Source organism: Streptomyces tauricus, assembly GCF_014650955.1.
GTDB lineage: Bacteria > Actinomycetota > Actinomycetes > Streptomycetales > Streptomycetaceae > Streptomyces > Streptomyces tauricus.
Window position 1 is genome coordinate 115,112 of record NZ_BMVY01000016.1, and the last position, 57,671, is coordinate 172,782.

Below are 57,671 nucleotides of genomic sequence, written 5' to 3' on the forward strand. Positions count from 1 at the left end.
CGCCGACGACACGACGTCCGACTGGCAGATGAAGATCTTCTGGTCCAGCCGCAGCTGGAAGGCCCACACCACCGAGCAGGTGGCGGACCAGCGGATCAGCTGGACGTCCGAGGGCGCCAAGGGCACCACCAAGGGCGTCGTCACCTTCCACTCGCTCGCGGAGAACCTCACCCGCGTGCTGCTGGTCATCGAGTACTACCCCAAGGGGCTGTTCGAGAAGACCGGCAACATCTGGCGCGCCCAGGGCCGCAGGGCACGCCTCGACCTGAAGAACTTCTCCCGCTTCATCACGATCAAGGGCGAGGCGGACGACGGCTGGCGCGGCGAGATCCGCGACGGAGAGGTCGTCACGAGCCACGAGGACGCGGTCGCGGAGGAGGAGGAAGCCGAGCAGAGCGCCGAGGACACCTCCGAGGACGGCTCCGAGGACACCGAGGCCTCGGCCGAGGACGAGGAGACTCCGGAGGACGAGGAGTCCGCCGAGGACGGGCTGCCCGAGGACGAAGAGGGTTACGAGGACGAGGACGCCCCCGAGGCCGAGTACGAGGACGAAGAGGCCCCGGAGGACGAGGAAGCCTACGAGGAGGACGCGCCCGAGGCCGAGTACGAGGACGAGGACGTCCCGGAGGAAGAGGAGGCGGACGAGCGAGAGCGTGAGCCCGCCGGTGCCAGGGGCGGCCGTCGATGACCACCGCACAGCGCCTGCCCGACCCGTACGGGAACGGCGGCGGCGCGAACCTCGCGGACATCCTCGAACGAGTCCTGGACAAGGGCATCGTGATCGCGGGTGACATCCGGATCAACCTGCTGGACATCGAACTCCTCACCATCAAGCTGCGGCTGATCGTCGCCTCCGTCGACAAGGCGAAGGAGATGGGCATCGACTGGTGGGAGACCGATCCGCAGTTGTCCTCCCGCGCCGGGCGCGACGAACTCGCCCGGGAGAACGCCGAGTTGCGCGCGCATGTCGCCGAACTGGAGGAAGCGCGCGCCGAAGTGCCCGCACGTGAGCGGGCACCTGCGAAGAAGGAAGCCCAGGAATGAGTGGCCTGCGTTACGTGTACGCCGTATGCCGCCCCTTCGGTACACCCCTGCCGGCTCAGCTGACAGGGGTGGCCGGCGTACCGCCCAAGCAGCTGGTCCACGGCGACCTGGTCGCCGTCGTCGGCCAGGTGCCCGAAGAGGACTTCGCGGAGGGCCCGCTGCGGGCCCACCTGGAGGACTTGGACTGGCTCGGCGCGACCGCGCGGGCCCACCAGAACGTGATCGACGCGCTCACCGTGGTCACCTCGCCGCTGCCGCTCAGGCTCGCCACGGTGTTCCTGGACGACAGCGGCGTCCGGTCGATGATGGAGGAGCGCGAGGAGACCTTCCTGCGCACCCTCGACCGGCTCGACGGCCGGGTGGAGTGGGGCGTGAAGGTGTACTCGGAACCCACGGAGCCGTCCGGGGAGACGTCCGGCGAGTCCGGCGTCTCCGGCGGCCTGGGCGATACGGGTACGCGGACCGCGTCCTCGCCCTCGCCGGGCAGGGCCGGGTCCGGGCGGGACTATCTGCGGCAACGGCGCAACCAGCGCAAGGAGAGCGAGGAGAAGTGGGAGCGGGCCGAGGAGTTCTCGCGCCGGCTCCACGAGTCCCTTTCCGGGTACGCGGAGGACACCCGGATCCACGCCCCGCAGAACTCGGCCATCTCCCGTGCGCCCGGCCGGAACATCCTGAACGCCGCCTATCTGGTGCCGCGCACGGAGTCCGAGGCGTTCGTGGAACTGGTGGACCGCACGAAGGACGACGCGCCGGGACTGCGCGTCGAGCTGACCGGTCCGTGGGCCTGCTACTCGTTCAGCGGGGAGGACGCGTGACCGTCGTGGAACGCCGGGAGGTCGCCCTCGTCGACCTCCTCGACCGGCTGCTCGCGGGAGGGGTCGTCATCACCGGCGACCTCACTCTGCGGATCGCGGACGTCGATCTCGTACGGATCGATCTGAACGCGCTCATCAGCTCGGTGAACGAGAACGTTCCCGCGCCGTGGGAGGAGATGCTGTGAGCGGCGGCGAGGCACTTCAGAGGGTCGTCGACGACGCGGTCCTGGGAACCGGAACCCGGTCCGGGGCCGGGGCCGGGAAGCAGGCTGGGCGGAGTCGGCTCGACCTCGAACCCGACACGGTGGAGCGGGACCTGATCAAGCTGGTGCTGACCGTGGTCGAGTTGCTGCGGCAACTGATGGAGCGGCAGGCCGTGCGGCGCTTCGACACGGGGGATCTGTCGGAGGACCAGGAGGAGCGGATCGGGTTGACGCTGATGCTCCTCGACGACCGGATGGCGGAGCTGCGCGACCGCTACGGCCTCCGTCCGGAGGACCTGAACCTCGACCTCGGCCCCTTGGGGCCGCTGCTTCCCCGGGACTAGGCCCCGCGCCCCTTACAAGCAAAAGACTGCGCCGTTCCCCGCGCCCCCAAAAGACAAAAGATTGCGCCGTTCCCCGCGCCCCTAAAGGCAAAGGCCAAAGCCTGCGCCGTTCCCCGCGCCCCTATGGGGGCGCCCCGTCAGGGGCGCGGGGAACGGCGCAATCTTTTGAGGGGCGCGGGGAACGGCGCGGACGGGCCCGCCGGTTCAGGGTGTCCGTTTGCGGGACAGGAGTTCGCCGTGGAGGACGGCGAACCACGCGTCCTCCTGGCGCCCCCACTCCCGCCACGCGGCGGCGATCGCGTCCAACCGCTCCACCCCCGCATGCCCTCCCTCAACCGCACGCGCCGCATACGCGGACGCGACCGTGCGGTCCGCCCACAGCCCGCTCCACCACGCCCGCTCCTCCGCGGTCGAGTAGCACCACGTACCCGCGGACGCCGTGATGTCCTCGAAGCCGGCCGCCAGCGCCCACGACTTGAGGCGCCGCCCGGCATCCGGTTCACCCCCGTTGGCGCGCGCCACCCGCCGGTACAGGTCGAGCCAGTCGTCCATCCCCGGGGACCGCGGATACCAGGTCATCGCCGCGTAGTCCGAGTCCCGGACGGCGACGAAACCCCCCGGCTTCGTGACCCGGTACATCTCCCGCAGCGCCTGCACCGGATCGCCCACGTGCTGCAGCACCTGGTGCGCGTGGACGACGCAGAAGCTGTCGTCCGGATACTCCAGCGCGTGGACGTCCGCGACGGCGAAGTCGACGTTCGTCAGGCCCCGTCCGGCCGCCGTGGCGCGTGCCTGGTCCAGGATGCCCGGCGCGTGGTCGACGCCGGTGACCTGGCCGTCCGGGACCAGTTCGGCCAGGTCCGCGGTGATGGTGCCGGGCCCGCAGCCGATGTCCAGGATCCGCATGTGGGGCTTGAGCGAGCCGAGGAGGTAGGCCGCCGAGTTGGCGGCCGTACGCCAGGTGTGCGAGCGCAGCACGGACTCGTGGTGGCCGTGCGTGTACACGGCGGTCTCCTCAGGCATGGCGGCATCCTCTTCACTCGTCACCGGGCCCCGCGGGGCATACGAGTCAAGCTACGCCGCCATGTCGAATGATGAGACCCACGTATCGTCATCTGGACTGACAGGTCATCAGCGCGGGCCGCTCGGGCGGTAGACCGTCAGCGCCTCCGGGAGCTTCTGGACCGTCACATCGCCCTCCACCGGCGTGACTTCGCCGTCGAAGGCCAGCAGCGTGCCCGGTTCGACGCCCTGCACCCGCAGACCGCCGACCCGCAGCGCCGCGTGCACGGGGGACCGGGTCAGCGGTCCGGCCACGGCCGCGGCGAGCAGGCGTACGGCCGGGAAACGGCCGCCGTGCACGACCCGCACGTCGAGGAGACCGTCCGAGAGGTCGTAACGCCGGGCCGGGATCGGCCCCATCCGGTGATAGGTGCCGTTGCCGGCGAACAGCAGCCACAACGGCCGCTCCCGGCCCTCGAACTCGGCCCGCAGCGGGTGCCGTCCCGCGCGCACGACGCGCAGGGTCGCGACCACCCCGGCCGGCCAGCCGCCGATCCGCTTCGACCAGTGGTCCCGCTCGCGCACCAGCTCCGGATAGACGCCCAGGCTGCAGTTGTTGAGGAAGTAGCCCTCCTGCTCACCGGCGGAGTACCGGCCCACGTCCACCCGTACGGCGTCGCCCTCCGTCAGGGCGCGGCTCAGACCGCGTACGTCCTCCACGCCCAGGTCCTTCGTGAAGTGGTTGAGCGTGCCGCCGGGCAGCACGGCGAGCGGCAGGCCGTGGCGCAGGGCCACCGTGGCGGCCGCGTTGATCGAGCCGTCGCCGCCGCACACCCCCAGCACCTCTGCGCGGGCCGCCGCCTTCTCCAACTCGGCCCGCAGGTACTCCGGTTCGCACTCCACGACCTCCGCGAGCGGCAGCGCGTCCCCGATGGCGCGCATCCGGTCCGCGGTGCCCGCCGAGGTGTTGACCACGAGTACCAGGCCCTCCCCGTCCTGAAGGGCGGGCACGTCCGCGCGCGGACGCCCGGGCGGTGGCAGCTGGTCACGCGTCGGCACCAGCCCGCGTACGGCGAAGGCGGCCCCCGCGCCGAACGCCGCCCCGACGAGCACGTCGCTCGGGAAGTGCGCACCCGTGTAGATCCGGGACAGGGCCACCGCGGCGGCCACCGGGGCCACCACCGCGCCTAGCGTCCGGGACTCCAGGGCGACGCCCGTCGCGAAGGCCGCCGCGGACGCCGAGTGCCCCGAGGGGAAGGAGGTGGTGATCGGCTGCCGCTTCAGCTGCCGCATCATCGGCACGGTGTCGAGCCGGGGGCGCGGGCGGCGCACCGAGCGCTTGCCCACGGTGTTGATCGTGGCCGAGGCCAGGGCGAGCGAGGCGATCCCGCGGACGGCAGCCCGGCGCGCCCGCGGTGAGCGGGTCGCCGCCAGGGCCGCCGCCGCGCCGAACCACAGCACCCCGTGGTTCGCGCTGCGGCTCAGCTTCGGCAGCAGCGGGTCGGCGCCCGGCCAGTGCCGGGTCGCGACCGCCTCGAACAGGCGGGTGTCGAGGGCCAGCAGCCGGTTCAGCAGGGCGTGGCCGGCTCCGGCGGCGGTGAGGTCTACTTCTGCGGTCATGCCTCATCGTCTACCCCACCGGGCCTTCGGCGCGCATATCGGTTTGCCCCGCCGCCCGTCCGCCCCGGACAATGCGCGACCATGGGACATCTCGAAGCCGCGCACCTGGAGTACTACCTTCCCGACGGGAGGGCGCTGCTCGGCGACGTCTCCTTCCGGGTGGGCGAAGGGGCCGTGGTGGCGCTCGTGGGGCCCAACGGCGCCGGAAAAACGACACTGCTGCGGCTGATCTCGGGCGAGCTGAAACCGCACGGCGGTACGGTCACAGTGAGCGGCGGACTCGGGGTGATGCGCCAGTTCGTGGGATCCGTACGGGACGAGTCGACCGTGCGTGACCTGCTCGTGTCGGTGGCCCAGCCCCGCATCCGCGAGGCCGCGCAGGCCGTGGACCGTGCCGAGCACGGCATCATGACGGTCGACGACGAGGCCGCGCAGATGCAGTACGCGCAGGCACTCTCGGACTGGGCGGAGGCCCAGGGGTACGAGGCCGAGACGCTCTGGGACATCTGCACCACGGCCGCGCTCGGCGTCCCGTACGACAAGGCGCAGTTCCGCGAGGTACGCACCCTGTCGGGCGGTGAGCAGAAGCGGCTCGTCCTCGAAGCGCTGCTGCGTGGCTCCGACGAGGTGCTGCTCCTCGACGAGCCGGACAACTACCTCGACGTCCCCGGCAAGCGCTGGCTGGAGGAGAGGCTGCGGGAGACCCGTAAGACGGTCCTGTTCGTCTCGCACGACCGGGAACTGCTCGCCCGCTCCGCCGAGAAGATCGTCAGCGTGGAGCCGGGCCCGGCCGGTGCCGACGCCTGGGTGCACGGCGGTGGCTTCGCCACGTACCACGAGGCCCGCCGCGAGCGCTTTGCACGCTTCGAGGAGCTGCGGCGGCGCTGGGACGAGAAGCACGCCCAGCTCAAGAAGCTGGTACTCAACCTGCGCCAGGCGGCCTCCATCAGCCATGAGCTGGCCTCGCGCTACCAGGCCGCGCAGACCAGACTGCGCAAGTTCGAGGAGGCCGGGCCGCCGCCGGAGCCGCCGCGCGAGCAGGACATCACGATGCGCCTGCACGGCGGACGCACCGGCGTACGGGCCGTGACCTGCAAGGGGCTCGAACTGACCGGCCTGATGAAACCCTTCGACCTGGAGGTCTTCTACGGCGAGCGGGTCGCCGTCCTCGGCTCGAACGGCTCGGGCAAGTCGCACTTCCTGCGGCTGCTGGCGGGCGGCGACGTGGCGCACACGGGGGAGTGGAAGCTCGGCGCGCGGGTCGTGGCCGGCCACTTCGCGCAGACCCACGCGCACCCCGAACTGGTGGGGCGCCCCCTGCTCGACATCCTGTGGACCGAGCACGCCCAGGCCCGCGGGGCCGCGATGTCGCGGCTGCGGAGGTACGAGCTGACGGCTCAGGCGGAGCAGCGGTTCGACCGGCTGTCCGGTGGGCAGCAGGCCCGCTTCCAGATCCTCCTGCTCGAACTGGAGGGGTCCACGGCCCTGCTCCTCGACGAGCCGACGGACAACCTCGACCTGGAGTCGGCGGAAGCCCTTCAGGAGGGGCTTGAGGCGTATCAGGGGACGGTGCTGGCCGTCACCCACGACCGGTGGTTCGCGCGCGCCTTCGACCGGTATCTGGTGTTCGGGAGCGACGGGCGCGTGCGGGAGACGGCGGAGCCGGTGTGGGACGAGCGGCGGGTGGAGCGCTCGCGCTAGCGCTTCGCCTGGCAGGGCCGGGAGTTGTCGGGGGTGCGGGCCGGCGGGGGCTGGCCGCGCGGTTCTCCGCGCCCCTTTTCAGGGGTGCGGAGAACCGCGCAATCTGGCCCTGAACATCAACACGAGGTCTCCGCCCGTGTTTGCCCCGGGAAACCCGGGGCAGGCGGACACTCAGTGCTTCGGACAGGAGGCACGTCCGTGGGAGTCGCGTCCCGCCCCACGGGTGTGCCCGTTCCGGCTCCAGGGTGCGCTCTCACGGTTGACCGTCCAACCAGAGCACCCTCAAGAGAGTTGCAGGCATCATGCGCACTCACGCGAGCGCCAGGCACCATCCGCACGACGACGCCCCCGACACGGCCGAGGACTTCCGCAGGCTCGCCTCGATGCCTCCCGGCCGGGCGCGCGACACGCTTCGTGAACAGATCATCGAAGCCTGGCTGCCCATGGCGGAGCGACTGGCCGGCCGGTTCCGCAGCCGCGGCGAGAACTTCGAGGACCTGCGGCAGGTCGCGGCGCTCGGTCTGGTCAAGGCCGTCGACCGCTACGACCCCGAGCGCGGCAACGCCTTCGAGAGCTACGCCGTGCCGACCGTCACCGGTGAGATCAAGCGTCACTTCCGTGACCACATGTGGACCCTGCACGTACCGCGCCGGGTCCAGGACCTGCGCAACCGCGTCCGCTTCGCGCGCCAGGACCTGTCCCAGACCATTCCCGGCCGGCAGCCCACGGTCGAGGAGATCGCCGCGCACGCGCAGATGAGCGAGGACGACGTACGCACCGGTCTGGAGGCCCTGGAGAGCTTCACCGCGCTCTCGCTGGACGCCGAACTGCCCGGCAGCGAGGACGGCTACTCCCTGAGCGACGCGCTGGGCTCCGCCGACCCGGCCCTCGACATCGTGATCGACCGCGAATCGGTCAAGCCCCGGCTGGAGGCCCTGTCCGAACGCGAACGGGCCATCCTCTACATGCGGTTCTTCAGCGACATGACCCAGAGCCGTATCGCCGAGCAGCTCGGCATCTCCCAGATGCATGTCTCCCGGCTGATCAGCCGCTGCTGCGACCGGCTGCGGGACCAGGTCATGCGGGACGTCGCGTGACGGGCCGCGTTCCGGGCCGAGTGACGGGCCCCGTGCGACAGGCCGCGTGGCGGGCCGTGTGACCCCTCCGGCGCTCTTCTGACGCCACCGGCACAGGTGCGGGCCGGTTCACCCGCTCGGGCGTCCCCGTGGCACGAATGGTGTCCGGCCGCGCGCGCCCCGGGCGGGGGCGGGCTGTGATGGGCTGCGGGGCATGCCGGTCGTGCCCCGCCTCCGCCGCCGTACCCGGGCGTGGGGGTCCAGCCGACGGCCGAAGGAGACCGAGCCCCATGCCGCTGAGCCGTACCGCTCGCGCACTGTCCGCCACCGCCTTCACCACCCTCGTACTCGGCACCGCCGCGACGGCCGCGACCACAACGGCCGCGTCCGCGAACTCGGGGGCAGAGGTCAGCCCGCGCACGGTGGCCCCGGGCGGCAGCGTCACCGTCTCCGTCACCTGCGCGTCGACCGGCGGGCACCCGCCCAAGACCATCGACGCCACCTCCGACGCCTTCGAGCACGGCACGGTCCAGCTGCACAGGACCGGGCACGCCGGGGACTCAGGAGACTCCGAGGGATCCGGGCACTCCGGACACAAGGAGGACCCCTCCCGGATGGACGACCCGGCGGGCGCGGACGATCCGGCGGGCGTCGACGACCTGGCGGGGGTCGAGGATCCGTTGGGCGTCGAAGACGCGGCCGGCATGGACGACCCGGCGGGGGACGAGGACGCGACGGGGCTGGACGACGAGGGTCCGGCAGTCGTCGAGGAGCCCGCGGACGCCGGCGATCCGGGGGGCCGGGACGATCCCGCGGGCAAGGACGACCCCGCGGGCAAGGACGAGGCGCGGGGCGGTCTCACCTACAGCGGCACCGCCCGTATCGCGCCCGCCGCGGACTTCGCGGAGGGCGGCCCGGACGGCGCCGGGAAGTCCTCCGAGTGGCGGGCCGAGGGCGTCTGCCCGGCGGCGCCCGGCGGCGAGGGCAAGGAGTGGAGCGCGTCCTTCACGGTGTCCCTCGGTGCGTCCCACGACCGCTCTCACGGCACGCGGGTCCCGCACGGGGTGCACGCGGGCGAGGGCGGCACCTTCAACGACTCCACGGTCGCCCTGGTGTCCGGCGGCGTCCTCATCGCGGGCGCGCTCGGCGCGGCCGTCCACAAGCTGCGCCACCGGGAGTCGTCGCCGAACGGCTGAGTCGCGAAGCGGATCACTGGGTACGGGGCCCCAGGAGCACGACCGGCACCGTGGGGGACCGGAACGTGGGGGACCCCGACCGAGGGGACCCCGACCGAGGGGGCCGGACCGTGGGGGACCGGACCGAGGGGTCCAGGGAAGCACTGCGCGGAGGTACACAGATGCGGAGGACCGAGCCGGAAGGGCACGGACCTGTCCGTTACGGCCCACCCCTCCCGGACCACGGCCTGCCGCCGCCCTCCGGACTCGTCGCCGCGGCGACCGGCACGCACACCGAACCGACCGGCGGGAGCGCAGCCCTCCTGGACGCGGCCCGCGGCTACTGGGCCCGGCGCGGACTGCCCGCCGACCGCGACCGGACCGTCGCCGCGCCCGGCGCCCCCGCCCTGCTCCTCGCGCTGACCGCCGCACTCGGCGGCGATGTGCTGGTGCCCCGCCCGTGCGCGGCCTGGTGGACGCCGCAGGCCCGTCTGCTGGGCGCGTCCGTCTTCCCCGTGGGCACCCCCGCCGAGTGCGGCGGCGTCCCGGACCCGTACGCCCTCCTGGAGACCGTGCGCCGGGTGCGTGCCGAGGGCGGCGATCCGCGGCTGCTCGTCCTGTCCGTGGCCGACGATCCCGCCGCGACCGTCGCGCCGCCCGAGCTGGTCCACGAGACCGTCGAGGCCGCCGCAGGCGAGGGCCTGCACGTGGTCAGCGACGAGACCTGGCGCGACACGCTGCACGAGCCGCAGGACACCGTGCTGATCGGCCCCGCCGAGATGCTGCCGGACCGGGTCACGGTCCTCACCGACCTCGCCGGCCCGTTCCTCCCGGCCGGCTGGCCCGCCGCGATCGCCCGCTTCCCCGGCAACGACACCGGCACCCTCCTGCGCGACCGCGTCCTCGACGTCCTCACCGCACTCGACGCCCGGATCGCCACGCCGGTCGCCTCGGCCGCCGCGTACGCGCTCGGCGAGCCCGACGAGATCACGCACCGCCTCGCCGCGTCCGTACGGCTGCACGCGCGCGTGGCCGCCGCCGCGCACCGGGCGCTCACCGCGGCGGGCGCCTTCGTCCGGCCCCCGCGGGCGGGACGCCACCTGTACGCCGACCTCGGCCCGCTGCGGTCCGCGCTCGGCGCGCTCGGTGTCGGTGACGCGCAGGAACTGGAGGACTTCCTCAGCGTCCGGCTGGGCATGCCGACGCCCGGCGGGCACCGCTTCGGGGACGACCTCGGCGCCCTGCGCGTACGGCTGGACACCGGGGCGTTCCTCGGCACAACCGACGACGAGCGCATGGCGTCTCTTCTGTCACCGGAACCTCTGGAATTGCCGCATGTGGACAGCGTGTTGAGTCTGCTGGGATCGACCTTCGACGATCTCCGCGACGACGACGCTCGGCGACGGGAGTCCCCTCGATGACGCAGCAGCCCGAGTCGGCCACGACCACCACGACGACGCCCACGACGACTACGACTACGGCCACTACGACCACGGGCACGGCCGCCACGGCGGGTGCCGTGCCCGTTGCCGGGACGCCGCTCGACGAGCCGCGGCCCCTCGGTGAACGGCGGGTCTGGCCGCGCTCGTTCGCCGACCGGCTCACCGCACCGCTGCCGGGCATCAGCGGCTTCGCGCGGTTCGCCCGTGAGGGGGCGCTGCGGCCGGGGCCCGGCGGGCTCGCCGACGTACCCCGACTGCCGTACGAGCCGGGCCCGTTGCCCCGGGCAGACTCCGGTACCGTCGCCGTCTCCTGGGCGGGGCACGCCAGTTGGGTGGTCCGGATCGGTGGGCTCACGGTGCTCACCGACCCGGTCTGGTCCCGCAAGATCCTCGGAACTCCCGCCCGGATCACCCCGGTCGGCGTGCCCTGGAGCGCGCTGCCCCGCGTCGACGCGGTCGTCATCAGCCACAACCACTACGACCACCTGGACGCTCCGACCCTGCGCCGGCTCCCGCGCGACACTCCGGTGTTCGTCCCGGCGGGCCTCGGCCGGTGGTTCCGGCGGCGCCGCTTCACGTGCGTGACCGAGCTGGACTGGTGGGAGGCGGCCGAACTCCGCGGTGTCCGCCTGGACTTCGTGCCGGCCCACCACTGGTCCAAGCGCAGCCTCCACGACACCTGCCGCACGCTGTGGGGCGGCTGGGTGCTGACCGCGCCCGACGGCAGGCGGGTGTACTTCGCGGGCGACACGGGGTACGGGCACTGGTTCGGCCGCATCGGGGCGCGGTATCCCGGGATCGACCTGGCGTTGCTGCCGATCGGCGCGTACGAGCCGCGGTGGTGGCTGAGCGATGTGCACTGCGATCCGGAGGACGCGGTGCGGGCGGCTCAGGACCTCGGTGCGCGTCGGATGGCTCCCATGCACTGGGCGACGTTCGTCCTGTCGGCCGAACCCGTGATGGAACCGCTTGCCCGGGTGCGTGTGGCCTGGGATGGGGCGGGTCTGCGTCGCGAGGACCTGTGGGACCTTCCGGTGGGGGCGTCGCGCGTTCTGCCGGCGTCCCGTTAGGGGCGCTGGGAACTGCGCGGCCGGCTGCCACGTGGTCGCGCCGTCTGGACGGCGGCAAGTCACTTCCTGTGGGGGCCGTGGTGCAGCTGCGGGCCAGTTGTGGCTGGTTGCGCCGTTCCTCGCGCCCCTGGGGTGAGTGGGGGTGGGGTGCGTCGTGGGGTGCGGGCCCGTCGCGGTTGGTCGCGCAGTTCTCCGCGCCCCTGAGTGAGTGAGGGCTGAGGTGCGGTGTCGGGTGCGGGTGTGTTGTCGCTGGGCGCGCAGTTCCCCGCGCCCCTGGGGTGAGTGGGGGTTGGGGTGGGTTGTGGGGTGCCGGCCCGTTGTGGCTGGTTGCGCAGTTCCCCGCGCCCCTTGGGTGAGTGGGGGTGAGGTGCGTTGTCGGGTGCGGGTGTGTTGTGGTTGGGTGCGGCCGTTCCCTTGTTCCTGAGGGGGTGTCCTCGTCGGGGCGTGGGGCCTAGCGGGCTGTGGCGCTGCGGACTCGGCGCCATAGTGTGGGGGCCAGGCTGACGATCACCGTCAGGAGGATCGCCGCGAGTACGCCCTCCCAGGGCTCCTTGAACAGGGAGCCGCCCAGCACCCCGATGAGCTGGTACGTCGCCGCCCACGCGAGGCACGCCGGCGCGTTGCCGTGGGCGAACCGGCGCATCGGCCACTTCGCCATCAGACACGCGAGCATCACGGGGATGCGCCCCGCCGGGACCAGGCGGGACAGCACCAGCACCGCGACCCCGTGGTCGGCGAGCTTGCCCTGCGCCTGGGCCAGCCGGTCCTCCGGCGCGCGGTCGCGGATCGCCGCGAGCCAGCGCGAGCCGTTCTTCGACTTCATGCCGCGTCGACCGAGCCAGTACAGCGCCATGTCCCCGAGGAACGCGGCCAGCGCCGACACCAGGAAGACCAGCAGCATCGAGAAGGGCGCCGCCTGGTGGACGGCCACCACGGCCGCCGAACTCACCAGTGCACCCGTGGGAATCACCGGCACCAGCGCACCGATCAGCACCAGCAGGAACAGCGACGGATAGCCGAGCGCCTGCTGAGTGGCCACAGTCGGCACGGTCGTGACCGCGACGGCGAGCACAGGTCTCACCGGGTTCCGCCCTCCCGCTCGTCGTCGCCCCGACCAGCCGGTGCGTCCCCAGGGGAGGACCGGTACCCCACGATCTTGGGTCGCACACTTTCGCCGTGGTCGAGCCGGTGCACGGTCACGCCGGGCGCACGCTCGGCGGCCAGGCGCACGAACTCGGCGCCCGGCGCATGGAATTCGTGGGGGCGCACGGAATCCATGCCGATGGGCCAGTACGTGCCGTAATGCACCGGCACCGCGCTGCCGGGCCGCAGCAGGGCCAGCGCGTCGGCCGCCCGGCCCGCGTCGAGGTGCCCCTCGCCCAGGTACGGGCCCCAGCCGCCGACCGGCAGCAACGCCACGTCGACCGGTCCGACCTCCTCGGCCATCGACTCGAACAGACCGGTGTCCCCGGCGAAGTACGTCCGGGACTCGCCCTCGATCACATAGCCGAGGGCGGGCGCGCGATGCGGCCCGACCGGCAGTCGCCGCCCGTCGTGCCGCGCGGAGACGACCCGTACGTCCAGGTCACCGACCTGGACCCGGTCACCGGGCGCCACCTCGGTGAGCTCCAGTCCGCCGAGTCTGCGCAGTCCGGGGACCGCGCGCCGGGCACCGCGCGGCACCAGCAGCCGGGTGCCCGGGGCGAGCCGGGACAGCGAGGGGATGTGCAGATGGTCGGCGTGCAGATGAGAGATGAGCGTCACATCCGCCACCGCCGCGCCGGGTGGGGGCGGCGCGCCCCGGCGCCTGCGCAGATGCGCGAGCCGGCGCGCGAAGAGCGGGTCCGTGAGCACGCGTACTCCCGAGTCCTCTACCGTGCAGGTGGCGTGACCCCACCAAGTGATCTCCACCGGCACTCCTTTGCCTCCTTCGTGCGACTCCCCCCGAGCGTACGTGCAGGAGTAGGGTCGGCGACGAAACCCGGAGGTGAGGGGGACCCCATGGGAGACACACGCCGTACCTCCGGCACGCTGCGCGTGACGACGATCGCCAGCCTGACGCCGTTGGAGGAACTGGACGCGGACCCCTTCCTGGTGGACTCGCGCAGCCAGCACGCCATGTGTGCCCACTGGGCGGCCGAGCGCGGTTACGTGGTCACGAGAGAGCTGCTGCTGCGGGGGCTGCGGCCCGACCACTGCGCGCTCTGGGAGGACGCCGAGGCCGGCCTCGTGGATCTGTTCGTCGCGCCGAGCCGGCGGGTTCTGGAGCGGGCGCTGGCCTCGGTGGAGGAGTTCACCGCCGAGTGCGATCGGCGTGGGGTGCGGGTGGAGACGGTCGGGCATGCCGAGCCCGCGTACGACGCGCAGATGAAGGCGCGGGTGCATCGGCGGCTGTCGATGCCGACGGCGGGGTACGACGGGCGCTGAGCGCTCCGTTCGGTTCGGTTCGGTTCGGTTCGGGGGATTGCGCCGTTCCCCGCGCCCCTGGGTGAGTGGGGGCCGGGGTGTGTTGTCGGGTGCGGGTCCGTCGTGGCTGGTCGCGCCGTTCCCCGCGCCCCTTGGGTGGGTTTGGCTGGGGTGGGTTATTGGGTGCGGGCCGGTGAGGGCTGGTCGCGCCGTTCCGCGCGCCCCTGGGTGGGTGGGGCTGGGGGCCTTGTCGGGTGTGGGTTCGTTGTGGTTGGGCGCGTCGGTCCCCGTGGCCCCTGGCGGGTGGCCTCCTTGGGGTGGGGGTGTGGCAGGGTGGGGCCGGCTCCGTCGGCCGGAGGGCGGGCCTGAACGTGAGGCGGGCGTGACGTGGGGAAAGAACGATGGCAGAGGGTGGGGAGCGCGGTCTGGCGGAGTGTCGCCGTGTGGGCGGTCTCCACGGTCACCATGCTCGTGCTCGCCGGGATCCTGCCGGACTTCAGGCTCCAGTCGCCCGACGGTGACAGCGCCACCAGCATCGCCGTCACCGCCGCACTGGGCGCCGGAGCGTTCGGCGTGCTCTCCTCCGTCGTATGGCCCCTCCTCGTACGGGCGCTGCTCCTCGTCCCCGCCCTCGTCCTCGGCCTGCTCGTCTTCTTCCTGAACGGCTCACTCCTGCTGCTGGCCCTGCGCCTGGACCCTTCGGGGCAGAGCGAGGCCGCCCCGGAGACCGCCGTGGTGGTCGCCGCGGTGATGTCGGCGGTCGCCTCCGCCACCGGCGGCGCGCTGGCCGTGCGGGACGACGACGCGTACCGGCGCAGGCTGTACCGCCTGTCGGACCGCCGCCGCGGGCAGACACCGCCGCCCGGCGCCCTGTCGACCCCCGGCACGGTCTTCCTCCAGCTCGACGGAGTCGGTCACGACGTGCTCGTGGACGCCATCGGACGCGGCCTCATGCCCACCGTGGCCAGTTGGCTGGGCGAGGGCCCGGGAGCCCGTACCACCCACCGGCTCGCCCCCTGGCTCACCGACTGGTCCAGTCAGACCGGCGCCAGCCAGCTCGGCATCCTGCACGGCTCCAACTACGACGTCCCCGCCTTCCGCTGGTACGAGAAGGACACCCGGGAGATCGTGGTCTGCAACCGGCCCACCAGCGCCGCGGAACTCCAGCGCCGGGCCGTCGAACGTACCGGCGACGGCGGCCTGCTCACCGTGGACGGCGCGAGCCGCGGCAACCTCTTCAGCGGGGGCGCCGAGCAACTCGCCCTGGTGCTGTCCGTGGCCGCCAGGCGGGGCAGGGAGAACCGCTCCCGGGCGGGCTACTTCGCGTACTTCTCCGACCCCGCCAACGCGGTCCGTACCGCGCTGTCCTTCGTCGCCGACGTCGGCCGCGAGATCGGCGAGTCCACCCGGGCGCGGCTGCGCAAGCAGCGCCCCCGGGTCGGCCGCGGCGGTCTGTACCCCTTCATCCGGGCCTTCGCGACCGTCATCGAGCGGGACGTCGTCGTCGCGGCGGTGATCGGGGACATGTTCGCCGGACGCGCCTCGGTCTACGCGGACCTGGTCGCGTACGACGAGGTCGCGCACCACTCCGGGCCGCGCAGCCGGGACGCGGAGAAGGTTCTGCAGCGCCTGGACCGCTCGCTGGCCCTGATCGAGCAGGTCGCCGAGCACGCGCCGCGGACGTACCGCGTGGTCCTGCTCTCCGACCACGGGCAGAGCCCCGGCGAGACCTTCCACGCCCGTTACGGCCTCGGGCTCGGCGAACTGGTCCGGGCGGGCTGCGGGTTGCCCGTGCCGCGCAAGGCCCGGCGTACGCACAGCGGGGCCGAGGCCAGGACGGCGGTGCGGGCCGCGTTGCACAGGCCCGAGGCGGCGGAGGGCGGCGAGCAGTTGCGGCCGACCCGGCCGCCGTCGGAGCCCATCGTGCTGGCGTCCGGGAATCTGGGCCTGGTGTCCTTCCCGGACGTGCCGCACCGGATGAGCCGCGAGGAGATCGACGCGCGGCATCCGGCGTTGCTGACCACGCTCGCGAACCATCCCGGGATCGGGTTCGTGCTCGTGCGCAGCGAGGAGCACGGAGGGCTCGTGCTCGGGGCGCACGGCGCGGAGATTCCGCTGGACGAGCTGGACGACGATCCCGGGCCGCTCGCGGACTTCGGGCCGGGGGCCGCGGACGCGGTGCGCCGCACGCACTCGTTCCCGCACGTCGCGGACATCATGGTGAACTCCTGGTACGACCCCGAGGACGGTGAGGTCCTCGCGTTCGAGGAGCAGGTCGGGTCCCACGGGGGGCTCGGTGGAGCCCAGGGGCGGCCCTTCCTGATGTCGCCGCTCAGCCTCTCTCCGCCGGTCGGGGCGGGGGAGGAACTGGTGGGCGCGGAGCAGGTGCACCGGGTGCTGCGGCGGTGGTTGCGGGAGGACGACGGTCCGCAGGTGCCGGTCGGCGACGACGCGCCACGCGCCGGCGAACGGTCCGCGTGACCGGGGTGCGGTCGGGTGGGGCTTGTTGCGCAGTTCCCCGCGCCCCTTAGGGCGTTGACCTTGGCGCCGATGGATGGGTGCGGGCCGGTAGGGGCTGGCCGCGCAGTTCCCCGCGCCCCTTAGGTGGGGCGGGGCGAGGGTGTCTTGTGGGCGTGCGGCGGCGTAGAGGGAAAGACAGGGGCGCAGCCCCGTCTTTCAGGGGCGCGGGGAACTGCGCGGCCCACCCCCACCGCGCCCACAGTCGGACAAGCGGCCAGTCTCCGCCGGGCCTGCAGGTGGACAAACGGTCACCCCCCACCGCGCCCACAGTCCAACAAGCGGTCAGTCTCCGCCGGCCGCGCCCGCAGGGGGACAAGCGGTCAGTCTCCGCCGGGACCGCAGGTGGACAAACGGTGTCAGTCTCCGCCGGGATCGCAGGTGGCAAGCGGTCGCCCCCGCCCGGCCCGCGGGCGGGTGGGGCGGGGGAAAATGGGCTGCGGGGCCGCCCGCGTCCACGCACACTGGGCGTGACCCGACCCCCTCCCACCAGGAGCCCGCGTGCAGGCAGCCGTCACCGTCACTCCCGCCCGTGTACCGGAACTGCTGCTCGGTCTCGCGACCGTGCGGCCCGTGTTCCTCTGGGGCGCCCCGGGCATCGGAAAGTCCTCCCTGGTCAGGGAGTTCGCCGAGTCCCTGGGCCTGGAGTGCGTGAGCCTGCTGGGTACGCAGCTGGCGCCGGAGGACCTGATCGGCGTACCGCAGATCAGGGACGGCCGCTCGGTCTTCTGCCCGCCGGAGGCGATCGCCCGCGACGAGCCGTACTGCTTGTTCCTGGACGAGCTGAACGCGGCGACCCCGGACGTCCAGAAGGCCTTCTACTCGCTGATCCTGGACCGCCGCATAGGCAACTACGAGCTGCCGGCGGGCTCGATCGTGATCGGCGCGGGCAACCGCTCGACGGACAACGCGCTCGCCCGCCCGATCGCGTCCGCGCTGGTCAACCGCCTCACCCACGTGCATCTTGAGGTCTCGGCGAAGGACTGGCTGGTGTGGGCGGCGACCAACGACATTCACCCGTGGGTGCTCGACCACCTCACCGACCGCCCCGACCACCTGTGGTCGAAGCCGCCGAAGACGGAGGAGCCGTTCTCCACGCCCCGCTCCTGGCACATGCTCTCCGACGCCCTGCGCTCCTTCGGTCCGACGCTCGACGAGCCGACGCTCAAGGTCATCGCGCACGGCACACTCACGCCCGCGCACGCGGTCGCCTTCTGCGGCTATGTGAAGATCGTCCGCAGCCGGTTCGGTATCGAGGCGATCCTCAAGGGCGAGGCCCGCTGGCCGAACCGCGTCGAGGACCGTGACCTGCTGTACTACCTCGCCGAGTCGTTCCGGGGACGGCTGGTCAAGGACCTGCCCACCAGCAAGGAGCACGCCTCGGCGAACGGCCGGCAGACCGCGTACCGCGCCAAGTCGCTGCTGGTGCAGCTCGCCGAGATCTCGGTGGAGGTCGCCCAGAGTGTCATCGCCTCGGACGAGGACGGCAACCCCGTACTGCCCGCCTGGTTCCTGGTGGAGGCCGCCCGCGACATGCCCCGGCTGGTGGAGGCCCGCCGGTGAGCCGTACGGGCAAGAAGCCGCAGCCGAAGAAGGACCTGGCGGCCGAGGCGTTCGCCGAGGGAATGCGGCTGGTGCGCGCCAACCGCGCGCTGGCCGCCATCGGCTTCAGCGTCTGCCGCCAGGAGGACTGCGAGGCGTCGCCCCGCGAGGGGCTCGTACGCGTCGACTCCGACGGAGTGCTGCACGTCCATCCCGGCCGCCGGGCCCACCCCGCCGAATGGGCCTGGGACCTCGCGCACGGCGCCCTCCACCTCGGCTTCGGACACGTCCAGGCGCAGAAGACCGTACGGGAGCAGCCCGACCGCTTCGACCTCGCCGCGCGCTGCGTCGTCGTCAACCGCTTCCTGCTCGGCTTCCCCATCGGTCTGACCCCCGCGGACCTGCCCGGGTCGTACCCCGACGGGGACGAGGAGCAGCTCGCCGCGCGCTGGCGCCGCGACGGCGCCGGTATCCCCGCGGTGTACGAGCGGTGCGGCACGGCGGGCGACGAGCCGGACCAGCTGCTGGTGCCGTGGGACACCTGGCGGGGAGGGGCCGCGCCCGACTGGCAGCTCGCCTTCGCCCACGCGCTGACACGCACGGTGTCCGCCGCGATGGACATGGCGGGCGGCCGGCGCGAGTCGATGCGCGGCGGCATCACCCCGCGGCAGCCGTGGGAGCGGGCCCTGAGCTGGTTCGTGTCCTCCTACCCCCTGCTCGGCGGCATCGCGGCCGGCATCACGCTCGTCGCGGACGCCGAACTCGCCCACGCGCACGGCATCTCCGTCGCCGCCGTCGACGCGGAGGCCGCCGAGGTCTACATCAACCCGCTGCGGCGGTTCGACGACGAGGAGTGGCGGTTCGTCCTCGCCCACGAGATGCTGCACGCCGCGCTGCGCCACGGCGACCGCTGCGGCGTCCGTGACCCGTACCTCTTCAATGTCGCCTGCGACTACGTCATCAACTCCTGGCTGGTCGAGATGCAGGTCGGCGTGATGCCCGAAGGGCTGCTGTACGACCAGGAGTTGAAGGACCTCTCCGCCGAGGAGGTCTACGACCGGCTCGCCACCGACCTGCGCCGCCACCGACGCCTCGCCACCCTGCGCGGCAAAGGTGTGGGAGACATCCTCGGCGGCCCCCTCGGCTCACCCCGCGACTACGTCGACCTCGACGAGTTCTACCGGCGCGGCCTCGCCGGGGGCCTGGACCTGCACCAGCGGCAGGAACGCGGCTACCTGCCCGGCGGCCTCGTCGAGGACATCCGCGCGCTCAGCCATCCGCCGCTGCCGTGGGACGCCCAACTCGCGCGCTGGTTCGACGAGTTCGTACCGCGCCCCGAACCGCTGCGCACCTACGCCCGCCCGTCCCGCCGGCAGGCCGCCACCCCGGACATCCCGCGCGCCGGACGGTACTTCCCGCCCGAGGAGATCGCCCGCTGCACGTTCGGCGTGGTCCTCGACACCTCCGGCTCCATGGACCGCACCCTGCTCGGCAAGGCACTGGGCGCGATCGCCTCGTACGCCGAGGCCAGGGACGTACCGGCGGCGCGGGTCGTGTTCTGCGACGCGGCACCGCACGACGCGGGCTTCGTCCCGGTCACGGAGATCGCGGGCCGGATACGTGTCCATGGCCGGGGCGGCACCGTCCTGCAGCCCGGCGTCGATCTCCTGCACCGGGCGAAGGACTTCCCGCCGGCCGCCCCGGTCCTGATCATCACGGACGGCTGGTGCGACGTGCTGCGGGTCCGCCGCGAGCACGCCTACCTGATTCCGCAGGGCGCGTCCCTGCCGTTCACCGCGCGGGGGCCGGTCTTTCGCGTGCGCTGAGCCCGGCGGTGACCCGAGTGTGATCGGATGGTGCCACGGACCCGGAACCGGGACCTCGTCGAAAGGGAATCATCGTGGCAACAACGCGCTCCGCACACACCGTCTGGGAAGGCAACCTGCTCGAGGGCAACGGCGTCGTCACCTTCGACTCCTCCGGCATCGGCGAGCAGCCGGTGTCGTGGCCGTCGCGCTCCGAGAAGGCGAACGGCAAGACCAGCCCGGAGGAGCTGATCGCCGCCGCCCACTCCAGCTGCTTCTCCATGGCGCTCTCGCACGGCCTCGCCGGCGCCGGCACCCCGCCCACCAAGCTCACCACCTCCGCGGACGTCACGTTCCAGCCGGGTGAGGGCATCACGGGCATCCACCTCACCGTGGAGGGCACCGTGCCGGGCCTCGACGACGACGCCTTCACCGCCGCCGCCGAGGACGCCAAGAAGAACTGCCCGGTCAGCCAGGCGCTGACGGGCACGACGATCACGCTGACGGCGAAGCTCGCCTGACACCCCGCCGTTTCGGCACACCGCTCTCCGACGATGCCGCGCCCCGCGAGGGGGCGCGGCATCGTCATGTCCGGGGCCGTGTGTCGTCATGTCCCGGGCGGTCCGGGGTACTTGCCCCATTGACAGCGTCGCACTCAAGTTTTGTGATGGAACGCGGTGATGGAACGCGGCAAGACCTGGGCGGAAGGGGACGGACATGGCACGTGCGGTCGGGATCGACCTCGGCACCACGAACTCGGTGATCGCCGTACTGGAAGGGGGTGAGCCCACGGTCGTCGCCAACGCCGAGGGCGCGCGTACGACCCCCTCGGTGGTGGCGTTCGCCAAGAACGGGGAGGTGCTGGTCGGAGAGGTCGCCAAACGGCAGGCCGTGACGAACATCGAGCGCACCGCGCGCTCCGTCAAACGCCATATGGGGGACCCGGCCTGGCGGTTCCCCGGCAGTGACGGCGGCACGATCGACGGCACCCGCTACCGCGCGCAGGAACTCTCCGCGCGCGTGCTGCAGAAACTGAAGCGGGACGCCGAGGCGTATCTCGGCGAGGACGTCACGGAAGCCGTGATCACCGTGCCCGCCTACTTCGACGACACCCAGCGCCAGGCCACCAAGGAGGCCGGTGAGATCGCCGGCCTGAGCGTGCTGCGGATCATCAACGAGCCGACGGCCGCGGCCCTCGCGTACGGGCTCGACCGGGGTGAGGAGCAGACCGTCCTCGTCTTCGACCTGGGCGGCGGCACGTTCGACGTCTCCCTGCTGGAGATCGGCGACGGAGTCATCGAGGTCAAGGCCACCAACGGCGACACCCAACTGGGCGGCGACGACTGGGACCAGCGGGTCGTCGAGCACCTCGTCAAACGCTTCAAGGGCCAGTACGGCATCGACCTCGCCCAGGACAAGATGGCCCTCCAGCGGCTGCGGGAGGGCGCGGAGAAGGCCAAGATCGAGCTGTCCTCGTCGACCGAGACGACCATCAACCTGCCCTACATCACCGCGACCGGTGACGGCCCGCTGCACCTCGACGAGAAGCTGACACGCGCCCAGTTCCAGGAGCTGACCGCCGACCTCCTCGAACGCTGCAAGGCCCCCTTCCATCAGGCGGTCAAGGACGCCGGGGTGAAGCTCTCCGCGGTCGACCACGTCATCCTCGTCGGCGGCTCCACCCGGATGCCCGCGGTGACCGAGGTGGTCAAGGAACTCACCGGCAAGGACCCGCACAAGGGCGTCAACCCGGACGAGGTCGTGGCCCTCGGCGCGGCGCTCCAGGCGGGTGTCATCCGCGGCGACGTGAAGGACGTCCTGCTCCTCGACGTCACCCCGCTGTCCCTGGGCATCGAGACCAAGGGCGGCATCATGACCAAGCTCATCGAGCGCAACACGACCATTCCCACCCGGCGTTCGGAGATCTTCACCACCGCCACGGACAACCAGCCGTCCGTCGGCATCCAGGTCTTCCAGGGCGAGCGCGACATCGCCGCCTACAACAAGAAACTGGGTGTCTTCGACCTCACCGGGCTGCCGCCGTCGCCGCGCGGGCTGCCGCAGATCGAGGTCGCCTTCGACATCGACGCCAACGGGATCATGCATGTCTCGGCGAAGGACCTCGCCACGGGCCGCGAGCAGAAGATGACCGTCACGGGCGGCTCCGCGCTCGCCAAGGACGACATCGACCGCATGATGCGCGAGGCCGAGCAGTACGCCGACGAGGACCGCAAACGCCGCGAGGCCGCCGAGACCCGTAACCAGGCCGAGCAGCTCGTCTACCAGACGGAGAAGTTCATCCGGGACAACGAGGAGCGGATTCCGGCCGACATCAGGACGGAGGTCGAGACCGCGATCGCCGAGCTGCAGGCCCTCCTGAACGACCGGGACGGCAGCACCGACACGAACACCCTGCGCACGGGTGCCGAGAAGCTCGCCACCGTCAGCCAGAAGATGGGGCAGGCCATGTACGCCCAGGCCCAGCAGTCACCCCCGCAGGACGAGCCGGGCACCGAGCAGTCCCGGCCGGCCGAGGAGGATGGCGTGGTCGACGCGGAGATAGTCGACGAGGAACGCGAGGCCAGGTCCGGCGGACCCGAGGGCGACGGCCGGAAGGACACCCCGACCTGAGCGACCCGATCACCGGCGACGGCACCGGCGACAGTGTGGACGCTCACCGCTACCACCCAGGGTCACGGGACATCGCGCCCCACTCCCACCCCCTGGGTGCGCGGGGCACCGCGCACCCAGCCGTCGGCAACCGTCAGCCGGCAACCGACCGCAAGCCCTCGAACCCTCCCGTGGACGGAGCCGCTCAGAAATCCGCCCGGCGCTCCAGGATCAGTTCCCTGGTCCGCTGGGCGGACGCCGCACCCGTGGCCATATGGTCCAGCACCTCCAGATGCGCGGCCACCTCCTTGCGGGAGTCCAGATACAGCGCCCCGGTCAGATACTCCGTGTACACCATGTCCGGCAACTCCGGCTCCGCGAACCGGAACAGCACGAAGGGCGCGTACGTCCCCGGGTGCGGCCCGGCCGAGAACTCGGCGATCTGCAACGTGATGTGGTCGTTCTCGACGACCGCCAGGAGATGGTCCAGCTGGTCCGCCATCACCTCGGAGCGGATACTGACCGGCCGCTGCAGGACCGTTTCCTCCATGATCACCCACAGATGCGGCGGACGTTCCCCCGTGAGCAGTTTCTGCCGGGCCATCCGCAGGGACACATGGCGTTCGATCTCCTCGGTCCCCGTCTGCCCGACCGTGCCCGCCTCCAGGACGGCACGGGCGTAGTCCTCGGTCTGCAACAGCCCCGGCACGAAGTGCGGCTCGTACGACCGGATGATCGAGGCGGCGCCCTCCAGACTCACGTACAGGCTGAACCAGTCCGGCAGGACGTCGTGGAAGCGCTGCCACCAGCCGGGTTCGTTCGCCTCCTCCACCAGCCGGACGAAGCCCGCCGTCTCCTCGTCGCCCACTCCGTACGTCGACAGGAGCACCTGCACGTACGGGATCTTCAGGGCGACCTCGGCCATCTCCATCCGCCGGACGGTCGCGGGCGCCACCCGCAGGATCCGCGCTGCCTCGTCCCGCTTCAGGCCGGACGCCTCGCGCAGTTCCTGGAGCCGTCGGCCCAGCACCACTTGCCCCACGGTCGGCGCAGGCCGCCTCTCACTCACGCCACGCCTCCCCGAGCCCCGAACATGGCGAGAAGTGTGCCACGTTCCCGCGAAAGCCTCACCGGATCCCCTCACTCGGTCCGGTGTGTCGGCATTACGTCCCGGGTAATCGACCGCCCCTCGTGGCGCACGGCATGGTGGTCGTACCGGTTCCCGGGCCGGCGCACTCCGGTCCGGGAACCGGGCCCCGCAGCCGGAACCGACCTCGACGGAGGGTGATCCGCCATGTCCGCAGCCCAGCTCGCCGTACTCGCCCGCACCACCGAACCGCAGACGATGCTGCGCCGCTTCCTGGCCCTCGACGCGGCGGTGACCGGCGCGAACGGCCTCGCCTACCTCGCCGCTTCCGGCCCGCTGGGCCGGCTGCTCGGCGTCGACCAGGGTTTGCTGCTCGCCCTCGGCCTGCTCCTGACGGTGTACGCGGCGGCCGTCGCCCTGCTGGCCTCGCGCCCTGCGCCGCCCGCCCTGCCCGTACGGGCCGTCATCGAGGTCAACCTCGCCTGGGCGGCGCTGAGTCTCGCCGCGCTCGCCCTGTGGCTGTCGCCGAGCACCGCCGGAGCGGTGTGGATCCCGGTGCAGGCGCTGACCGTGGCGGCGTTCGCGCTCGTGCAGTACGCGGCGCTGCGGGCCCGCCGACAGAAATGACGATCCGTCAGGACATCAGCGAGTGAAGGTACTTCACCGTCGCCGGGTCGGCCGGGAGCAGCGTCTCGATGGCCAGCTCGGCGACGGTCACGTCCATCGGCGTGTTGAACGTGGAGATGGACGAGATGAAGGACAGCATCCGCCCGTCGTGCTCGATCAGCATCGGCAGCGCGAAGTAGGGGACCGGTTCCGACGGCTCCTCGTCGAGCACCGCGTCCCCCGCGGGGGAACCGGGTGCCGCGGACGGGGCGGCGGGCGGCGCCGGATAGGCGGCCACCTCCTCGTACAGCGCGCGCAGTGGCTGTGAGCGGCGCAGGGCGATGTCCCGTTCCATCTGGGCCAGCAGATGGCCGCGCCACTCGCGCAGATTGCGGATCCTGGGCGCCAGGCCCTCGGGGTGGAGTGTCAGCCGCATCGCGTTCAGCGGAGGTTCGAGCAGGTGCTCGGGGACGCTGCCGAGCAGCATCAGGATGCCCCGGTTGGCGGCCACCACGTTGTACGTGGCGTCCACGACCAGTGCCGGATAGGGCTCATAGCCCTGGATCAGCCGCTCCACCCCCTCCCGCAGCGCGTCCAGCGCCGGATCGTCCAGCGGGGTCTCCGGGTAGTGCGGCGCGTAACCGGCCGCCAGCAGCAGGGAGTTGCGGTCCCGCACGGGTACGTCCAGGTGCTCGGCGAGCCGCAGCACCATCTCCTCGCTCGGCCGGGAGCGGCCCGTCTCGATGAAGCTGATGTGCCGCGCCGAGGACCCCGCCCGCAACGCCAGCTCCAGCTGACTCACCCGGCGCTGCTCCCGCCAGCCGCGCAACAGCGGACCGACTCCCTTGTCGGCGGCGGGGGCACTGCCCCGCGCACCGGCGGACACGCTGACGGACCCGGAGGTGTACGCGGCGCTGGTCATGCCCCGACCGTAGTCGATGCGCCCGCGCCGGTCGATGTGCGCCCATGAGGCCGAATGCCGCCTTCGTCGCCTGCCGGGACCCGCCTGACCAGGGACGGGAGAGCGGGACTGTGGCACGCTGAGCAGATCCGGACACCATCGAAGGAGCGCGATCATGCCCCTTGAACCGCTGTCGCAGAAGGACGTCGAGGACCGGCTCACGGAACTGCCCGGCTGGTCCCTGGACGGGGACAGCCTCACCCGCTCCTACCGGCTGGCCTCGCACTTCGCGGCGGCCGCCCTGGTCGTGCACATCGCCCAGGTGCAGGAGGAACTGGACCACCACTCCGACCTCACGCTCGGCCACCACACCGTCCTGCTCACCGTGAACACGCACAGCGTGGGCGGCGCCGTCACCGAGAAGGACTTCGAGCTGGCCGGCCGGGTGGAGGAGCTGAGCAGCGGGCACGGCGCGCGGTGAGCACACTGGTCTTCGACTACGACGAGGAGGCCGAGCGCTACGACGCGCTACGGGGCGGCGAAGCCCGTGCCGAGGCCGCCGCCGACGCCGTCCTCGGGCTGCTCCCCGACGCCACCGGCACCCTCCTGGATGTCGCCTGCGGCACCGGCACCGTGACCCGCCGCCTCCTCGCGGCCGGTCTCGACGTGACGGGCGCCGACGCCGCGTACGGCATGCTGAGCAGGGCCGCCGAGCGGGTGCCGGGCCGTGTCGTACTCGCCGACGCCCGCCAACTCCCCTTTCCCGACGGCTCGTTCGACGCCGTGTCGGCGATCTGGCTGCTGCACCTCCTCGACGACGCGGAACGGGTCGTCGCCGAGGCGGCCCGGGTGCTGCGCCCCGGTGGCGTCCTCGTCACGACCGTCGACAAGGCGGCCTCGCACGACGTGGGCAGCGACATCGACGCCGTGATGGCACCGCGTCCCCGCCGCGCCGCCCGGGACCGCGCCGACCTCGTGGCCTCGTACGCGGGCAGGCACGCACTGCTCCCGGCGGGACGGGCGGGCTTCCGCGGCCGGGGTCAGGGCCGGACCCCGCTGCGGGCGGCGGCCGACGTGCGCCGCGGCTGGTACACACTGCTGCCGCCCGGCGAACCGCTCACCGAGCAGCTCGCGTCCCGCCTCGAACAGTTACCTGACCAGCATGTCCCGCGCCCGGAACCGGAGTTCAAACTGCGCGCGTTCCGGAAACCGGCCCCGCCGCCCTCGTAGCCACAGCCCCAGCCTCAGTCATGGCCACCGCCACAGGAGCCGGCCGACGGGTGAAGCGCGCTCCTCAGCGGTCTCCCGTCGTGCCCTCGGGAAGGCAGTCGGCCAGGTAGGCGTCGAGGTCGGGTGCGTCGGGCGCCAGCATGTGCCGCACCCAGGCGTCACGCTCGTGCAGGATCGGCGGCAGCTCCCAGACACAGCCGATCCACGGCCGGTCCAGGGTGATGAAGTGCGTGGGTACGCGGTCCGGGCAGCCCAGCACGGGCTGGCCGGCCGTGGCGGCCCCGAAGTGCAGGACGTTGTCCCACACCCAGCTGTACGCGTTGAGGTAGGCGCCGTCGTCGCCGCCCCGGTGCAGCACGACGAACGTGGCGGGCGGTGTGCCGTCCGGCTCCGGGAGCAGCTTCGGCAGCATCGCGTACGCCGCCTCCTCGACGTCGGGCGCGATGCCCGCCGGGTCGGCCGTGACGTGGTAGCGCTTGATCCGCCGGCCCGCCACCTCGATGGGCGGCGGCACGGTCAGCAGTTTCTCGTGGAAGTTCGCGGGGTCGGCAGGGGCCGTGGAGGTCGTGAGAGGTGCCATGGGAGGAAGCTAGGTCCTCTCCACTGACATCCTCTGTCAGTGGAGCCTGGCACTCTGGGGCGATGAAGTCGGCCCGGCTCGTCTCGATCCTCCTGCTGCTCCAGACCAGGGGCCGGATGACCGCCGCCGCGCTCGCCGAGGAGCTTGAGGTCTCGGTGCGCACGGTCTACCGGGACGTCGAGGCACTGAGCGAGGCCGGCGTCCCGCTGTACGGCGACGCGGGTCACGCGGGCGGCTACCGGCTCCTCGACGGCTACCGCACCCGTCTGACCGGCCTCACCGCGGGCGAGGCCGAGGCCCTGTTCCTCGCGGGGGTGCCGGGCCCGGCCGCCGAGCTGGGGCTCGGCCCGCTGCTGGCCGCCGCCCAGCTCAAGGTACGGGCCGCCCTGCCGAGGGAGCTGCGCGAGCACGCCGACCGCGTCAGCGGCCGTTTCCACCTGGACGCGCCGGGCTGGTACGCGGACGCCGGCGACGGCGCGGCCCCGTACCTGCCGGCCGTCGCCGACGCGGTCTGGAACAGTAAGGTCCTGCACGTCCTGTACCGCCGCTGGCGCGCGCCGACCGACGTACGGCGCCGCCTGGAACCGTACGGCCTGGTCCTCAAGGCGGGCCGCTGGTACGTCGTCGCGGGCCCGGGACCGCGTACGTTCCGCGTCGACCAGATCCTCGAACTGAGCGCGTCCGGCGAGGAGTTCACCCGGCCGGACGGCTTCGACCTCGGCGGGTACTGGGCCGGGTACCAGCGGGACTTCCACGACCGTCTGCACCGGGCGGAGGCGGTGGTCAGGCTCGCCCCCGGCACGCACCTCTCCGGCCCGGCGGGTGAGGCCGTGCGCGCCAACGGCATGCCGGACGAGGTGGGTTGGACCCTGGCCACCGTACCCATCGAGTCCGTCGAGCACGCCCACGCCGAGTTCCTGCGCCTGGGCGCGGGTGTGGAGGTGCTGGAACCGGCCGAACTGCGGGAACGCATCGCGGCGACGGTCACCGCACTCGCCCGCGTCTATGCGCCGGGCGCAGCATAGAGAGCGCTTACCCAATCCCGGCAACCCCCCTGCCCCGGGCGGCAACTGAGGGAGCAGAACCCGTCTGCCCCCTCCCAGGGAGGTACCCCACCGTGCAGCACCCGCATCGCAGACGCGGCAGGACCCGTCTCCTCCTCTCCACCGTGCTCGCCGGCGCCCTCGCCGCCGCCGGGCTCACCACGCTCACCGCCGGCCCGGCCCAGGCCGCGACCGCCCGCCAGGCCGAGGAACTCGACCGGGGTGTCGTCAGCGTCCACACCGACGCGGGCAACCTGGTCAGCTGGCGCTGGCTCGGCACCGACCCGAACGACGTCTCGTTCAACGTCTACCGGGCCGGTACGAAGGTCAACTCCACCCCGATCACCGGCTCGACGAACTACTTCCACTCCGCGGGGCCCGCCCAGGCCGACTACACGGTCCGCGCGATCGTGGGCGGTGTCGAGCAGGCCGACTCCGTGCACGCGATCCAGTTCCGCACCGGCTACAAGGACGTCCCCATCAGCCCGCCCGCCGGTGGCACCACCCCTGACGGGGGCGCCTACACCTACGAGGCCAACGACGCCTCGGTGGGCGACCTCGACGGCGACGGCGCACTCGACTTCGTCCTCAAGTGGCAGCCCACCAACGCCAAGGACAACTCCCAGTCCGGCTACACCGGCAACACCATCATCGACGGCATCAAGCTCGACGGCACCCGGCTGTGGCGTATCGACCTCGGCCGGAACATCCGCTCGGGCGCGCACTACACCCAGTTCCAGGTGTACGACTACGACGGCGACGGCAAGGCCGAGGTGGCCGCGAAGACCGCCGACGCCACGGTCGACGGAACGGGCGCCGTCATCGGCAGCTCCTCCGCCGACCACCGCAACTCCAGCGGCTACGTCCTGACCGGACCCGAGTACCTGACCATGTTCAACGGCCAGACCGGCAGGGCGATGGGGACGGTCGACTACGTCCCGGCGCGCGGCACGGTCTCGTCGTGGGGCGACTCGTACGGCAACCGCGTGGACCGGTTCCTCGCGGGCACCGCCTACCTCGACGGCGCCCGGCCCTCGCTCATCATGGCGCGCGGCTACTACACGCGCTCGGTCATCGCGGCCTGGGACTGGCGGAACGGGGCGTTCACCCGGCGCTGGACCTTCGACACCAACGCGTCGACCAACACCGGCAGGGGCTTCGACGGCCAGGGCTCGCACAGCCTGTCCGTGGGCGACGTCGACAACGACGGCAAGGACGAGATCGTCTACGGGGCGATGGCCGTCGACGACAACGGCAACGGCCTGTGGACCACGAGGACCGGGCACGGCGACGCCCAGCACCTGGGCGACCTCGACCCGGGAACGTCGGGCCTCGAATACTTCAAGGTCTCCGAGTCCACCTCCCAGCCCGCCGAGCTGTACATCAACCCGGCGAGCGGCGCGATCCGCTGGCAGCTCGCCGCCTGCTGCGACAACGGCAGGGGAGTGGCCGGGGACATCTACGCGGGCAACGACGGCGCCGAGGTGTGGTCCGCCTCCGACACCAGCATCCGCGACGAGGCGGGCGCCACCAAGGGCCGAGAACCGTCCTCCGTCAACTTCCTGTCCTGGTGGGACGGGGACACCACCCGCGAACTCCTCGACGGCACCCACATCGACAAGTACGGCACCTCGTCCGACACCCGCTTGCTGACCGGCGCTTCCGTCCACTCCAACAACGGCACCAAGGCGACGCCGGCGCTCTCGGGCGACCTCTTCGGCGACTGGCGCGAGGAGGTCGTCTGGGCGACCGGCGACAACACGGCCCTGCGGATCTACTCGACCCCGACCGAGACCACCACGAAGATCACGACCCTGCTCCACGACACGATGTACCGCACCGGCATCGCCTGGCAGAACACCGCCTACAACCAGCCCCCGCACCCCAGCTTCTTCATCGGCAACGGGATGCCGACGGCACCGCGTCCGACGATCTACACCCCGTGACCTGCTGAAACGGGTTGCGGAGGCGAGAGAGAGGCGGCCGTCCGAGTCCGCGGGACGGCCGCCCCTCCCTCGGTGATCAGCGCAGTCCGGCGAAGAGATCGTTCTCGGGCAGGGCCGCGCCGGTGGTGTCCCGGACGCGCGAGAAGGTCTCCATGCCCATCAGCTCGCCGAACCTCTCCTTGCCCATCTTGAGGAAGAAGATGTTCTCGCCCTGACTGGCGTGCGCGGCCAGCGCGTCGAACTTCTGACCACTGAAAGCGGTGGTGTCCACCCAGGTGGAGATCTCGTCGTCGGGCAGGCCGATCTTGGCCATCGCGGCGACCTCGGCGGGATCCGGCTCCGGCATGTCCGGATTGACCTCGCGCATGAACTCACCGAACCGCTGCATGACCGAGCGGGGCATCGTGGTCCAGTACACCTTGGGTGTCAGCTCGGTCATCTCCAGCGCCGCCATCGTGATGCGGTGGGCCTGGATGTGGTCGGGGTGGCCGTAGAAGCCGTTCTCGTCGTAGGTGACGACCACATCGGGCTGATAGTGCCGCATGAGGTCCGCGAGCCGGGCGGCGCCCTCCTGGACGGGGGTCTGCCAGAAGGCTCCGGGGGCGTCGTTGCTCGCCCAGCCCATCATTCCGGAATCGGCGTAGTCCAGCGTCTCCAGATCGCTGATCTTCAGGACCTCACAGCTCTCCTGGAGTTCCCGCCGGCGCATCGAGACGACCGCCGCCGGATCGTGCCCGGGATCGCCCGGCTTGACACCCCCCGGCCCGTCCCCGCAACCGCCGTCGGTACAGGTCACGAGCACCGTGCGGATTCCTTCCGCCGCATATCGCGCCAGGATCCCGCCGGTACCCGTGGCCTCGTCGTCGGGGTGGGCGTGCACTGCCATGAGGGTCAAAGGCCGGTCAGTCATGAAAAGGTCCCCTTGCGTACATATGTCCTGGTGGGAGGCGACGGCGAGCCACGCCGGTGCCTCGGTCGATGCAACGCCTTCGGCCGGACCCGCTGTTCCCGGCGAGGGCGCCCGGTTCCGCGGGTGGCCGAACGGCACAGACCCCGGAGCGTACAAGGAGGGCGCGGACCCCCTCGGGTCCGCGCCCTCCCGTTCGTCCGGCCCGGGTGTCAGGTCACCGAGCAGGACTGGTCACCGAGCTTGAACGCCGTCGGCTTGGTGTTCGCTCCCGACCAGCTGCCCGTGAAGCCGAAACCCACGGACGAACCGGCCGCGACGTTCGCGTTCCAGCTCACGTTCTTCGTTGTGACCGCCGCTCCGGATTGGGTGTGTTCCGCATTCCATGCCTGAGTGACGCTCTGCCCGTCGGCGAAGGACCAGCCGAGGGACCAGCCGGCCCAGGCACTCGTGCCGGTGTTGGCCAGCTGGACGTCCGCCTGGAAGCCGCCCGACCACTGGTTGGTGATCTTGTACGTGACCGCGCAGGCGCCGGTCGGCGTCGGATCCGTGCCGCCGCCGCCCTCCCCGCCGCCCGCGTCGGACGAGTCGCCGTAGATCACCCCGCGCCCGTTCGTCGACACGTACACCCGCCCGTAGACACGCGGGTCGCCGGTGATGGCCGCGCCCGTCCAGCCCCACTGATGGGCGTCGTCGTTGATACGGGTCCAGGTCGCGCCCTTGTCCGTGGAACGGAAGATGCCGCGTACACCGCCGATCTTCGCGCTCGTGTAGAGCGTCTGGTACGAGGCGCCGGTCGCCGCCTTGCCGAAGCCGATCGTGTCGGCCTGCTCGACGTTCGACAGCTTGGTGAAGGTGGCGCCGGAGTCCGTGGAGTGCCACAGCCCGTACGCCCCGTCGCTCGCGCCGCCCGCCAGCCAGACGTCACCCTTCGTCCCGGGCAGCGCCTTGAACCGTACGCTGTCGCCGCTCGGCAGTCCGGTCGCCGCCGAGGCGGTGAAGGTCGCGCCGCCGTCCGAACTGACGTAGAACTTCCCGGACTTGAAGCCGTAGAACGTCTTCGGGTCGGACCGGTCGGACTCCACGATCGCGCCGGCCGGGATGCCGCTGGACGCCGACCACGACGTACCGAACCCGGTCGCGTGGTGCACGCCCGCACCCTCCGGGCTCCACACGAACCGGCTTCCGTCGGAGGCCGCCGCGACCGTGCCGCCGCCGCTCACCCCCGAAGGGTCGGTGCCCGCGAACCAGTTGGCGCCGTTGTCCGTCGAGAACGCCACGTGCGGACCCGAGTCGAGATTCCCGGCCCGCACCACGATGCCCGGGTCGGACTCCGCAAAGTCGAGGCTCGTCGTGCTGGTGAAGTTGGGCGAGGTGAACATCATCGACGGGACCTTGGTGAGGTCCGTGTGCCGGAAGCCGCCGATGTCACCCAGAGCGCTGAGGAGTCGGGCGCCACCGGACGGGGGAGCGGCCAGGTCGTTCACGGCCGTCTCCTCCAGTCCCTGCACCATCGGCCTGATGGTGAACTGGCCGCCGCTGTCCCACTGGCCCAGGTTCTCGGTCCCGTAGATCGTCGCGCCCGTCCCGTACATCATCCGGGCCGAGTTGAACGGGTCGATCTCCAACGCCTCGGTCATCCAGCCGAGTTTGGGCGTCTGCTCGGGCGGCGACGGATTGGCGCCCCAGGTCAGCCAGGGTGAGGACGACACGTCCATGGTGTAGCGGTTCGAGCGGTTGGGGTACGAGGTGTAGTCCCAGGCCTTCGTCCAGGTGCCGCCGCTGTCGGTGGAGCGGAAGATCTGCGTGTCCGGCCACCAGGAGCTGTACGCGGTCGCCATCACCGTGCCCGGCTTCTGCCGGTCGACGGTCAGCCCGCTGAAGCCGTAGTAGGTGTCGGCCTCCGCGACCGGACTGATGTCCGTCCAGGCACCGGTCGCCGTCGTGTACCGCCACAGCCGGCCCTTGCCACCGTCGTACGGCCCGCCCTTGTCGCTGTACGCGAGATACAGGTAGCCGTTCACCGCGTCCAGCACACCCTTGTGGGCCAGATATCCGGTGGGCTGCCCGGCCAGCCGCGACCAGGTGACACCCGCGTCGGTGGACCGGTAGACGGCGTTGTCCTTGTCGGCGACCCCCACGTAGATGGTCTTCGTGGCATCGGTGCCCGTGCTGCTCGACTCGTCGAAGGTGACCCAGGCGATGCCCTGGTTGTCGGAGGCGTACCCGCTGGTGTCGGACGGATCCTGCACGTAGTTCCCGACGTTGGGGAAGCTGGTCACCTGCGACCAGGAGGCCCCCGAGTCCGTGGACCGCCACAGACCCTTGCCGCTCGGCGCGCCCAGATACAGCACGCTGTTCCTGTGCGGGTCGACCGCGAGCCGCTCGCCCATCCCGCGCCCGGGCATGTTCCCGCCCAGCTTGAACGGCAGATCGGCCTTCAGCCAGGTCGCACCCCGGTCCGAGGACCTGAGCACGGCCCCGTTGCCGGGGTCCCAGCTGTTCGTGTACGTGCCGACGGCGGCGTACACCTTGCTGGGCGCCACGGAGTCGGAGGCGAGGCTCACGACGCCGGTGTGCCCCCACCGGTCCCAGCCGACCGAGTCGAGCAGCGGCGTCCAGCTCTTCGACGCCTCCTGCCAGCGGTAGGCGCCGCCGATGTCGGTGCGGGCGTACGCGAGGTTCTTCTCGGACCGGTTGAAGACGATGCCGGGGACGAAGCCACCCCCGTCGATGCGCGCGTTCTTCCAGGTGTACGTGTCGGCGGCGAGGGACACCGCCGGGCCCTTCTCGACGGGCTGCGCGGCCAGCGCGCCGGGCGTCCCGGCGAGCAGCCCGGCAGCGAGCCCGAGCACAGCGGTCAGGACGAAGGTTCTTCGCACAACGACCCTCTCCTTGCGTGGGGGGACGAGGACTGGCGTGGGGGGATGGCGACTTGTGTGTGGGGCGGGGACCGGGGAGGCACGCGGGCCGGACGGCCCCTGGTGCGGTCGGGGACCGTCCGGCCCGGTGTCACGCGAAGCTCTGGGCGCCCCGCGCCCCCTAGGGGCGCGGGGAACTGCGCGACCAGCCACATCAGGCCCGCAGCCTCCGCACCGGCCTCCTCACGGAGAACCCGCGGAGCGCCCCGCGGGGGCTATTCGAGAAGCTCCGCGTAAGAGCCCATGGCGAGGGCGATATCCGCCTGGGCCCAGAACCGGTGATATGTGAAGGACGGCGCGGCCCCACCGGCCAGATACGCCTCGATCTTCGACCAGGCCGGGTCGTCCTCGTAGAACGACCGGATCGAGTCGAACGTCGACGACGAGTTGATCGCGTCCCCGTTCGGCATGGTGCCGCTCCACCCGCTCGGCACGTACACGGCGTCGTCGAACCGGTTGTAGTCGGCGCGCGTCTCCGGGACGGCCACACCCAGCGCGTCCTGGTTGTTCGCCCACATGCCGTCGAGCAGCGCCTTCGCCGTGGTGCCCGCCTCGGTGTCACCGGACCGGTCGGCGTAGTACGTCAGGGTCTTGGCGTACGCAGCCGCCACGCCCACGTCGTTCGTGTAGTCGGCGACGGTGACGTGAAGTCCCGTGTTGGCGCCGGGACTCGACGCGTTCCAGGTGTCCGGCTTGCCGGACCACTGGAGCGTGCTCGGGATCCGGAAGGAGCCGTCCGGGTTGACCGTGGTGTGGTCCAGCGCCCAGTCGACCCACTTGTCGAGGACGACCTTGGCGTCCGCGTTCCCGGTCTGCTGGTAGTACTCGGCGACCCGCTCCATGGACCACGCCTGGAAGCCGAACCACTGGTTGGACGGCGGGTCGTGGTAGACGGGCTTCTCGTCGTAGAACATGCCGTAGAAGGTCGGCGTCCCGGAGGGCGGTGTCGCGTAGCGGCCCTGCCAGCTGTTGGTGGCGCCGCCCGCGATGGCTCCCTCACTGGACTGCAGCCACCGGTAGAACTCCAGCTGCCGGCCGAGGGACTTGGCCCAGTCCGCCTGCCCCGTCGCCGACTTGGGCTTCAGGTCGGCGTACGAGCTGAGCGCGTAGGCCGCGAGGGGGTTCTGGTAGCCGCCGTGGGTGTGGCTGGAGCCGATGCGCCAGGCCCAGCCAGCCGAGGTGTCGGTGGCGCCGCCCCACGCGTAGTACCAGTTCAGCAGGTAGTGCGAGGCGTCCTTGCCGGTGCCCGCCGGACACGTCGAAGGACCGACACAGTTGCCGATCTTCTTGAAGTACTTGTCGTACATCGAGTAGCGGAGATAGTCACCCATCTTCGCCGCCTTGCCGACGGTCGCGGACACGTCCGCGCCCTTGCCCTGTGCCTCGGCCCAGATGTCCGCCCAGTACGCGGCCTGCACGGCACGCGCGTCGGCGTCGGGGGCGTTGGTGAACTTCCACTGCCTGGCGTACGAGGCGTCCTTGGTGAACAGGTCCAAGTACCCGTTCGTGCCGCCGTACTTGAAGGCGTCGCAGGTCGGCTGCGGCACCGTCTCCCACACCGACTCCTGCGCACCGCGCTGGAAGGTGTTGATGTAGGAGGGGCCTGTGTCGGACGGGCCCGCCTCGCACTTGCCCGGCGAGTTGCCGTATCCGTAGACGTTGTCCACGTCCTGCAGCCAGTGCATGCCGTACACGTCGTCCGTGCCGTACGCGCTCTTCAGTTCGGCCGCGATCGGGTCGGGGCCGACGGAGATCCCCGAGTCGAGCTGCGCCGGGTACTCGTTCGGCGTGTCCAGCTCGGGTGCGTACGTGGCCGGCTTCGAGGCGTTGTAGAACGAGTTGGTCGGCTGGTCGGCGTGCGTGGGGATCATGAACTTCTCCATGATGTCCCAGGCCCCGTTGAACTTGGTCCAGTCGCCCGTGACCTTGCCGTACATGGCCTGCAGCCACAGCAGATAGCTGTACGCCTCCGACGTCGTCTCATGCCCGTGGTCGGGCGCCTCGACGATCAGTGTCTCCACCGAGTGGTACGGGATGCCCTCCGGCGAGAAGTAGCCGTTCGCCGGGTTGGTGATCTTCCCGTAGAGGTCCAGGAAGCGGGCGTCGTACTCCTTCGACGCGGCGAGCTGGGTGACGGTCACCGAGGCCTTGGCGTGCCCGGTGGCCGTCGAGTCGAAGACGGCCGAACCGGTGCCCGTGGCATTGGCCGTGACGGTCACCTTCTGGGCCGTGGACCAGTTCGAGGGGGTGAAGGTCAGGGACGCCCCGCCGGTGACGGACAGCCCCGTGTTGCCGCTCGCGCGAGCGGTCGTCACGGTCACGTTCGCCGACGGCTGGGTGGAGAGCTTGACGTCGTACGTGCCCGTCTTGCCCTGCTGGACGCCGAGTTGGGTCGGTGAGACCACCACGGCGGGACCCGAGGCGACCGTGATGCCGACCGGGGTGGACTCCGCCGAGGCGCCCAGGCTGTCGTACGCCTTGGCCAGCAGCGAATGACTGCCCACGGTCAAGCTGGAGGTCGAGAGCGAGTAGGGCGAAGTGGTGTCCGTGCCCAGCAGGGTCGTGTCGTCGTAGAACTCGACCTTGCTGATCGTCGCGCCGTCCGCCGCCGCGGCGGTCGCGGCGAGCGGGACCGCCGAGCCCTGCGAGTAGACGGCGCCCGCCGCGGGGCTGGTCAGCACGGTGATCGGCGGCTGATGGGCACCGGCGCAGGTCGTGCCGTTGATCGCGAAGGAGGTGGGCGCGGCGTTGGTGCCGCTGTATGTGAACTGGGCGCCGGTCGTGACGGCCGCCCCGGCCGCGATGGTCCCGTTCCAGGACGCGTTCGTCGCGGTGACCGTCTTCCCGGACTGCGACCAGGTGCCGCTCCAGCCGCTGCTGAGCTGCTGGTTGCCGGTGTAGCCGTAGGTCAGGGTCCAGCCGCTGATGGCCTCCGTGCCGCGGTTGGTGAGGGTGAGCTCGGCGGTGAAACCGGAGCCCCAGTCATTCGTTCTGTAGTCGACGCTGCACTGAACAGCCGCCGCCTGTGCAGGAGTTGTACCGGTCGTGAGCATGGTCAGCGGGAGGGCGAGGGCCGCCACCACGGCTGTCCACATCCGCCGCGCACGGCGTCTGCGTCTGGGTGCCATGTTCTGGTTCCTCTCCTTGCGGCTCGGAGATGAGGGGGAGGAGCAACAAGCCTTGAACCAGTGGGAGCGCTCCCATATTGGAGAGAGGGGTGCAGGGGGTCAAGGTGCTTGAAGAGTCGAAATGATTCGATAGATCAAGAGTGCAACTCCTCTGTCGTTTACCAACACTTGGCGCTACCTTCGTCCGCACCAGTGGGAGCGGTTCCATCAGTCGACGCGTCGGTCACGGCGCGACCGAGCTGCAAGGAGTCGCTCATGTGTCACCCCCGCGTTCACCTTTTTCAGTGGTCGGCGCCAACGCACTCCTTCATCGGCCGCGTCGTGACGTGCTTCGACGTGCTTCGGCATGAGCATTTGCCGGCCCGGTCCGGACCCGGCACCACCGGGACCGCGTCCCCGGGCGGACCTGCTCTCCCCTCACGACGGCACTTCCACGTCGTTCGGCATCGGGTCGCGTGAGCCTGTGCGCGCCCTCGACGAATAGGACACCCCGCACATGAGCCGTACCAGAACTGCACTTCTCGCGGCGCTGGCGCTGGTCGCCGGCACCGCGGGCGCCGCCGTCGCGGCGATACCCCCGGACGTCGGCGCGGCCGCCGTCCCCTGCACCGTGGAGTACAAGGTGCAGAACCAGTGGGACACCGGCTTCACCACCGCGGTGACGGTCACCAACAACAGCGCGGCCAAGTCCAGTTGGGCCGTGAAGTGGTCGTACGCCGGGAACCAGAAGGTCACCAGCGGCTGGAACGCCAAGCTCAGCCAGAGCGGCACCGCGGTCACCGCCGCCAACGAGAGCTACAACGGGACGCTCTCCACCGGCGGTTCGGTCAGCTTCGGCTTCAACGGCACCTACAGCGGCACCAACGCGCTGCCCACCGCCTTCACCCTCGACGGCGTTACCTGCAATGTCGACGACGGCGGCACGGACCCCACCGACCCGACCGACCCGGGCACGGGCAGCCGGGTGGACAACCCGTACGCGGGTGCCAAGGTGTACGTGAACCCGGAGTGGAAGGCCAAGGCCACGGCCGAGACCGGCGGCAGCCGCATCGCCAACCAGCCGACCGGTGTGTGGCTCGACCGGATCGCCGCGATCAACGGGGTGAACGGCGGCATGGGGCTGCGCGCCCACCTGGACGCGGCACTGGCGCAGAAGGGCTCGGACGAACTCGTCGTCCAGCTGGTCATCTACAACCTGCCCGGCCGTGACTGCGCCGCCCTGGCGTCCAACGGCGAACTGGGCCCGACGGAGATCGACAAGTACAAGACCCAGTACATCGACCCGATAGCGGCGATCCTCAAGGACACCAAGTACGCGGGTCTGCGCATCGTGACCACGGTCGAGATCGACTCGCTGCCGAACCTCGTCACGAACGTCTCGCCGCGTGCCACCGCCACCGCCAACTGCGACACGATGAAGGCGAACGGCAACTACGTCAAGGGCGTCGGCTACGCGCTGAACAAGCTCGGTGACGCGCCCAACGTCTACAACTACGTGGACGCCGGACACCACGGCTGGCTCGGCTGGGACGACAACTTCGCGCCGTCGGCCGCGCTCTTCAAGGAGGCCGCCTCCGCCGAGGGTGCGACCGTCGCCGACGTGCACGGCTTCATCGTGAACACGGCGAACTACAGCGCCACGAAGGAGGACCACTTCACGGTCAACGACACCGTGAACGGCGCGTCGGTCCGTACGTCGAAGTGGATCGACTGGAACCGGTACGTCGACGAGCAGTCCTACGCGCAGGCCATGCGCACGCAGCTCGTCTCGATCGGCTTCCCGTCCGGGATCGGCATGCTGATCGACACCTCCCGCAACGGCTGGGGCGGCACGGCACGGCCCACCGGACCCGGGGCGACGACCACCGTGGACACGTACGTCGACGGAGGCCGGTACGACCGGCGCATCCACCTCGGCAACTGGTGCAACCAGTCGGGCGCGGGCCTCGGCGAGCGGCCGCAGGCGGCGCCGGCGGCCGGGATCGACGCGTACGTGTGGATGAAGCCGCCGGGCGAGTCGGACGGGTCGAGCACCGCCATCCCCAACGACGAGGGCAAGGGCTTCGACCGGATGTGCGACCCCACGTACACCGGTAACCCGCGGAACAACAACAACATGTCCGGGGCGCTGCCGAACGCGCCGCTGTCCGGGCACTGGTTCTCCGCGCAGTTCCAGGAGCTCATGAAGAACGCGTATCCCGCTCTGTGACCTGCGCTTTTCGCTCGGTCACCTGACAGATTCAAAGATCGCGCCGTTCCCCGCGCCCCTTATGGGGCTCGGGGAACTGTTGCCGTTTCGGCAAGGTGAGTGGCTGTTTCCGGGAGAGGTGGCGCAGGCTGGGGATACCCGAACGAGAGGCTCGCAGCCATGGCGCACGGTCACGAACACCACGACGGCAACGGTCACAGCCACACCCATGTCGACTTCGCCGAGATGCTTCCCATGCTGGAGCAGGAGGCCGAGCTGTACTCGCCGCTCTACACACAGGCGGCGAGCTGGCTGCGGGAGATGCGGCCCGATCCCGAGCTGGTCGTGGACGCGGGCAGCGGCCCCGGAGTCATCTCCTGTCTGCTCGCCGACACCTTCCCCGGCGCCCGGGTCATCGCCGTGGACGGGGCGGATCCCCTCCTGGAACGGGCCCGCGAACGCGCCGCCGAGCGGGGCATCGCCGACCGCTTCGGCACCCTGCGGGCCGAGCTGGGCGACGGGCTCGGCGACCTGGAGTACCCGGCCGACCTCCTCTGGGCGAGCCGGTCCCTGCACCACGTCGGCGACCAGCGGGGCGCCCTCGCCGGCTTCGCCGACCGGCTCGCGCCGGGCGGCACCCTCGCACTGCTGGAGGGCGGGCTGGCCCCGCGCTACCTCCCGCGTGACTTCGGCATCGGCCGGCCCGGACTGCACGCCTGGATCGACGCCGTCGAGCAGGAGTGGTTCGCCCGCATGCGGGCCGAGCTGCCCGGCGCCGTCGTCGAGGACGTCGAGGACTGGCCGGCGCTGCTCACCGCGGTCGGCCTGCGCCACACCGCGACCCGCACGTTCCTGCTCGACCTCCCCGCCCCGGTCTCCGACGAGGCCCGCGCGTTCGTCGCCACCGCTCTCGGCCACCGCCGCGACGGACTGGGCGAGCACCTGGACGCCGACGACCGCGCCACCCTGGACCGCCTCCTCGACCCGGAGGACAAGGCGAGCGTGTACCACCGTCCGGACGTCTTCGTGCTCACGGCACTGACGGTGTACGTCGGGGTGAAGCCGTAACTCTCCTTGGCAACTCCCCCTGCCTGGCCGGGTGTTGACATCGAGTGCGCTCCAAGTGATGGACTCCGGGCACTCCGTCGAACACGCAACACGGAACACGGAACACGGCCTGGCGGCACCTGACTTGGGGGAACACATGACTGACTCACCGGTCGCGCTCATCACCGGCGGCGGCAGCGGGATCGGGGCCGCGGTGGCCCGGCAACTGCTCGACGCCGGGCACCGGGTGACCGTGACCGGCCGCGGGGAGGAGCGGTTGCGCGGGTTCGCGGAGCAACTCGGCAAGCCCGAGGGCCTGTTGACCCTCCAGGGGGACGCGGCCGACTACGGCCACGTGCGGGCCGCGGTCGAGGCGACGGTGACGAAGTTCGGACGGCTCGACACCGTCGTCGCCAACGCCGGGTACGCCACGCACGACACCGTCGCGGAGGGTGACCCGGCCGGCTGGCGGGACATGGTGCTGACCAATGTGCTCGGACCCGCGCTGCTCGTCCGCGCGTCGATGGACCGGCTCAAGGAGACCCGCGGCCGGATCGTGCTCATCGGCAGCGTGGCGGGGCACGTCCACACCCCCGGCAACATCTACGGGGCGACGAAGTGGGCCGTGACCGGCCTCGCCGAGAACACCCGGCGGCAGGTCACCGAGTACGGCGTGGGAGTGACGCTGATCTCGCCGGGACGGGTGGAGACCCCGTTCTGGGACAGCTACGGCAGCCTGTCGCCCGGGCAGCTGCTCACCTCGGACCAGCTCGCGGAGTCGGTCGTCTGGGCGATCCGGCAGCCGGCCGGGGTCGACGTCAACACGGTGGTCGTACGACCGACCGGCCAGCCGGTCTGACCGGGCCGAACGTGAGGAAGCCGCCGCCCGGGTGGTACGGGCGGCGGCTTCCTCACGTCATGAGCCACCTCATGAGGCACGTCATGAGCTGGTGCGGCAGATCAGTCGTTGACCGTCGCCGGGTCGGAACCCAGGCGGCGGCCCTCGTCGAGGGCGCTGATCGCGGCGATGTCCTCGGCGTCGAGCGTGAAGCCGAAGACGTCGATGTTCTCCTTGATCCGCGACGGGGTCACGGACTTGGGGATCACCACGTTGCCCAGCTGGAGGTGCCAGCGCAGGACGACCTGGGCGGGCGTACGGTCGTGCTTGCGGGCGATGGCCACGATGGCGGGGACTTCCAGGAGGCCCTTGCCCTGGCCGAGCGGGGACCAGGCCTCGGTCGCGATGCCGTGCTCCGCGTGGAACTCACGGAGCGCGCTCTGCTGGAGGTGCGGGTGCAGCTCGACCTGGTTGACGGCCGGAACGACGGACGTCGCGTCGAGCAGCTTCTCCAGGTACTCCGGGTGGAAGTTGGAGACACCGATGGACTTGGCGCGACCGTCCGCGTGCAGCTTCTCGAAGGCCTTGTACGTGTCGACGTACGTGCCCCGGTCCGGCATCGGCCAGTGGATGAGGTACAGGTCGACGTAGTCGAGACCCAGCTTCTCCAGGGACTCGTCGAAGGCGCGCAGCGTCGAGTCGTAGCCCTGCTCGGCGTTCCAGAGCTTGGTGGTGACGAAGAGGTCCTCGCGGGCGATGCCGGAGGAGGCGAGGCCCTTGCCGGTGCCCGCCTCGTTGCCGTAGATCGCGGCGGTGTCGATGCTGCGGTACCCGGCTTCCAGCGCGGTGGAGACGGCTCGCTCGGCCTCGTCGTCCGGCACCTGCCAGACACCGAAGCCCAGCTGGGGCATCTCGACGCCGTTGTTCAGGGTGATCGGGGGGACCTTGCTCACGAGCTTTCGATCCTTACGTCGTCGGGTGGTACTCCATCGTCAACGATCACGGGCTGTCGTGCATTCCTGTCCGGTGGGTTCGCCGGTCGAATGGGAGATTGGCCGGAAAGTACCCGCTGAGACAGGTCCGAACCATTGAGCGCGTTCGGCGGGCCGGCCGGGGCGGGCGGCATCCGATCTCCGCGAGAACCTGACCGTGCGGTCATGCGGGGGGAGGTGACCGCTTCGCGTGGCCAGTCACCCCGCGGAAGGGGTCGTCACCCTGCGGCCGTGCCCAGGTACGCCTCCCTCACCCGGTGGTCGGCATGGATCTCGGCGGGGGTGCCCTCGGCGAGTACGCGGCCCAGGTCGAGTACGACGATCCGGGTGGACACCTCCATGACGAAGGCGACGTCGTGCTCCACGAGGAGGACCGCGCAGCCCTCCTGTTCGGACAACCGGCCTACGACGGAAGCCAGTTGGCGGCTCTCCTCGGCCGTCGTCCCGGCGGCGGGTTCGTCCAGCAGCAGGACCCGGGGCGGGTCCGCGACGGCGCGGGCCAGTTCGACCATGCGGGCGCGGCCCACCGGGAGGGCGGCGGCGTAGACGTCGCCGAGGCCGTCGAGCCCACAGGCGCGCAGGACCTCGGCGGCCCTGGCCCGGCGTTCCCTCTCGTACGTACGCCGGGCCGGCGCCCCCAGCAGATCGGCCGCGAGTCCGCCTCCGCCACCGTGCCACTCCTGCGCCACCACCAGGTTGTCGGCCACCGTGAGCTGCCCGAACAGTTGCTGGCGCTGGAACGTGCGGCGCAGTCCGTGGCGGGCGCGCCAGACGGGGGAGCGGCGGGTGACGTCCGTCCCTTCGAGACGGACACGGCCCTCGTCGGGGCGGCGGATGCCGGACAGCACGTCGAAGAGGGTGGTCTTTCCGGCGCCGTTGGGGCCGATGAGCCCGCAGATCTCGCCGGGGCGCAGGGACAGGCTCACGTCGTCGAGTGCTTGCACGCCGCCGAAGCGGACGCCGACGCGGTCGGCGCGCAGGACGGGCTGGGGGGAGGCGTCGTTCGTGGACGTCATGGGCGGGCCACTCCCTCGCCCGCGGACGCCAGGCCCAGATACGCCTCCGTCAGCCGGTCCGCCTCCACGGCCGCGCGCGGGCCGCACCAGGACACACGGCCCTGCGCCAGGTAGGCGACCGTGTCCGCGACCTTCAGCACCTCGGTGGCCTTCTCCTCCACGAGGAGCAGGGCCGTCCCGTGGCCGCGGAGCTCGGTGAGGAGGCGGAAGACCTCCTCGACGACACGGGGTGCGAGGCCGAGGGAGGGTTCGTCGGCGATCAGGACCTTCGGGGGGCGCTGGAGGAGCGGGGCGAGGGCGAGCATCTGCTGCTCCCCTCCGGAGAGAGCGCCCGCGGGGACGCCGCGTCGTCCGGCGAGGCCGGGGAAGCGTTCGTACACGGCTTCGCGCGCGTCCCGTCCTCGCAGGTACAGGGCGAGGTTCTCCTCGATGGTGAGGGCCGGGAAGATGCCCCGCCCCTCCGGCGCGAGGACGACTCCGGCTCGTGACCTGCGTACGGCACCGTCCCTCGTGGCGTCGCGGCCCGCCACGTACACCTGGCCGGCGAGCGGCGCCACGAGGCCCGCGGCGACGCGGCACGTCGTCGACTTCCCGGCCCCGTTCGGGCCGAGCAACGCGAGGATCTCACCGGGCCGCACGGCAAGATCCACCCCGTGCAGCACGGCCGCCCCGCCGTAACCGGCCCGAACCCGCGACAACCGCAACGCTGTGGCAACCGCCTCCCCACCGGCCCGGCCCGTCACGTCCGCCTGCCGGCCACCGCCCACACCGGCCACGGCTCGGCCGGTGCCGGCGCGGGCGGGCATGGCGGCTGTGGCCGCGTCGGCCGAGCCTCCGTCGGCCGTGCCTCCGTCGGCCGTGCTTGGGCCGGCCGAGTCAGCGTCGCCCGAGCCCGGGCTGACCGTGCCGCGTGCGGCCACGCTGTTTGCGCCCGCGCCGTCTGGCACCGCGCTGCCCGGGGCGGCGCCGGTCGAGCCCGCGCCAGCCGCGACCGCGTCGGACGCCACCGTGCCGGTGGAGTCCGCACCGGCCACCGCCGCAGAGGTCGCGCCCGCGTCGGCCCTCGCAGCCTCGGAAGCCGCCGCGCCGACCCCCGCCCCCGCCAGCCGGCGCCCGTGCAAGCGAACCGGGATTGCCGCGCAGTAGCCGTCCGGGTCGTTGGCCAGGGCCAGGCCTGCCAGGCCGAAGAGGATCACCGGGAGGTGGGTCGATTCGGTGAGGTGTTCCGCGATCAGGTGCGGTACGACGGCGTAGACCAGGCCCGCGACCACCGCGAACTGCGGGCGCCGCAGGCCCGCCGCCACGACCACCGCCAGCCAGATCAGGCCCGTCATCGCGGTGAAGTCGGTGGCGGTGACCCGGGTGTTGTACGAGGCGTACATGACGCCGCCGAACCCCGCGAGCCCGGCGGACAGCGTGAACAGCACCAGCTTGGTGCGCACGACCGACACCCCGGACGCCATCGCCGCCGCGGGCGCGGAGCGCACCGCGAGCATGGCCCGGCCGGACGGCGAGTTCCGCAGCGCGCTCAGCGCGGCGACCGCGGCGGCGACCAGTACGGTCAGCGCCACCCCGAGCGCCCGGTCGTCGCCCAGGTCCACCGGGCCGAGGACCGGCCGGGGAACCGCCCACCCCGTGTCGCCGTTGCGCAGCGGGCCGATCTGGAACAGGACCTGGTCGGCGAGGAAGGCCAGCGCGAGGGTCGCGAGGGCGAGCGAGCGGCCACCGAGCCGCAGCGCGGGCAGCGCCACCAGCGCACCGAGCACCGCCGCCGCGCACGTGCCCACGGCCGCCGCCGCCACGAACGGCCAGCCGTGGCTCAGCAGCAGCCCCGCCACCAGCGCCGCCCCCGTCACGAAGGTCGCCTGCGCCAGCGACACCATCGCGCCGAGCCCTGTCACCACCGTGAAGGACATGAAGACGAGGGACAGGGCCAGTCCCTGGGCGAGAAGGCCGGTCCAGAACGGGGTCGTGACCGTGTAGAAGGAGATCGCGAGCAGGACGGCCGCCACCGCCCACGGCCCCCACCGCCGCAGCCGGGAGCGCCCCGCCAGATAGTCGACCGGCGGCGGGTCCACCGCCGCCGTGCCCGCGATACGGCCGCGCCGCGTCAACAGCAGCAGCCCGGCGAAGAGGATGAGGAAAGGAACGGCGGTACGGAACCCGGTGATCCGCTCCGCGAAATCCGCGTACCCGGCGACCAGGTTCTGCAGCACCCCGAGCCCGAGCCCGCCCACGAACGCCAGCGGCACGGAGACGAACCGGCCCAGCACCGCCGCCGTCGCCGAGACGAAGAGGAAGAGTGTGAAGTCGTGCGCCGACAGGCCGAGGAGCGGCGTGGCCAGTACGCCCGCCAGGCCCGCGAGCCCCGACGACAGCATCCACGCGATCGACGACAGCCGGTCCGCGCTCAGCCCGCGCAGCTCCACCAGCGAGCGGTTGTCGACGGCCGCCCTGAGCTTCAGCCCCAGCGGGGTGCGCCGCATCAGGACCCACAGACCGAGGGCGACCACGGCCGTCGCGGCCCAGATGATCAACTGGTCGGAGTCGACGCCCACGCCGTCGACCGGCTGCCAGGACTTCGCGGGGCTGGGACCGACCCCCGGCAGCCCGAACTGGTTCTCGGCCGGTTCGACGGACGCGCCCGCGTCCGCCAGCAGCTCCACGGTCCACAGCCCCAGCGCGGGCAATGCCACCAACAGCCCGATGGTGGCCACGATCTGGGCCGTCTCACCGACCCGCGCCAGCTTGCGGAACATCAGCTTGTCCAGGCCCCAGCCCAGCGCGGGCGCCAGTACGCACACCAGCAGCACCGCCGTCGGCACGGCCGGCCAGCCGAAGCCGGAGTGCAGTTCGTAGAAGGCGAGGGCGCAGAGGTAGGCGGTCGCGCCGTGCGCGAAGTTGAACAGGCCCGACGCCGAGTAGGAGAGCACGAGACCGGTCGCGAGCAGTGCGTACAGCGCGCCCGACACCAGACCGCTCAGTACGAATCCGAGAAGGTCGGCCATGTCGCGTCTCGTCCGCCCGGTCTACTTGAAGGGGATCGGCGGATAGCACCTGAAGGGCGCCGACACCACGTACGTGCCGCCCTTGAGCTGGACGAGGGCCCCGCACCCGAACGACTCCTTCTGGCCCTTGCGTTCGGCCCGGTCGCCGACCAGCGTGCCGGTGTCCGCGAACCCGTCCGCGGCCTTCTGGAACGACGACACCGTCAGGTCCCTGCCGGCCTTCTCGGCGATGGCGAGGAAGAGATCGGCCGACATATAGCCGGTCATCATGTGCATGTTGAGCGGCACATCCTTGCCCGCGGCCTTCCTGATGTCCTCCCCGAACCGCGTCATCGCCGCACTCCGCTGCTCGAACGGCTGGAACGACGTCAGCACATGCACCCCGTCGAGCGCCTTGCGCGTCGCGCTCTTGGTCAGGAGCCCCGGGTCGTAGTCGGTCGGATCGGTGAGCACACCGCGGTACCCCGTCCGCTTCACCGCCGTGAACAGCCCGATGTTGTACGGGGTCTGCATCACGGAGACGATCGCGTCGGGCGCCTTGCCACCGTCGCTGCGCAGGATCTCCTTCGTGTACGCCGACCAGTCGCTCGGCACGGCCGCCGCGGGTACTGCCGGCTTCGCGTACGTCACCTCGAACCCGGCCGACTCGAAGCTCTGCCGGTAGGTGCGGATGCCGAACTTCCCGGCATCGCTGTCGTTGGCGAGGATCGCCACGCTACGGCCCTCGGCGCCGCCCATCACCTGTTCGAGGCCCTCGGGCCAGGTCTGCGAGATGGTGCCGCCCGGAGTCGGCACCATGCAGCCGCCGAAGCCGTAGATGTACGACGGTCCGCAGAACGACGGCAGCGTGCCCCAGCCGAAGGTGGGGACGCGCTGTTTCTGCAGGAAGTCCGCGCCGGAGAACGTCGTCGAACTCATCGGCGCTATCGCGAACACCTTGTCCCGCTGGACGAGTTCGCGGGCCGCCGCGAGGTTCCTTGACGGGTCCTGGCCGTCGTCCTCGGCACCGAGGTAGTCGATCTTCCGTCCGTGCAGGCCGCCTTCCGCGTTGGCGCGGTCGAAACGGGCCTTCGCGCCGAGGTCGGTGTCCTTCTTCGAGTAGCCGCTCGCGGTGGTCATCGAGACGATGCCACCCACCTTGACCGTGGTGTCCGTGACCCCGCGTACGGAGTCCTCGGCGTTCGAAGTTCCGCCGGAGGACGCCGAGTTGCAGGCGGCGGTGAGGAGCATCGCGGTCGCCGCCACCACGGTGGCGATGGTCCGGGTCATTCGCGGCACGGTCGGCCCCCCTCCGTCGGACCGAAATAATCCGTGGGATCTGACGGGGCGTCAATATGTGGCGCGGCAGTATGTGACGAGGCGTCAGGTTGCCGGGAAGGCGCGGGCCCGGTGGGGCCCCGTCGCGCGGTTCCCCGCGTCCCTGACGGGGCGCTACGCGCGGTACAGGGCCTCCACCTCCGTCGCGTACGCGTTCTCGATCGCCTTGCGCTTCAGTTTCAGGGACGGGGTCAGCAGGCCGTGTTCCTCGGTGAACTGGTGGGCCAGTATCCGGAACGTGCGGATCGACTCGGCCTGGGACACCAGGGTGTTCGCGGCCACCACGGCCCGCCGCACCTCGGTCTCCAGGTCGGGGTCCCGTACCAGCTGGGCCGGGGCGAGCGGGGCCTTGCCCCGCATCTGCAGCCAGTGGTCGACGGCCTCCCCGTCGAGCGTGACGAGCGCCGCGATGTACGGCCGGTCGTTGCCGACGACGATGCACTGCGCGACCAGCGGATGGTCGCGCACGCGTTCCTCCAGGACGCCCGGCGAGACGCTCTTGCCGCCGGAGGTCACCAGGATCTCCTTCTTGCGCCCGGTGATGGTGAGGTAGCCGTCCTCGTCGAGGGCCCCGATGTCACCGGTGGCCAGCCAGCCGTCGTGCAGGGCCGCGTCGGTGGCCTTCGGGTCGTTGAGGTAGCCCTGGAAGACGTTGTCGCCGCGCAGCCAGATCTCGCCGTCGTCCGCGATGTGCACGGTCGTGCCGGGGATGGGCTGGCCGACGGTCCCGTACCGGGTGCGCTCGGGCGGGTTGGCGGTCGCCGCGGCCGTGGACTCGGTGAGCCCGTACCCCTCGTAGATCTGCACACCGGCGCCCGCGAAGAACAGGCCGAGACGGCGGTCCATCGCGGAGCCGCCGGACATCGCGTGCCGTACGCGTCCGCCCATCGCGTGACGGATCTTGGAGTAGACGAGTTTGTCGAAGAGCTGGTGCTGCATCCGCAGGGCCGCCGAGGGGCCCGGGCCGATGTCCCACGCCTTGGCCTCCACGGCGTCCGCGTACCGCACCGCGACCTCGACGGCCTTCTCGAACGGACCGCCCTTGCCCTCCTTCTCGGCCTTGCGGCGGGCCGCGTTGAAGACCTTCTCGAAGATGTACGGCACCGCCAGGAAGAACGTCGGCTGGAACGCGGCCAGGTCCGGCAGCAGGGCCGCCGCGTTGAGCTGCGGCTGATGGCCGAACTTGACCTTCCCCCGGACCGCGGCGACCTGCACCATCCGCCCGAAGACGTGCGCGAGCGGCAGGAACAGCAGGGTGGCCGCCTCGTCGCCGCGCTTGGAGTGGAAGAGCGGCTCCCAGCGGCCGATCGCCGTGTCCGTCTCGAACATGAAGTTGGCGTGCGACAGGACGCAGCCCTTGGGGCGGCCGGTGGTACCGGACGTGTAGATGATCGTCGCCGTCGACTCCGGGGTGACCGCGCGCCGGTGCCGGTGCACCACCTCGTCGTCGATGTGGCCGCCGGCCTCGTACAGCTCCTGCACGGCGCCCGCGTCGAGCTGCCACAGCTTGTGCAGCGTCGGCAGCCGGTCGATGACCGTGGCGACGGTCATCGCGTGGTCCTCGTGCTCCACCATGGCCGCCGACACCTGGGCGTCGTGCAGCATCCAGAAGACCTGCTCGGCCGACGAGGTGGGGTAGATCGGGACGACCTGCGCGCCGATCGACCACAGCGCGTAGTCGAAGAGGGTCCACTCGTAGCGCGTACGGGACATGATCGCGACGCGGTCGCCGAAGCGGATGCCGTGGGCCAGCAGGCCCTTGGCGAGCGCGAGGACCTCGTCGCGGAACTCGGCGGACGTCACGTCCCGCCACCTGCCGTGCTCGTCCTTGCGGCCCAGCGCGATGTAGAGAGGGTCCTCCTGGGCATACTCGAAGACGGCATCGGCCAGGCCGCCCACCGGCGGTGCCGACGCCAGGGGAGGGTTGGTGAACTCGCTCAATCCCCGCTCCTTGTGGTGCTCCGCAGGCGGTGAAAGCTACCCCACGTAACGCCGGTGCGGGAGGGGCTGTGAAGCGGGTGCGGGGGTGACGTACGCACTGGTCAACCCCTGAAATCCGGCCACAAGGGGGGAGGGCGGGACAGAATCCTTACTCTTCCGTAAGTTTCGGTTCCGTAATCTCCACGGAATCTGTACGGGGCGCTTACCGGGGGCCGGGCGCACGCGGCGCCACGGCGGGCCCCGCCGATGTCACAGCCCCGCGCCCCTTACGGGGCCCGGTGCAGGCGGTCGCCCGCCGTCAGGATCGCGGTCGCCAGCGCGTCCGCCGCGCCCCTCGCCGCCGTGTGGCGCTTGCCGTGGACCAGGACGAACTCCACCTCGCCCAGTTCCGGCAGGCCCGCTCGGTCGGGGACGCGGACGAGGCCCGGCGGGATCAGGCCCCGTGTGTGGGCCATCACGCCGAGGCCCGCGCGGGCCGCCGCGATGAGGCCGTTGAGGCTGCCGCTGGTGCACGCGATACGCCAGGACCGGCCCTGGCGCTCCAGGGCCTCCAGGGCCAGGGCCCGGCTGATGCCCGGCGGCGGGTACACGATCAGCGGGACCGGACGGTCGGGATCCAGCCGCAGCCGCTCCCCGCCGATCCAGACCATGCGGTCGTGCCAGACCAGTTCGCCGCGCGGGTCCTCGGGGCGCCGCTTGGCCAGCACCAGGTCGAGCCGCCCGTCGGCCAGCTGCTCGTGCAGGGTGCCCGAGAGCTCCACCGTCAGCTCCAGGTCGACCTCGGGGTGGTCGTGGCGGAACCCCTCCAGGATCTCGGTCAGCCGGGTCAGGACGAAGTCCTCCGAGGCGCCGAACCGCAGCCGGCCGCGCAGCCGTGTGCCGCTGAAGAACGCCGCCGCCTGCTCGTGCGCCTCCAGGATCCGGCGCGCGAACCCGAGCATCGCCTCGCCGTCCTCCGTCAGCTCCACGGAGTGGGTGTCCCGGGTGAACAGCTGCCGCCCGGCGGTGCTCTCCAGGCGGCGCACATGCTGGCTGACCGTGGACTGGCGCAGCCCCAGCCGCCGGGCCGCCTGCGTGAAGCTCAGCGTTTGGGCCACGGCGAGGAAGGTACGCAGTTGCGAGGGGTCGTACACGGGCCCGAGGCTATCGGGTCATCGCGGTTCGTGATGACAGTCAGAGCGGTGTACCGGATTCCCGATCAAGGGCCGGAGGAGGACGATGGAGAGGGCACACATCGTCGGAAAACCGCCGACACGGGCCGGCGCCCCCAGCAGTCCCGGCAACCCCGGTACTCCCGGCAACCCCAGTACCCCCAGCACCATCGGAGCACCGTGAAACGCCTGAAGTGGCCGTCCTGGCTGCCGATAGACCCGTACATCCTGCTGCTGCTCGGGACGGTCGGTCTCGCCGCCCTGCTGCCCGCCCGGGGGACCGGTGCGGAGGTCGCCTCCGGCGCCTCCACCGCGGCCATCGCCTTCCTCTTCTTCCTCTACGGGGCGCGTCTGTCCACCCGCGAGGCGATGGACGGCGTACGGCACTGGCGGCTGCACATCACCGTTCTGGCCTGCACGTTCGTGCTCTTCCCGCTGCTGGGGCTGGCGGCCCGCGGGCTCGAACCGGTGCTCCTGGACCACTCCCTCCACACCGGACTGCTGTTCCTGACCCTCGTCCCCTCGACGGTCCAGTCGTCCATCGCCTTCACCTCGATGGCGCGCGGCAACGTGCCCGCCGCGATCTGCGCGGGCTCGTTCTCCTCCCTCGTGGGCATCGTGCTCACCCCGCTGCTCGCCGCGGCGCTCCTCGGCGGCACGGGAGGCGGGTTCTCCGCGGACTCGCTCCTGAAGATCGTGCTCCAGCTGCTCGTGCCGTTCCTCGCCGGGCAGCTGCTGCGCCGCTGGATCGGCGGCTTCGTCGCGCGCCACAAGAAGGTCCTCGGGTACGTGGACCGCGCCTCGATCCTGCTGGTCGTCTACACCGCCTTCAGCGAGGGCATGGTGCAGGGCATCTGGCACCAGGTCAGCCCGCTGCGCCTGGGCGGACTGCTCGCCGTCGAGGCCGTCCTGCTCGCGGTGATGCTGGCGGTGACCTGGTACGGCTCCAAGGCCCTCGGGTTCAAGCGGGAGGACCGTATCGCCATCCAGTTCGCCGGCTCGAAGAAGTCCCTGGCGTCCGGACTGCCCATGGCGAGCGTGCTGTTCGGCGCCCACGCCTCGCTGGCCGTGCTGCCGCTGATGCTCTTCCACCAGATGCAGCTCATGGTCTGCGCGGTCATCGCCAAGCGTCGCTCCCGCGACCCGGAGGCCGGGCCGGAGCCGTCCCTCAGCCGGGACCCAGCCGAAGCGTCACGAATCGCGGTCGGTACAGGGACACGTTCCGGCTGAGATTGGCCTGCGCCGTCGCCCCGCCGCTCGCGTCCAGCCAGTTCACGTCGTAGCTCAGCACGAGCCTGCCCCGGCTGAGCGCCGGATGGACCTGCGGGTTGTACGCGGCCACGCCCGCCCCCCGCTCCGGCAGCGGCGGGCTGAAACCCTTGCCGGGCCCGTGCCAGGGCCCGGTGGGGGAGCACGCCCAGTACGAGGTGACGGTCGTCAGCCCCTCGGTGCCCGCCGCCATCGTGAACAGGACGTACGTCCCCCCGTCGCGGACCACCGTGAACGCGCTGCCCACCCCCTTGCGCCCGCCGCGTCCGCCGTCGCCGAGCACGGGCTGCATGCGCGAGGGGATGGTCCACCGCTCGCCGTCCCAGTACTGCCACGCGTCCGGGTCCGCGAGCCGCCCCCGGGGCACGCGCGCGGCATACGCGTTCGACGCGGGCCGGGACGCGGCCCGCGCGTCGTCGCCGCCGAAGACGTACGTCCAGTCGTCGTCGTGGGTCAGCGCGGTCGTGCCGAACAGCACCCGCCGCGCCGGATCCCGCACCTGCCGCTGGTCGAGGACCTGGGTGATGCCTTCGAGCCGCAGACCGGGCAGCGACAGCGTGGCGACCTCGGTGGCGGTGGGCACCCCGTAGATCCACGGGTACGCGCCGGCCGTCCGGGTCCACAGCACGACCCGTACGACCTGCTCGGACGAGCCGGGGGAGCGGGGTTCGACGCGCGCCGCCACCGGCCAGCGCCACTGCCCGGGCGCCGGGTCGGCGAACAGGGGAGCGGGAAGCGTGCGTTGCAGCCGCCCGCCCTTCATGACCACGGCCGAGTTGCGCACCATCGGCGCGGTCGTGTCCCGCCAGGCGTAGGACTCGCCCGCCGGGTTCGGCGGCCGGTGCACCTGGCCGAGGTAGGTGTCGGAGAACAGCCACAGCACCCGCCCGTCGGGCAGCCGCACCGAGTGCGTGCCGTCGCCGCCGGTCCAGTCGTCGGCACGCGAGGCGTCGTCCCCGTACCGCGCGAACTCGTCCGTGACGCCGGTGTTCGCGTCCCACGAAGTGACCGTACGGGCCCGGCAGGCGGCCTCGCCGCTGTCGTCCTCGGGGAGGGCGGTGAGCAGCACCGCCCCGAGGACCAGGGCCAGGAGAAGACCCAGCCCGGTCCCCGTGCGCTGTCGTGCTCGTGTGTCGTCGGGCACGCCCGGGACGTTAGTGGCTGGCGCCCACGCGGTCCATGGGCAGCCACAGGACCGTGTTCCCGGTCACCGACGCGCCCGGGGTGCGCAGATCGGCCAGTTCGCCGTCGCTCAGCGCCCGGTCGTAGACCCGGACGTCGTCGATCGCGCCGGTCAGGTGGGCGCGGCTGTCCAGCTTCTGGCCGACGTGCACGCCGAACGGCGAGTTGCGGCTCACCGATCCCGGTACGTCCGCCGTCGTGCCTGCCACGGTCCCGTCGATGAACAGCGTCAGCTGTCCCGCGCCACGGCGCAGCGCCAGATGGTGCCACTGGCCGTCGTTGTACGCGCCGGTCGTACGCACGGAAGCGGAGCGGGGGGCGCTCGCGCCGTCCCGGGTCGTGATCAGCCCCTGGACCCTGCTGTTGGCGGGCTCGCCGCGCAGCCACACCTGCGGCTGGTTGGTGCCGACCCCGCCCATCCACAGGAACGGCTGCTCACCCGTGGTGGCCGTGTAGCGGAACCACAGCGACGCCGTGAAGTCCTTCGTCCCGAGCGGCAGTCCGGCCCGGTACGGCAGGCGTACGGCGTCGTCGGTGCCGTCGAACGCGAGGGCGCCGCCGAACACGCCGTCCGTCGCCGTCGCCCCGCCGAGGACCGCGGCGCCGGGTGCGCGCGGGGCGAGGTCGGGGGTGGTCGGGTCGGGGCCGCGGCGCGGGGCCAGCCAGTCCTCGGTGAACCGCGCGAAGCGGATCTCGTCGCGGGCGTCCACGGCGCCGCCCTCGTACAGCAGGCCCGCCGTACCGGTGCCGATGCCGACCAGGTCCGAGTAGCCGGACCAGTCCGTCGTGACGACCGTGCCGCGGTCGACGCTGTCCCAGGTGCGTCCGCTGTCGTAGGAGGAGCGGATCATCATCGTGCGGCGGCGGTCCGGGTCGGCGGGGCAGGCGAGCAGGATCCGGTTGCCCAGGCGCAGGGTGGAGCCCTGGACCTGCGGCGTGTACAGGTCGGGCAGGGCCTTGAAGTGCGAGGTGAAGCTGTCGCCGCCGTCGGTGCTGAACGCCTGGGTGCGGTGGCCGAGATCGGTGCCGTCCTGCTCGCGCCCGCTGACCAGGATCGTGCCGTCGGCGCGCTCGGTGACGGTCATCTCGGACGGCTTCTGCCGGAACGTGCCGTCCTGCGCGATCGGCCAGGAGTCCGTCGCCCCGATCCGCCAGTGGTCGCCGCCGTCGTCGCTGACGATGAGCGCCGCGTGGTTGGCGGTGACCCTCCCCCAGCCACCGGCAGGGGGGACCCCCATCTCGCTTCGCTCGCCGTCCCACGTCTCGGTGTTGACGGCGAAGACGAGCCGCCCCGCGTGCTTGCCACGGCTCAGCTGGATGCCGTGCACCGGCCCGGTCGCGTACCAGGAGTTCCAGTGCGCGGGCAGGATCTCGTCGCTGAGGTCGCGGGGCTCGGACCAGGTGAGCCCGTCGTCGTCGCTGTGCTGCATGTGCGGGGTGCGGTCGCAGGGGACGGCGCAGTTGCCGCCGTCGGTGCGGCCCGTGTTGTACGTCTCGGCCAGCACGATCCGGCCGGTCCTGCGGTCCACCATCGGCGCGGGGTTGCCGTGGGTGTCGCCCGCGCCCTCGTTGATGATCTGCAGCGGGCCCCAGGTGCGGCCGCCGTCGGTGGAGCGCTTGAGGACGAGGTCTATGTCGCCGGCGTCGCTGCAGTCGTTCACCCGGCCCTCGGCGAACGCCAGCAGGGTGCCTTTCGTCGTCTTCACGACGGCCGGGATCCGGAAGCAGGCGTATCCGGGATCCTGGGAGGCCTTGAACAGCACCTGCTGCTCGAACGCGGCGGCCTTGCCGGGTGCGGCGCCGGGCCGGGCGTGGCCGGTGCCCGGCAGGCCGAGCAGCGCGGTGACGGTGAGGACCGCTGTCAGAGCGCCTGTGACGGCGGCCCTCCACGGTCTGGCCGTGCGGAGGTTTCGGGGGCGTGCGCGAAGGCTTGACGGCATGGTGCGACCTGCCCTTCATGCGTCTGATGCGTCCGGACATCTGGACATCCCACGTCCTGAGTGCGGCCACAGACGCTACTGGGCTCCCAGGCGCCTCACAAGAAGCGCGCACGGCCGTGCCACGAGAACTTCCCGCCATCCGGGCAGGGGGTAGGGGCGGTCACCGCCCACCGACAAGTGCCCACGCAGGTGCGGCGTCTGACTGCTCGTGAGGCGGGGCCCCTCCGGCGCAGGGGGCGCTCCCCGCCGGATCGGGGCCCCGCCGCCGTGCAGCGGGGAGACCGGTCAGCTCCGCGCGGCCGCGGCCTGCAGAGCGATGCGGTGCTCGCCCGCGTACACGTTCATGGAGGTGCCCCGCAGGAAGCCGACGAGGGTCAGGTTGGACTCGGCGGCCAGGTCCACCGCGAGCGAGGACGGCGCGGAGACCGCGGCGAGGACCGGGATGCCCGCCATGACCGCCTTCTGGGCCAGCTCGAAGGAGGCGCGGCCCGAGACCAGCAGGACCGTGCGGGAGAGCGGCAGGGAGCCGTTCTGGAGGGCGCGGCCGACCAGCTTGTCGACCGCGTTGTGGCGGCCCACGTCCTCCCGGATGTCGACCAGTTCGCCGTCCTCGGTGAACAGGGCCGCCGCGTGCAGACCCCCGGTCCGGTCGAACACGCGCTGCGCCGCGCGCAGCCGGTCGGGGAGGCTCGCGAGCAGTTCGGTTCCGAGCCGTACCGGGGGAGCCGTGTCGCCGTGCGTGTCGTCGATGCTCCAGCGGGCCGTCGTACGGACCGCGTCCAGGCTGGCCTTGCCGCACAGCCCGCAGGACGACGTCGTGTACACGTTGCGTTCGAGGGTGATGTCGGGGATGACGACGCCGGGCGCGGTCCGTACGTCGACGATGTTGTACGTGTTGGAGCCGTCCACCGTGGCGCCGGCGCAGTAGACGATGTTCTGCAGTTCGTCCGCCGCGCCCAGCACCCCCTCGCTGACCAGGAAGCCCGCCGCGAGCGCGAAGTCGTCGCCCGGGGTGCGCATCGTGATGGCGAGGGGTTTTCCGTTGAGCCGGATCTCCAGTGGTTCCTCGGCGACGAGCGTGTCCGGGCGGGTGGAGACCGCCCCGTCCCGGATGCGGATCACCTTGCGTCGTTCCGTGACTCGTCCCATGTCCTGATCAGTCCCGGTTCTGTACGTGCTGGTAGCCGAAGCGGCCCTTGATGCAGAGGTTGCCGTGGGTCACCGGGTTGTCGTGCGGCGAGGTGACCTTGACGATCTCATTGTCCTGTACGTGCAGGGTGAGATTGCAGCCCACTCCGCAGTAGGCGCACACCGTGGTCGTCTCGGTCTGCGCCGACTCGTCCCACGTACCCGCCGCACGCATGTCGAACTCCGATTTGAACGAAAGCGCACCCGTCGGGCACACCTCGATGCAGTTGCCGCAGTACACGCAGGCCGAGTCGGTGAGCGGGCCGTCGTGCTCGACGGCGATCCGGGCGTCGAAACCGCGGCCGACGACCGAGATGGCGAAGGTGTTCTGCCACTGGTCCCCGCAGGCGTCCACGCACTTGTAGCAGAGGATGCACTTGTCGTAGTCGCGGACGTAGAGGTCGTTGTCGATCCTCGGCTGCTCGTCGACACGGGCCGCGTCGGGGCCGAACCGGTCCGGCTTGGCCTCGTACTCCTTGAGCCAGCCCGCGACCTCGGGCGTGGTGGACAGGTCGACGGAGGACGCGAGCAGTTCCAGGACGACCTTGCGGCTGTGCCGGGCGCGCTCGGTGTCCGTGCGGACCTCCATGCCCGCCTCCGCCTTGCGGGAACAGGCCGGTACGAGGGTGCGCGCGCCCTCCACCTCGACGACGCACACCCGGCAGGCGTTCTTCGGGGTGAGGGTGTCGCCCTGGCACAGGGTCGGCACGTCCTTGCCCGCCGACCGGCAGGCGTCGAGGATCGTCGCGCCCTCCGGCGCCCGCACGGACTCGCCGTCGATGGTGAACTCCAGCAGTCGGCGGGGGATCCCCAGCGATGTCACGGTCATTCGTACGCCCCCAGGCGGTCGATGGCGGATTCCACGGCGTTCCACGCGGTCTGTCCCAGACCGCAGATCGAGGCGTCCTTCATGGCCCGCCCCACCTCCCGCAGCAGCGTGATGTCGGCGGCGGCGTCCGCGCCGGTCCGCTCGACGATCCGGTGCAGGGCCTCCTCCTGGCGGACGGTCCCGACCCGGCACGGCACGCACTGCCCGCACGACTCGTCCCGGAAGAACTCGGCGATCCGCAGCAGCAGACGCGGCAGCGGCACGGTGTCGTCGAAGGCCAGCACGACCCCCGAGCCGAGCGTGGTGCCGGCCGCCCGCGTGCCCTCGAAGGTGAGCGGGATGTCCAGCTCGTCGGGGCGTACGAAGCCACCGGCCGCGCCGCCGAGCAGCACCGCGCGCAGACCGTCGCGTACGCCCGCCAGGTCCAGCAGCTCGCCGAGCGTGGCGCCGAACGGCAGCTCGTAGATCCCGGGCCGGTCCACGCTGCCCGACACGCAGAACAGCTTCGGCCCGGTGGAGGCGCCGGTGCCGATCGCCGCGTACGCCGGGGCCCCCATGGTGAGGATCGGCAGGACGTTGACCAGCGTCTCGACGTTGTTCTCGGCGGTGGGCCTGCCGAACAGGCCCTTCTCCACGGGGAAGGGCGGCTTCGACCGCGGTTCGCCCCGGTACCCCTCGATGGAGTTGAAGAGGGCGGTCTCCTCGCCGCAGATGTACGCGCCCGCGCCGCGCCGGATCTCGATGTCGAAGGCGTACCCCTGGCCGAGGATGTCGTCCCCGAGCAGACCGCGCGCGCGTGCCTGTCCGATGGCGTGCTCCATGCGGTGCAGGGCCCGCGGGTACTCGCCGCGCAGATAGAGGTAGCCCTTGTGCGCGCCGACGGCGTACGCCGCGATCGTCATCGCCTCCACGAGGGAGTACGGGTCGCCCTCCATGACGACCCGGTCCTTGAAGGTGCCCGGCTCGGATTCGTCGGCGTTGCACACCAGGTAGTGCGGGTGGTCGGGCTGGGACGCCGTGGCCTGCCACTTGCGGCCGGTGGGG

Annotated in this window: 45 protein-coding genes and 1 pseudogene (2 of these 46 running past the window's edge); 25 read left to right on the top strand and 21 right to left on the bottom strand. The window is 71.6% G+C overall.

Annotation, left to right across the window (positions count from 1 at the left end; all coding sequences use genetic code 11):
* The 5 genes in view from IE278_RS23850 to IE278_RS23870 are tightly spaced (at most 41 nt apart) and all read left to right on the top strand, a layout consistent with a single transcriptional unit that may run on beyond the window.
* Positions 1 to 688 carry the 3' portion of an SRPBCC family protein gene (locus tag IE278_RS23850; protein ID WP_189775293.1) on the top strand. Its footprint begins 488 nt before the window's first position, so only the last 688 of its 1,176 coding nucleotides appear in the window; its start codon lies off the left edge, out of view; the stop codon is at positions 686 to 688.
* On the top strand, positions 685 to 1,044 hold the full coding sequence (locus IE278_RS23855) for a gas vesicle protein (protein ID WP_189775294.1): 360 nt from the start codon (positions 685 to 687) through the stop codon (positions 1,042 to 1,044). Before IE278_RS23850 ends, IE278_RS23855 begins: the two co-directional genes overlap by 4 nt.
* Entirely contained in the window at positions 1,041 to 1,859 is an 819-nt protein-coding gene (locus IE278_RS23860) for a GvpL/GvpF family gas vesicle protein (RefSeq protein ID WP_189775295.1), read from the top strand. Before IE278_RS23855 ends, IE278_RS23860 begins: the two co-directional genes overlap by 4 nt.
* A complete protein-coding gene (locus tag IE278_RS23865) occupies positions 1,856 to 2,044 on the top strand; it encodes a gas vesicle protein (protein WP_107016810.1) in 189 nt (62 codons plus the stop codon). The genes IE278_RS23860 and IE278_RS23865 overlap by 4 nt, the downstream gene beginning before the upstream one ends.
* A 41-nt stretch (positions 2,045 to 2,085) precedes the next feature.
* A complete protein-coding gene (locus IE278_RS23870) occupies positions 2,086 to 2,406 on the top strand; it encodes a gas vesicle protein K (RefSeq protein ID WP_189775347.1) in 321 nt (106 codons plus the stop codon).
* A 204-nt stretch (positions 2,407 to 2,610) separates the two neighbouring features.
* On the opposite strand, the gene IE278_RS23875 is transcribed toward IE278_RS23870, so the two are convergent.
* Positions 2,611 to 3,429, bottom strand: coding sequence for a class I SAM-dependent methyltransferase (locus IE278_RS23875; RefSeq protein WP_189775296.1), 819 nt, complete (start codon positions 3,427 to 3,429; stop codon positions 2,611 to 2,613).
* 108 nt (positions 3,430 to 3,537) lie between these two features.
* A complete protein-coding gene (locus tag IE278_RS23880) occupies positions 3,538 to 5,028 on the bottom strand; it encodes a bifunctional phosphatase PAP2/diacylglycerol kinase family protein (RefSeq protein WP_189775297.1) in 1,491 nt (496 codons plus the stop codon).
* 81 nt (positions 5,029 to 5,109) lie between these two features.
* On the opposite strand from IE278_RS23880, the gene IE278_RS23885 reads away from it, so the two are divergent.
* From IE278_RS23885 to IE278_RS23905, 5 genes are all read left to right on the top strand, one after another.
* On the top strand, positions 5,110 to 6,729 hold the full coding sequence (locus IE278_RS23885; RefSeq protein ID WP_189775298.1) for an ABC-F family ATP-binding cassette domain-containing protein: 1,620 nt from the start codon (positions 5,110 to 5,112) through the stop codon (positions 6,727 to 6,729).
* Positions 6,730 to 7,031: 302 nt separating this feature from the next.
* Positions 7,032 to 7,826, top strand: coding sequence for an RNA polymerase sigma factor SigF (locus IE278_RS23890; RefSeq protein WP_189775299.1), 795 nt, complete (start codon positions 7,032 to 7,034; stop codon positions 7,824 to 7,826).
* A gap of 269 nt (positions 7,827 to 8,095) precedes the next feature.
* Entirely contained in the window at positions 8,096 to 9,001 is a 906-nt protein-coding gene (locus IE278_RS41830; protein WP_213089738.1) for a collagen-like domain-containing protein, read from the top strand.
* A 161-nt stretch (positions 9,002 to 9,162) separates the two neighbouring features.
* Positions 9,163 to 10,401 (top strand): aminotransferase class I/II-fold pyridoxal phosphate-dependent enzyme, encoded by a 1,239-nt coding sequence (locus IE278_RS23900; RefSeq protein WP_189775300.1) that lies wholly within the window; start codon positions 9,163 to 9,165, stop codon positions 10,399 to 10,401.
* Positions 10,398 to 11,492 carry an MBL fold metallo-hydrolase gene (locus IE278_RS23905; protein WP_189775301.1) on the top strand — a complete coding sequence of 365 codons (1,095 nt, stop codon included), beginning with the start codon at positions 10,398 to 10,400 and terminating at the stop codon, positions 11,490 to 11,492. Before IE278_RS23900 ends, IE278_RS23905 begins: the two co-directional genes overlap by 4 nt.
* Before the next feature lie 451 nt (positions 11,493 to 11,943).
* On the opposite strand, the gene IE278_RS23910 is transcribed toward IE278_RS23905, so the two are convergent.
* Both IE278_RS23910 and IE278_RS23915 read right to left on the bottom strand, forming a co-directional pair.
* Entirely contained in the window at positions 11,944 to 12,573 is a 630-nt protein-coding gene (locus IE278_RS23910; protein ID WP_189775302.1) for a DedA family protein, read from the bottom strand.
* Between the two features lie 71 nt (positions 12,574 to 12,644).
* Positions 12,645 to 13,409: pseudogene (locus IE278_RS23915) on the bottom strand (MBL fold metallo-hydrolase); the annotation flags it as partial.
* Positions 13,410 to 13,493: 84 nt separating this feature from the next.
* On the opposite strand from IE278_RS23915, the gene IE278_RS23920 reads away from it, so the two are divergent.
* The 6 genes from IE278_RS23920 to dnaK all read left to right on the top strand — a co-directional run bounded on the left by IE278_RS23920 (position 13,494) and on the right by dnaK (position 22,393).
* Positions 13,494 to 13,919: a hypothetical protein gene (locus IE278_RS23920; protein WP_189775304.1), complete on the top strand. Its 426-nt coding sequence runs from the start codon at positions 13,494 to 13,496 to the stop codon at positions 13,917 to 13,919.
* A 390-nt stretch (positions 13,920 to 14,309) separates the two neighbouring features.
* Positions 14,310 to 16,379, top strand: a complete 2,070-nt coding sequence (locus tag IE278_RS23925) for a phage holin family protein (RefSeq protein WP_373312067.1) — start codon at positions 14,310 to 14,312, stop codon at positions 16,377 to 16,379.
* 537 nt (positions 16,380 to 16,916) lie between these two features.
* Positions 16,917 to 17,978, top strand: coding sequence for an ATP-binding protein (locus IE278_RS23930; RefSeq protein ID WP_189775306.1), 1,062 nt, complete (start codon positions 16,917 to 16,919; stop codon positions 17,976 to 17,978).
* The gene (locus IE278_RS23935) at positions 17,975 to 19,783 is read left to right on the top strand and encodes a vWA domain-containing protein (protein WP_189775307.1); all 1,809 of its coding nucleotides are present in this window, start codon (positions 17,975 to 17,977) and stop codon (positions 19,781 to 19,783) included. The genes IE278_RS23930 and IE278_RS23935 overlap by 4 nt, the downstream gene beginning before the upstream one ends.
* Positions 19,784 to 19,857: 74 nt before the next feature.
* Positions 19,858 to 20,283: an OsmC family protein gene (locus IE278_RS23940; RefSeq protein ID WP_189775308.1), complete on the top strand. Its 426-nt coding sequence runs from the start codon at positions 19,858 to 19,860 to the stop codon at positions 20,281 to 20,283.
* Between the two features lie 196 nt (positions 20,284 to 20,479).
* Positions 20,480 to 22,393, top strand: a complete 1,914-nt coding sequence (dnaK, locus tag IE278_RS23945) for a molecular chaperone DnaK (protein ID WP_189775309.1) — start codon at positions 20,480 to 20,482, stop codon at positions 22,391 to 22,393.
* A 184-nt stretch (positions 22,394 to 22,577) separates the two neighbouring features.
* Here the strand turns inward: dnaK and IE278_RS23950 are convergent, their stop codons facing one another.
* Positions 22,578 to 23,441: a Sco1979 family transcriptional regulator gene (locus tag IE278_RS23950; RefSeq protein WP_189775310.1), complete on the bottom strand. Its 864-nt coding sequence runs from the start codon at positions 23,439 to 23,441 to the stop codon at positions 22,578 to 22,580.
* A 225-nt stretch (positions 23,442 to 23,666) separates the two neighbouring features.
* Here IE278_RS23950 and IE278_RS23955 point away from each other — a divergent pair, with 225 nt between their 5' ends.
* Positions 23,667 to 24,086: a hypothetical protein gene (locus IE278_RS23955; RefSeq protein WP_189775311.1), complete on the top strand. Its 420-nt coding sequence runs from the start codon at positions 23,667 to 23,669 to the stop codon at positions 24,084 to 24,086.
* Between the two features lie 7 nt (positions 24,087 to 24,093).
* Here IE278_RS23955 and IE278_RS23960 read toward each other — a convergent pair whose 3' ends face one another.
* Entirely contained in the window at positions 24,094 to 24,987 is an 894-nt protein-coding gene (locus tag IE278_RS23960; protein ID WP_189775312.1) for a helix-turn-helix domain-containing protein, read from the bottom strand.
* Between the two features lie 154 nt (positions 24,988 to 25,141).
* On the opposite strand from IE278_RS23960, the gene IE278_RS23965 reads away from it, so the two are divergent.
* Both IE278_RS23965 and IE278_RS23970 read left to right on the top strand, forming a co-directional pair.
* A complete protein-coding gene (locus tag IE278_RS23965) occupies positions 25,142 to 25,447 on the top strand; it encodes a 4a-hydroxytetrahydrobiopterin dehydratase (protein WP_189775313.1) in 306 nt (101 codons plus the stop codon).
* Complete coding sequence (locus tag IE278_RS23970) at positions 25,444 to 26,196, top strand: class I SAM-dependent methyltransferase (RefSeq protein ID WP_246570553.1); 753 nt, start codon at positions 25,444 to 25,446, stop codon at positions 26,194 to 26,196. The genes IE278_RS23965 and IE278_RS23970 overlap by 4 nt, the downstream gene beginning before the upstream one ends.
* A gap of 64 nt (positions 26,197 to 26,260) precedes the next feature.
* Here IE278_RS23970 and IE278_RS23975 read toward each other — a convergent pair whose 3' ends face one another.
* On the bottom strand, positions 26,261 to 26,776 hold the full coding sequence (locus IE278_RS23975; RefSeq protein ID WP_189775314.1) for a hypothetical protein: 516 nt from the start codon (positions 26,774 to 26,776) through the stop codon (positions 26,261 to 26,263).
* A 62-nt stretch (positions 26,777 to 26,838) separates the two neighbouring features.
* Between IE278_RS23975 and IE278_RS23980 the strand changes: the two genes are divergently transcribed.
* Positions 26,839 to 27,801, top strand: a complete 963-nt coding sequence (locus IE278_RS23980) for a helix-turn-helix transcriptional regulator (protein WP_189775315.1) — start codon at positions 26,839 to 26,841, stop codon at positions 27,799 to 27,801.
* Positions 27,802 to 27,893: 92 nt separating this feature from the next.
* Positions 27,894 to 29,765: a rhamnogalacturonan lyase gene (locus IE278_RS23985; RefSeq protein WP_189775316.1), complete on the top strand. Its 1,872-nt coding sequence runs from the start codon at positions 27,894 to 27,896 to the stop codon at positions 29,763 to 29,765.
* Positions 29,766 to 29,841: 76 nt separating this feature from the next.
* On the opposite strand, the gene IE278_RS23990 is transcribed toward IE278_RS23985, so the two are convergent.
* The 3 genes from IE278_RS23990 to IE278_RS24000 all read right to left on the bottom strand — a co-directional run bounded on the left by IE278_RS23990 (position 29,842) and on the right by IE278_RS24000 (position 36,721).
* Positions 29,842 to 30,675, bottom strand: coding sequence for a PIG-L family deacetylase (locus IE278_RS23990; protein ID WP_189775317.1), 834 nt, complete (start codon positions 30,673 to 30,675; stop codon positions 29,842 to 29,844).
* 209 nt (positions 30,676 to 30,884) lie between these two features.
* The gene (locus tag IE278_RS23995; protein WP_189775318.1) at positions 30,885 to 33,554 is read right to left on the bottom strand and encodes a cellulose binding domain-containing protein; all 2,670 of its coding nucleotides are present in this window, start codon (positions 33,552 to 33,554) and stop codon (positions 30,885 to 30,887) included.
* 254 nt (positions 33,555 to 33,808) lie between these two features.
* Complete coding sequence (locus tag IE278_RS24000) at positions 33,809 to 36,721, bottom strand: glycoside hydrolase family 48 protein (protein ID WP_189775319.1); 2,913 nt, start codon at positions 36,719 to 36,721, stop codon at positions 33,809 to 33,811.
* 496 nt (positions 36,722 to 37,217) lie between these two features.
* Here IE278_RS24000 and IE278_RS24005 point away from each other — a divergent pair, with 496 nt between their 5' ends.
* The 3 genes from IE278_RS24005 to IE278_RS24015 all read left to right on the top strand — a co-directional run bounded on the left by IE278_RS24005 (position 37,218) and on the right by IE278_RS24015 (position 40,815).
* Positions 37,218 to 38,930 carry a glycoside hydrolase family 6 protein gene (locus IE278_RS24005; protein WP_189775320.1) on the top strand — a complete coding sequence of 571 codons (1,713 nt, stop codon included), beginning with the start codon at positions 37,218 to 37,220 and terminating at the stop codon, positions 38,928 to 38,930.
* A gap of 159 nt (positions 38,931 to 39,089) precedes the next feature.
* On the top strand, positions 39,090 to 39,977 hold the full coding sequence (locus IE278_RS24010; protein WP_189775321.1) for a class I SAM-dependent methyltransferase: 888 nt from the start codon (positions 39,090 to 39,092) through the stop codon (positions 39,975 to 39,977).
* A 136-nt stretch (positions 39,978 to 40,113) separates the two neighbouring features.
* Entirely contained in the window at positions 40,114 to 40,815 is a 702-nt protein-coding gene (locus IE278_RS24015) for an SDR family oxidoreductase (RefSeq protein ID WP_189775322.1), read from the top strand.
* A 101-nt stretch (positions 40,816 to 40,916) separates the two neighbouring features.
* Here IE278_RS24015 and IE278_RS24020 read toward each other — a convergent pair whose 3' ends face one another.
* The 6 genes from IE278_RS24020 to IE278_RS24050 all read right to left on the bottom strand — a co-directional run bounded on the left by IE278_RS24020 (position 40,917) and on the right by IE278_RS24050 (position 50,201).
* A complete protein-coding gene (locus IE278_RS24020; protein ID WP_189775350.1) occupies positions 40,917 to 41,705 on the bottom strand; it encodes an aldo/keto reductase in 789 nt (262 codons plus the stop codon).
* 299 nt (positions 41,706 to 42,004) lie between these two features.
* Positions 42,005 to 42,802, bottom strand: a complete 798-nt coding sequence (locus IE278_RS24025) for an ABC transporter ATP-binding protein (RefSeq protein ID WP_189775323.1) — start codon at positions 42,800 to 42,802, stop codon at positions 42,005 to 42,007.
* Complete coding sequence (locus IE278_RS42360) at positions 42,799 to 45,810, bottom strand: ABC transporter permease subunit (protein ID WP_246570554.1); 3,012 nt, start codon at positions 45,808 to 45,810, stop codon at positions 42,799 to 42,801. Before IE278_RS42360 ends, IE278_RS24025 begins: the two co-directional genes overlap by 4 nt.
* A gap of 21 nt (positions 45,811 to 45,831) precedes the next feature.
* Positions 45,832 to 47,079 (bottom strand): ABC transporter substrate-binding protein, encoded by a 1,248-nt coding sequence (locus IE278_RS24040; RefSeq protein WP_189775324.1) that lies wholly within the window; start codon positions 47,077 to 47,079, stop codon positions 45,832 to 45,834.
* A gap of 162 nt (positions 47,080 to 47,241) precedes the next feature.
* Entirely contained in the window at positions 47,242 to 49,068 is a 1,827-nt protein-coding gene (locus IE278_RS24045) for an AMP-dependent synthetase/ligase (RefSeq protein ID WP_189775325.1), read from the bottom strand.
* 266 nt (positions 49,069 to 49,334) lie between these two features.
* Entirely contained in the window at positions 49,335 to 50,201 is an 867-nt protein-coding gene (locus IE278_RS24050; RefSeq protein WP_189775326.1) for a LysR substrate-binding domain-containing protein, read from the bottom strand.
* Between the two features lie 198 nt (positions 50,202 to 50,399).
* Here IE278_RS24050 and IE278_RS24055 point away from each other — a divergent pair, with 198 nt between their 5' ends.
* The gene (locus IE278_RS24055; protein ID WP_189775327.1) at positions 50,400 to 51,449 is read left to right on the top strand and encodes a bile acid:sodium symporter family protein; all 1,050 of its coding nucleotides are present in this window, start codon (positions 50,400 to 50,402) and stop codon (positions 51,447 to 51,449) included.
* On the opposite strand, the gene IE278_RS24060 is transcribed toward IE278_RS24055, so the two are convergent.
* From IE278_RS24060 to IE278_RS24080, 5 genes are all read right to left on the bottom strand, one after another.
* The gene (locus IE278_RS24060; protein ID WP_189775328.1) at positions 51,388 to 52,632 is read right to left on the bottom strand and encodes a DUF5005 domain-containing protein; all 1,245 of its coding nucleotides are present in this window, start codon (positions 52,630 to 52,632) and stop codon (positions 51,388 to 51,390) included. The two genes, IE278_RS24055 and IE278_RS24060, sit on opposite strands and share 62 nt — an antisense overlap.
* 10 nt (positions 52,633 to 52,642) lie before the next feature.
* Positions 52,643 to 54,610 (bottom strand): exo-alpha-sialidase, encoded by a 1,968-nt coding sequence (locus tag IE278_RS24065; protein ID WP_189775329.1) that lies wholly within the window; start codon positions 54,608 to 54,610, stop codon positions 52,643 to 52,645.
* 285 nt (positions 54,611 to 54,895) lie between these two features.
* A complete protein-coding gene (gene fdhD / locus IE278_RS24070; protein WP_189775330.1) occupies positions 54,896 to 55,759 on the bottom strand; it encodes a formate dehydrogenase accessory sulfurtransferase FdhD in 864 nt (287 codons plus the stop codon).
* 7 nt (positions 55,760 to 55,766) lie between these two features.
* On the bottom strand, positions 55,767 to 56,627 hold the full coding sequence (locus IE278_RS24075) for a 2Fe-2S iron-sulfur cluster-binding protein (RefSeq protein ID WP_189775331.1): 861 nt from the start codon (positions 56,625 to 56,627) through the stop codon (positions 55,767 to 55,769).
* Positions 56,624 to 57,671, bottom strand: the 3' portion of a protein-coding gene (locus IE278_RS24080; RefSeq protein ID WP_189775332.1) for an NAD(P)H-dependent oxidoreductase subunit E. 776 nt of this gene lie beyond the right edge of the window; the window shows 1,048 of its 1,824 coding nt (coding positions 777-1,824); the start codon falls outside the window, past its right edge; the stop codon is at positions 56,624 to 56,626. The genes IE278_RS24075 and IE278_RS24080 overlap by 4 nt, the downstream gene beginning before the upstream one ends.

Excerpts from the sequence above, each read along its gene's own strand:
- IE278_RS23855 (WP_189775294.1), top strand. The coding sequence starts at position 685 with ATGACCACCGCACAGCGCCTGCCCGACCCGTACGGGAACGGCGGCGGC.
- IE278_RS23860 (WP_189775295.1), top strand. The coding sequence starts at position 1,041 with ATGAGTGGCCTGCGTTACGTGTACGCCGTATGCCGCCCCTTCGGTACA.
- IE278_RS23875 (WP_189775296.1), bottom strand. The coding sequence starts at position 3,429 with ATGCCTGAGGAGACCGCCGTGTACACGCACGGCCACCACGAGTCCGTG.
- IE278_RS23880 (WP_189775297.1), bottom strand. The coding sequence starts at position 5,028 with ATGACCGCAGAAGTAGACCTCACCGCCGCCGGAGCCGGCCACGCCCTG.
- IE278_RS23885 (WP_189775298.1), top strand. The coding sequence starts at position 5,110 with ATGGGACATCTCGAAGCCGCGCACCTGGAGTACTACCTTCCCGACGGG.
- IE278_RS23890 (WP_189775299.1), top strand. The coding sequence starts at position 7,032 with ATGCGCACTCACGCGAGCGCCAGGCACCATCCGCACGACGACGCCCCC.
- IE278_RS41830 (WP_213089738.1), top strand. The coding sequence starts at position 8,096 with ATGCCGCTGAGCCGTACCGCTCGCGCACTGTCCGCCACCGCCTTCACC.
- IE278_RS23900 (WP_189775300.1), top strand. The coding sequence starts at position 9,163 with ATGCGGAGGACCGAGCCGGAAGGGCACGGACCTGTCCGTTACGGCCCA.
- IE278_RS23905 (WP_189775301.1), top strand. The coding sequence starts at position 10,398 with ATGACGCAGCAGCCCGAGTCGGCCACGACCACCACGACGACGCCCACG.
- IE278_RS23920 (WP_189775304.1), top strand. The coding sequence starts at position 13,494 with ATGGGAGACACACGCCGTACCTCCGGCACGCTGCGCGTGACGACGATC.
- dnaK (WP_189775309.1), top strand. The coding sequence starts at position 20,480 with ATGGCACGTGCGGTCGGGATCGACCTCGGCACCACGAACTCGGTGATC.
- IE278_RS23955 (WP_189775311.1), top strand. The coding sequence starts at position 23,667 with ATGTCCGCAGCCCAGCTCGCCGTACTCGCCCGCACCACCGAACCGCAG.
- IE278_RS23960 (WP_189775312.1), bottom strand. The coding sequence starts at position 24,987 with ATGACCAGCGCCGCGTACACCTCCGGGTCCGTCAGCGTGTCCGCCGGT.
- IE278_RS23965 (WP_189775313.1), top strand. The coding sequence starts at position 25,142 with ATGCCCCTTGAACCGCTGTCGCAGAAGGACGTCGAGGACCGGCTCACG.
- IE278_RS23975 (WP_189775314.1), bottom strand. The coding sequence starts at position 26,776 with ATGGCACCTCTCACGACCTCCACGGCCCCTGCCGACCCCGCGAACTTC.
- IE278_RS23980 (WP_189775315.1), top strand. The coding sequence starts at position 26,839 with ATGAAGTCGGCCCGGCTCGTCTCGATCCTCCTGCTGCTCCAGACCAGG.
- IE278_RS23990 (WP_189775317.1), bottom strand. The coding sequence starts at position 30,675 with ATGACTGACCGGCCTTTGACCCTCATGGCAGTGCACGCCCACCCCGAC.
- IE278_RS24000 (WP_189775319.1), bottom strand. The coding sequence starts at position 36,721 with ATGGCACCCAGACGCAGACGCCGTGCGCGGCGGATGTGGACAGCCGTG.
- IE278_RS24005 (WP_189775320.1), top strand. The coding sequence starts at position 37,218 with ATGAGCCGTACCAGAACTGCACTTCTCGCGGCGCTGGCGCTGGTCGCC.
- IE278_RS24010 (WP_189775321.1), top strand. The coding sequence starts at position 39,090 with ATGGCGCACGGTCACGAACACCACGACGGCAACGGTCACAGCCACACC.
- IE278_RS24015 (WP_189775322.1), top strand. The coding sequence starts at position 40,114 with ATGACTGACTCACCGGTCGCGCTCATCACCGGCGGCGGCAGCGGGATC.
- IE278_RS24020 (WP_189775350.1), bottom strand. The coding sequence starts at position 41,705 with ATGCCCCAGCTGGGCTTCGGTGTCTGGCAGGTGCCGGACGACGAGGCC.
- IE278_RS24025 (WP_189775323.1), bottom strand. The coding sequence starts at position 42,802 with ATGACGTCCACGAACGACGCCTCCCCCCAGCCCGTCCTGCGCGCCGAC.
- IE278_RS42360 (WP_246570554.1), bottom strand. The coding sequence starts at position 45,810 with ATGGCCGACCTTCTCGGATTCGTACTGAGCGGTCTGGTGTCGGGCGCG.
- IE278_RS24040 (WP_189775324.1), bottom strand. The coding sequence starts at position 47,079 with ATGACCCGGACCATCGCCACCGTGGTGGCGGCGACCGCGATGCTCCTC.
- IE278_RS24065 (WP_189775329.1), bottom strand. The coding sequence starts at position 54,610 with ATGCCGTCAAGCCTTCGCGCACGCCCCCGAAACCTCCGCACGGCCAGA.
- fdhD (WP_189775330.1), bottom strand. The coding sequence starts at position 55,759 with ATGGGACGAGTCACGGAACGACGCAAGGTGATCCGCATCCGGGACGGG.
- IE278_RS24075 (WP_189775331.1), bottom strand. The coding sequence starts at position 56,627 with ATGACCGTGACATCGCTGGGGATCCCCCGCCGACTGCTGGAGTTCACC.